The organism is Rhodococcus sp. F64268 (assembly GCF_023015605.1).
Lineage (GTDB): Bacteria > Actinomycetota > Actinomycetes > Mycobacteriales > Mycobacteriaceae > Rhodococcus.
Window position 1 is genome coordinate 172,382 of the sequence record NZ_JALKAI010000006.1, and the last position, 57,671, is coordinate 230,052.

Here is a 57,671-nt window from a genome sequence, read left to right on the forward strand (position 1 = left end):
TCGCGGAAGTCCGGGTTGTTGAGCCGCTCGGGGCTGACGAGCAGAATGTCGACCTCGCTGTGCGCGATGCGCTGGTGAATCCCATCCCACTCGGTGATGTTCCCGGAGTTGATGGTCGCGGCCCGAACTCCTGCGCGTTCTGCTGCCTCGACCTGATTGCGCATCAACGCGAGCAGCGGGGAGACGATGACGGTGGGCCCGTGGCCGCGTGCGCGGAGAAGTTTGGCGGAGATGAAGTAAACCGCGGACTTGCCCCAGCCTGTGCGTTGTACCACGAGGGCACGGCGCCGGTGCACCACGAGCGCCTCGATCGCAGTCCACTGGTCCTCACGGAGAGTCGCGTGGGGCCCGGCCAGTTCGGTGAGCAGCCGTTCGGCCTCGTCGCGCAAATCGATCATCGGGGTGCTCATATGCCCCATCGTGCACGAAAGCTCCGACGTCCACCCGTTGCGCGGTAGTCGCCGCGACGGCCTACTATCTGTACGTTACGGTGGCCCGGCGCGGGTGGTGTGACGGACGGATCGTTACCGCCGCTAAACTGCCCGTATGTCGATCAGCGCTGCCTCCGTTGCCCCCTCCTCGACTTCGGGACGGATCAGGAACCCGGAATTTCTCGCCAAGGTGGTCTCTGCGGAAGAGGCAGTCCGATACATCCACCCCGGCGACACCGTTGCGATCAGCGGTTTCGCCAGTGCAGGTACCCCGAAGGCCGTAACGCCGGCCCTGGCCGAGCGGATCCGCCGAGCTCGTGCAGCCGGCGATGAATTCGCCATCGGCCTGCTGACCGGTGCCTCGGTGTCGACCGAGACCGAACGTCTGCTCGCCGAGACCGAGGGTGTCGCGCTGCGGATGCCCTACCAGTCCGAGGCCACCGCGCGTGCCTCCATCAATGCCGGCCGTATGGACTACGTCGACATCCACCTGTCGCACGTTGCACAGCAGGTCTGGGAGGGCTACTACGGCACGATCGACGTTGCGGTTGTGGAGATCGCCGGCATCACCGAATCGGGTGAGTTGATCGCGGCGACCTCCGTCGGCAACAGCAAGACCTGGCTCGATATGGCCGACCGGATCGTGCTCGAAGTCAACTCGTGGATCCCCGAGGGGCTCACGGGCTGCCACGACATCTATTACGGCACCGCGCTGCCACCGCACCGTAGGCCGATCCTCCTCACCGATGTGGACGACCGGATCGGACAGCCCCACTTCACGGTCGACCCCGAGCGCGTCGTCGCGGTGGTGGAAACCCACAAACCTGACAGCCCGAGCAAGCTGACCCCGCAGGACGACACCAGCGAAGCGATCGCGATGCACGTTCTCGATTTCTTCGGCCACGAGGTGTCGGCGGGCCGTCTCCCGGCCGACACCCTGCTTCCCCTGCAGGCGGGTATCGGCAATGTCGCCAATGCGGTTCTCGCCGGTCTGTCCCGCGGTCCGTACCGGGGGTTGACCTGCTATTCCGAGGTCATCCAGGACGGCATGCTGCAGCTGATCGAGGACGGCACAGTACGATTCGCCTCCGCAACTGCGTTGGCGCTGTCGGAGAGCGGCCTCGACGAATTGATGAAGAACATCGATTTCTACCGCGGCCGCATCATGCTTCGGCCCCAGGAGATCAGTAACCACCCGGAGATCGTGCGACGGCTCGGCATCATCGGCATGAACGGAATGCTCGAGGCCGACATCTACGGCAACGTCAATTCCACCCATGTAATGGGCACGCGGATGATGAACGGGATCGGCGGTTCCGGCGACTTCGCCCGCAACGGCTACCTGTCGATGTTCCTCAGTCCGTCCACGGCACGAGACGGCGCTATCTCCTCGATCGTGCCGATGGTGTCCCATGTCGATCACACCGAGCACGACGTGCAGGTGCTCGTCACCGAGCAGGGCCTTGCAGACCTGCGAGGCTTGTCGCCACGACGACGTTCACGGGTTGTCATCGACAAATGTGCACATCCCGACTATCGCGCGGAGCTGACCGACTACGTCGACCGTGCCGAAGCGGGCGAGACCGCGGGCCATACACCGCACCTGCTCGGCGAGGCGTTCGGCTTCCACCAGCGATACGAGCAGACCGGATCGATGCACTCGCGGTGAGCTCGCCGAGTCAGGGGCCTTCCACCGGTGCCGGGTCGATTTCGTGCTGTGGCAGGACATCGATCACTGCGGCCGAGATGTCTTGCAGGGGAGTCGGTCCCGAGCCGTTCGGCACTGTCAGTGCAACGTAGACCGGACGGTCCACCGCGTACCACGTGCTGGCGTCGATGCCCTGCTCGGCGCCCGACACCTCGAACCACTGGACCCCGTCGATGACCTGCAACGCAGCTGCCTGATCGAACTCGGCGGGTCGTTCGAGACCGCACCTCAGAACCACCTCCGACGCATCGGGCGCCTGCCATGCTGCGGCCCCGACCGGCGCGGGATCGGCCAGCTCGGCGCGGGCGAATTCCCCCATGTTCTCGGGAACTGCGGCGAGCAGGTCGGTGCACGAGATCGACTCTGCTTCTGGTGCAGGCACCGGTCCCAGTCCCACCGGACTGGTCACGGGATCCCGCGACACCATGATGGCAGCCACGACGACCCCCGTGAGCAGCGCGACGGGAAGCGCGACCGCGGTGGCGATAGTGGCGGGGCTACGCCGGTGCTCGTCCGCGGCCTGAGTGGTATCGGGGGTCTCGGCGGAATCGGGCGCGGTCGGATCGGGTTCGGGCGCGGAGTTGTCGTTCATGTGTTTCCCGGAATCGGAGAGTGAGCGGGTAGGAAGGTAGCGTTTGACGACGCTAGCAGGGCTTGTGCTCCGTCCGAACTACAGCCGATCGAGAAAGAGGCGCCAATCACCGTGTCGGATCCGCTCGGTTCATCCAGCAGCCCCCGCCGAGAACCCACCGTCGCCGAGGTGGGGGAGTTCCCCACGATCGTCCGCGCGACCGCCGGGCGACAACAGCCCGAGACGACGCTGGTGGGGCCGGGGCACGACGCTGCGATCGTCGCGGCGGGCGATGGCCGCGTAGCAGTCTCCACCGACATGCTCGTCGAAGGTCGCCACTTCCGCTTCGACTGGTCGTCGCCGCGGGACATCGGACGCAAGGCGGTGGCCCAGAACGGGGCGGACGTCGCCGCGATGGGAGCACGTCCCACCGCATTCCTCGTGGGTCTCGGCTGCCCGCCCGACACCCCGGTCTCGATACTCGACGAGATCTCCGCGGGTATCGGTGAAGCTGCCGAAGCGATCGGCGCAGGCGTGGTCGGCGGGGATCTCGTGCAGGCCGGACAGGTGGTTGTCTCAGTTACCGTCCTCGGAGACCTGCAGGGGCGCGCACCGTTGCTGCGCTCCGAAGCGCTCGCCGGCGACATCGTTGCACTCGCAGGCACCGTCGGGGCATCCGCAGCGGGTCTGGCTCTGCTCGAGGCGAAGCACACCGGATTCGCCGATCTCATCGACGCCCACCGGGTTCCGACACCGCCCTACGAGGCCGGCGTCAGCGCGGTACTGGCCGGGGCTCGTGCAGGCACCGACATCTCCGACGGCCTGCTCGCCGATCTCGGGCACATCGCGGTCGCGTCCGGTGTCGCGATCACCGTCGAACAGCACACCCTCGAACCCCCAGCACGCCTGAGGGCCGCGGCACACGAGCTCGGAGCCGACCCGTGGAACTGGGTCTTCACCGGCGGGGAAGACCACGCCCTGGCCGCGTGCTTCCCCCCGGGGGTGGATCTGCCGGACGGATGGCGGCGGATCGGCCGTGTGCACGACGGCAGTGGGGTGACGGTCGACGGCCGGAAGTGGGGCGCCCGGGGCGGGTGGGAAAGTTTCGGGCCGGTGAACTCGAGATAGGTTTTTCCCATGGCTGTTTACGCGCTCGGCGACCGCATTCCCGACATTCACCCCACTGCATACGTACACCCCGATGCGGTGGTCATCGGCAACGTCACCCTCGGCGCTCATGCCTCGGTGTGGCCGACCGCGGTGCTGCGGGCCGATTACGGCCGGATCGTCGTCGGCGATGAGACCAACATCCAGGACGGCACGATCATCCACTGCACCGCCATCGACGACACGATCCTCGGCGCACGATGCGTGGTCGGGCACAACACACACATCGAGGGCGCCACGATCGGTGACGGCGCCCTGATCGGCTCGGGTTCGCTCGTGCTCAACGGGTCGACGATCGGCGAGGGCGCACAGGTTGCGGCAGGTGCCCTCATCCCGCCGCGCTTCGAACTGCCGGCGCGTCGGATGGCGATGGGAATCCCCGCGAAGATTCGTGAAGGATTCGAGTTACCCGAAGGCCACTTCGATGCGAACGCGAAGATGTATGCCGCGAACGCGGACTACTACCGCACCGCCCTGCGTCGAATCGACTGACCGGACCGTATGACAGAGGAGTTCCTGACGTGAGCGAACAGACTACAGAGCGGGCGACGAAGCCTCTGTCGGAGATCGTCGACCCGGGCTGGGCGCAAGCCCTCGCACCCGTCGCCGAAGACATCACCGCGATGGGCACCTTCCTCAGGGCGGAGATCGCAGCCGGACGCAGGTACCTTCCCGCCGGTGAGAACGTGCTGCGCGCGTTCACCCACCCGTTCGACGGCGTGCGGGTGCTGATCGTCGGGCAGGACCCGTACCCGACGCCCGGCCACGCGGTCGGATTGAGCTTCTCTGTGGCCCCGGATGTGCGGCCAATTCCGCGTAGCCTCGCCAACATCTACCGCGAGTACGGCGAAGACCTCGGATTGCCGCAGCCCACCAACGGTGACCTCACGCCCTGGTCGGAACAGGGCGTGCTGTTGTTGAACAGAGTGCTCACCGTGCAACCGGGTGAGCCCGCATCACACCGGCGTAAAGGGTGGGAGAGCGTTACCGAACAGGCGATCCGAGCGCTCGTCGCACGGGATGCCCCTCTCGTCGCGATTCTGTGGGGCCGCGACGCAGCCACCCTCCGCCCACTTCTCGGCGGGGTCCCGACCGTCGAGTCTGCGCACCCATCGCCGTTGTCGGCGTCCCGAGGATTCTTCGGGTCGAAGCCCTTCAGTCGCGCGAACGCGCTGCTGGTGGAGCAGGGTGGCGAGCCGGTGGACTGGCGTCTGCCCTAGCCGACCGGCTCGCGACGATCACTGCTGTGCGGCGTTGGCGCCGAGCGACCAATCGGGGCGGCGCTTCTCGACGAATGCGTCCACACCTTCGATGCCTGTGGGGGTTGTCGATGCTGCGGAGATCGACGCGGCCTCGGCGTCCATCTGTTCGGACAGCGACCGGTGAACGGACTCGTTCACCAGACGGTGGATTCCCGCGTAGGCCGCCGTCGGGCCGTGTGCGAGCGTGCGCGCGATCCGCAGGGCTTCTCCCTGGATCTCGTCGTCGCCCACGATGCGGCTGAGCAATCCCAGCCGGACTCCTTCCTCGGCGCTGATGACAGCGTCCGTGAGGATGAGTTCACGCGCGCGGGCGAGGCCCACCACGCGCGGCAGAGTCCACGACATGCCGCCGTCCGGGGTGAACCCGATCGACGGGTAGGCGGCCCGCAGCTTGGTTCCGGGACCTGCGAACGCGATGTCTGCGTGCAGCACGATGCTCATGCCCGCGCCCGCAGCCCAGCCGTGCACTGCAGCGACGACAGGAACTGCGATGGCGTCGAGTGCGCGAATGAAGTCGTGGAACAGGTTCGCGATGTCGAACAGGTGGGCGCTGCGGTCTTCCGCCGCAGCGAAGCCGCGGACGTTTCCACCCGCGCAGAAGTTCGCGCCCTCGCCGACGAGCAGGACTGCACCGATCTCGGGACCGGCCGAACGCAGGGCGTCGATGCCCTGTCGCATGCCTTCGGGGGACAACGACGTGCCGTGTTCGGCGGTGGCCACGGCGATCCGCAGCACACCGTCCTCCACGCGTACGAGGGACTGTTGGTTATCGGTCACTGTCGCACCATATCGGTATCGGTGGCCGAACGATCAAGGCCCCCGGTGCATTACGCACCGGGGGCCTTGATCTACATCTCGACCGGGATCAGCCGCGAGCAACCTTTCCTGCCTTCAGGCAGGAGGTGCACACGTTCATCTTGCGGGTGTTGCCCGGTGCAACCTGAGCGCGAACGCTCTGGATGTTCGGGTTCCAGCGACGATTGGTACGCCGGTGCGAGTGCGAGACCGACTTCCCGAAGCCGGGGCCCTTGGCGCATACGTCGCAGACGGCAGCCATGTCGCGAACTCCTTGTGTCTAGTGGATATCTTCTGTCTGTGCATGCTTGAGACACGGGGAGCGTAGTCACCCGTGTCAGGCAACCGGACCAGCTTAGCCAACCGGACGGCCTAAGACCAAACCGGACACGTGAACGGGGCGCGGCTAGTCTTTCCACGAGTGTACGACGGCACGGGAAAGGGGTTGATTCGGTGCTCGAAGGCGGTGAGGGCGTCGACGGTCGAGCACTGCGTCGTTGGGTCGAGTTGGCGTTGGCCACCCTCGACGAACGGTGCCACGAGATCAACACCCTCAATGTCTTCCCGGTCCCGGATGGAGACACCGGGACCAACCTCCTCGCCACGCTGCGCGCCGGTGCCGACGAACTCGGCGGACCCGTCGACGGTGCACTCTCGGTCGGAGCGGTCGCCGAAGCACTGGCCCGCGGTGCGTTCGTCGGAGCTCGCGGCAACTCCGGGGTGATTCTTGCGCAGGGACTGCGCGGCGTCGCGGACTCGATCGCGGGACTGACCGCCGTCGACGGTCGCGACTTCGCGCGTGCCCTGGACCGGGCCGCCACGACCGTGACCGATGCCCTGAGCACCCCCGCGGAGGGCACGGTCGTCACGGTGCTGCGCGCGGCCGCGGACGGAGCGGGACGCGCGGTGATCGACACGAAATCGTTGCGGGGCGCTGTCGGGGCCGCCGCCGACGCCGCGGCGACCGCGCTCGAGGTCACACCGGAACAGCTCGAGGTCCTTGCCGCGGCCGGAGTCGTCGACGCCGGCGGTCTCGGTCTGCTGATCCTGCTCGACTGCCTGGTCGAAATCGTGTCCGGCCGGCGCCCCGACCGTCACCTGCGCCTCACCAGCTCGCCCGTCGCCGACACCGGTGGGCCGGACATCCCGGATCGCGACGCTGCCGAACGGGATGGCGAGACTCAGGACTACGAGGTCATGTACATCGTCGACGGGTCCGATCGCGCGCGGATCGCGGTGCTCCGGGCCCGGCTCGACGAACTGGGCGACTCGGTTGCGATCGTGGGGGACGGTTCGGCAGGATGGTCGGTCCACGTGCACTGCTGCGACGCCGGTGCTGCGATCGAGGCGGGAGTTGCGGCGGGCAGGCTGCGCCGCATCTCGATCACCTGCTTCACGCTGCAAGCAGACCGACTCGGGCAGTGCGCACCGAGTGCCCCGAGTGCACCGAGTTCCCCGAGGTCCACGTCCGGCCGCGCGGTCCTCGCGATTGCCTCGGGTGACGGCGCGGAGGGATTGTTCGACGCCGAGGGCGCTACCGTCCTCTCCGCAGAGACAGCCGTCGACCCCCGTCTGCTGCTCGACGCGATCCGCTCGTTGCCGAGCTCGGACGTCCTCGTCCTTCCCAACGGCTGGGTGTCGGAGCAGGACGTCGTCGCAGTGGGTGCGCAGGCCCGAGACGGTCGACGCGAGGTGATGTTCCTGCCGTGTTCCTCGATGGTCCAGGGACTGGCGTCCCTCGCAGTGCACGACGCGCGGCGCGCGACCGTCGATGACGCGTTCGCGATGTCGGAAGCGGCGGCCGCGACCCGCTGGGGATCATTGCGGTACGCGACCGAACGTGCCTTGACCTGGGTCGGGACGTGTCAACCGGGAGACAGTCTCGGGCTCGCGGGACGAGATGTCGTAGTCATCGAGCATGATCTTGTGGCAGCGGGTGTGTCGCTGCTCGACAAGATCCTCGCCGCGGGTGGTGAGCTCGTGACGATGCTCGTCGGGGACGGCGCCCCCGACGGTCTCGCCGAACAACTGACCCGCCACCTCGACGACCGCCACCCGGAACTGGAGGTCGTGGTGTACCAGGGGGGACAGCGCAGCGACCTGCTGCAGCTCGGCGTCGAGTAACCGGCGACCTCGGATGGTCACCGCACGGAACGGAAGGGACGGTAGTGGCGACACTCGCGGACCGCCTAGATCATCTCCTCGGCCGGAAGACCGCAGACAAACTGTCCGACGCGTTCGGGATGACCACGGTCGAAGACCTGTTGCGGCACTACCCGCACCGCTACGCCGCCCAGGGTGCGGAACTCGGCGACACTCAACCGGCCGAGGGCGAGCACGTCACGATCATCGCCCGAGTGGAGAAGGCCGACGAGGTACGGATGAAGAGTCGCCCCGGCACCCGGCTGGCTGTGGTGCTGGTGTCCGACCGCCACCGGATCGACGTCACCTTCTTCAACCCGCACAAGGTCAAATACAACATCAAGCCCGGTGTGCGGGGCATGTTCTCGGGCACCGTGAAGTATTTCCGCGACAAGTGGAGCCTGGCGCATCCGAGTTACGTGATCCTCCCGGAGCCGCGCGAGCCCGAGGTCGGCGGCGCTGCCCCCGCACCGGGACGTGTCCGCGGCGCCGGCGCGCTGGCCGGGCTGGCGCGCAGCGCCCAAGGTGCCGACGGCATCGATATGTCGATCTTCGATCGAGCCCTCATCCCGATGTATCCGGCGACCCGCGACGTGGAGTCGTGGACAGTGATGCGGTGCGTCCGGCAGGTTCTCGATCAGCTCGATTCCGTGGAGGACCCGCTCCCGGGCGGCGTGCGCAGCGAGAATTCTCTCATCGGACTCGACGAGGCCCTGCGAACCATCCACCTGCCCGATTCCAAGAACGATGTCACCCTCGCGCGGGAACGGTTGCGGTTCGACGAAGCCGCAGCGGTGCAGTTGGTGATGGCGCGCCGGCGCCACGATGTCGAGGTTCGGAGCGCACCGAGGTGTCCGCGGCGGGCCGATGCGCTCGCTGACGAGTTCGATCGCAGACTGCCGTTCGAACTGACCGAGGGGCAGCTGTCCGTTGCGGAGGAGATCTCCGCGGACCTGTCGCAGCAGCACCCGATGAACCGATTGCTTCAGGGCGAGGTGGGTTCCGGAAAGACGATCGTCGCGTTGCGGGCGATGCTGCAGGTGATCGATGCCGGTCATCAGTGTGCGCTGCTCGCACCCACCGAGGTGCTCGCAGCCCAGCACGCACGTTCACTCACCGCGATGCTCGGCGACCTCGCCGCCGCCGGTGAACTCGGTGCCCACGAACTCGCCACTCGTATCACCCTCCTGACCGGCTCGATGAAAACAGCGCAGAAGCGGCAGGCGCTGAACGAGGCGGTGACCGGCGACGCGGGCATCGTCATCGGCACCCATGCTCTGATCGAAGACAATGTCGACTTCTTCGATCTCGGCCTGGTCGTAATCGACGAGCAGCACCGATTCGGCGTGGAACAACGCGACAAGCTGCGTTCCCGAGGCCGTGACGGAGCAGCCCCACACGTGCTGGTGATGACCGCCACCCCGATCCCGCGCACCATCGCGATGACGGTGCTCGGCGACCTCGAAGTGTCGACGCTGCGTCAGCTCCCGAAGGGGCGTTCGCCGATCGTCAGCCGTGTGGTGGCTGCGAAGGTCCATCCGACCTGGGTCGACCGCGCGTGGGAGCGAATCCGTGAGGAGGTCGCGGAAGGCCGTCAGGCATATGTCGTGTGTTCGCGAATCGGTGATGGCGATGCCGACGACGACGCCGCCTTCGATCCCGCAGCCTTCGAACTCCTCGACGAGTCCGTCACCGGGAAGAAGGGCAAGCAGAAGCCGCCCGACACGAAATCGGTCGTGCAGCAGTTCGACGAACTGGTGTCGGGTCCGCTGGCCGAACTGCGGGTCGGGTTGCTGCACGGGCGGCTCCCCGGCGACGAGAAGGACGCGGTGATGCGCGACTTCGGTGCGGGTGAGATCGACGTACTGGTGTGCACCACGGTCGTCGAAGTCGGAGTCGACGTGCCGAACGCGACGGTGATGGTGATCGTCGATGCCGACCGGTTCGGTGTCAGTCAGCTCCATCAGCTCCGTGGCCGGGTCGGCCGGGGAGGCCACCAGGGCCTGTGCCTGTTGATCACCGATACCAAGCCGGGAAGCCCGACGATGACCAGGCTCGAGGCGGTCGCAAGCACGGCAGACGGATTCGAGCTCGCCCAACTCGACCTGCAGTTGCGTCGCGAGGGCGACGTACTCGGTGTCGCGCAATCCGGAACGGTGTCGACTCTGCGTCTGCTTTCGCTCGTCGACGACGTGGAGGTGATCGCCGCTGCGCAGCGCTTCGCGCGGGACGTCACGGAGAAAGATCCGGAACTGAAGCAACATCCGGGGCTCGCGAGCATGATGGGCGCTGCGCTCGACACTACGAAAGCCGAGTTCCTCGAGAAATCGTGACCGAGGGCGACCGCCGTCAGTCGTGCAGGGTGTAGGTCAGGACTGCATTGCCCTGGCCGGTGATTCTGCTGTCGACCAGGTCGAGTCTGGTCATCGGCACGGACTCGTCGAACAGTCGTCGGCCTTCGTTGGTCACAGCGGGGTGGACGGTCAAGGTCAGTGCGTCGACGACACCGGCGAGGAACAGAGAGCGGATGGTCTCTATACCGCCGGCCACGGTGATGCCGCCCGAACCGTCCTGCTGAAGTGCTCTGACGTACTCGACTGGATCGCCGGTGATCACCGTGCTGTTCCATCCGAGTGAGTTACCGTCGCTGTCCAGCGTGCTGGTGACGACGTGTTTGCGGACGGGGTTGATGAACGCGCCGAAAGGGTCGTCGGCGCCCGGCCAGTACTCCGACCACTCCTGCCAGAGTTTTCGTCCGATGACGACATCTGTCACCCCGTCCAGCGATTCGGCCATCAACTCGCCCTCTTCGGGGCCGAAGGCGTCGAACTGGAACTTGTCGGGCGACTCGACGACGCCGTTGACGGAGCTGAACAGATGCGCGGTGGTCCTGCGGGGCATGAGCGTTGTCCTTCCTTGCGATGTGCAATGCCGGCGTCTCGGTCCCCAGTGTCTCGGATCGTCGGCTCGCGGTTACAGAAAACCGACCGTCCCACCCGACAAAATTCATCGGTGAATCCATTCGAACGCGGCATGGCGGGGCCGCGGTGTTACGGCCTTGCGACCGCGCAGGTTTCGTGTTTGTTACCAGGTGGACGACTGCATCGTTACAGTCGAGGGGGAACGCCGCAGCGTCTCGAGATGTGGAATCCCGGAGCCTGAAGTGCTGTTCGGGCGCGGTACCGTCATGCAATGTTCTCCAAAGTGCTTGTCGCCAACCGAGGCGAGATCGCAATCCGCGCGTTTCGTGCCGCCTACGAACTGGGTGCTGAAACGGTCGCGGTGTTTCCGTACGAAGATCGCAAGTCCCTGCATCGGCTGAAGGCCGACGAGGCGTACCAGATCGGTGACGAAGGGCACCCGGTCCGGGCGTACCTCTCGGTCGACGAGATCGTGAAGGCAGCCGTGTCGGTCGGCGCCGACGCCATCTACCCGGGTTACGGCTTCCTGTCCGAGAATCCTGACCTCGCCGCGGCGTGCGACCGTGCGGGCATCACGTTCGTCGGCCCCTCGACCGAGATCCTGGAACTGACCGGAAACAAGGCGCGTGCGATCGCGGCTGCGAAAGCAGCGGGACTGCCGGTACTGGCCTCGTCGGAGCCGTCTGCCGATCTCGACGAGCTTGTCGCGGCTTCGGAGAAGATGACCTTCCCGGTGTTCGTCAAGGCTGTCGCGGGTGGTGGCGGCCGCGGTATGCGGCGAGTGGCCGAGCCCTCACAGCTGCGCGAGGCCATCGAGGCGGCATCCCGTGAGGCCGATGCGGCGTTCGGCGACCCGACGGTCTTCCTCGAGCAGGCGGTGGTCAACCCTCGTCACATCGAGGTGCAGATCCTGGCAGACAAGCACGGCAACGTCGTCCATCTGTACGAGCGGGACTGCTCTGTGCAGCGCCGTCACCAGAAGGTCATCGAGCTTGCGCCTGCCCCGAACCTGGACCCGGACCTTCGCGACAGGATCTGCGCGGACGCTGTCGCGTTCGCCGAGCAGATCGGCTACCAGTGCGCGGGAACGGTCGAATTCCTCCTCGACGAGCGCGGCAAGCACGTGTTCATCGAGATGAACCCGCGTATCCAGGTCGAGCACACGGTGACCGAGGAGATCACCGACGTGGACCTGGTGCAGGCGCAACTGCGGATCGCTTCGGGCGAGACCTTGGCCGATCTCGGTCTGAGCCAGGACACCATCCGCATCCACGGTGCGGCGCTGCAGTGCCGTATCACCACGGAGGACCCGGCCAACGGCTTCCGTCCGGACACGGGCCGCATCACCGGCTACCGCACCCCCGGTGGTGCAGGTATCCGCCTCGACGGTGGCACCTCGGTCGGCGCAGAGATCTCGGCGCACTTCGACTCGATGCTCGTCAAGCTCACGTGCCGCGGCCGTGACCTCGAGGCGGCCGTCGCCCGCGCCCGTCGTGCGGTCACCGAGTTCCGTATCCGCGGTGTATCGACGAACATCCCGTTCCTGCAGGCCGTGCTCGATGACGAGGACTTCCGCGCCGGGCGCGTGACGACCTCGTTCATCGAAGAGCGCCCGCACCTGCTGACGCTGCGACGCTCGGCCGACCGCGGCACCAAGATCCTCGAATACCTCGCCGACGTCACGGTCAACAAGCCGCACGGCGAGCGGATCGCGACGGTGTACCCGCACGACAAGCTCCCCGCGATCGACCTGTCGGCGCCCCCGGCTCCCGGGTCGCGGCAACGACTGCTCGAACTCGGACCCGAGGGCTTCGCGCGGGCACTGCGCGAACAGAAGGCCATCGGCGTCACCGACACCACGTTCCGCGACGCACACCAGTCGCTGCTCGCGACGCGTGTGCGCAGCAAGGACCTGCTCACGGTCGCCGGCCACGTCGCTCGCATGACGCCGGAACTGCTGTCGATCGAGGCGTGGGGCGGTGCCACCTACGATGTGGCGCTGCGTTTCCTGCACGAGGATCCGTGGGAGCGGCTTGCTGCGCTGCGTGAGGCGATTCCGAACATCAACCTGCAGATGCTTCTCCGCGGGCGCAATACCGTCGGGTACACCCCGTACCCGGAGGCAGTCACGCGCGCATTCGTGCAGGAAGCCGCCGACACGGGCATCGACATCTTCCGTATCTTCGATGCGCTGAACAACGTCGATCAGATGCGGCCGGCGATCGACGCGGTGCGCGAGACAGGTACCACGCTCGCCGAGGTGGCCATGTCCTACACCGGCGACCTGTCGAACCCGAACGAGACCATCTACACCCTCGACTACTACCTGAAGCTGGCCGAGCAGATCGTCGATGCCGGCGCGCACATCATCGCGATCAAGGACATGGCAGGTCTGCTCCGCGCGCCCGCCGCGGCAACCCTGGTCAAGGCGCTACGCAGCAACTTCGATCTCCCTGTGCACGTGCACACGCACGACACCCCCGGTGGCCAGCTCGCCACCTATGTCGCGGCCTGGCACGCCGGAGCCGACGCGGTCGACGGGGCGTCGGCGGCGCTGGCCGGGACGACGAGCCAGCCGGCACTGTCGGCGATCGTTGCGGCAGCGGCGCACAGCGAATTCGATACCGGCCTGGACCTGCAGGCAGTGTGCGATCTCGAGCCGTACTGGGAGGCACTGCGCCGCGTGTACGCGCCGTTCGAGTCGGGCCTGCCCGCACCGACCGGCCGTGTCTACACGCACGAGATCCCGGGCGGGCAGCTGTCGAACCTCCGTCAGCAGGCGATCGCGCTCGGACTCGGCGACCGGTTCGAGGACGTCGAGGCTGCCTACGCAGGCGCCGACCGCCTGTTGGGGCGCCTGATCAAGGTGACGCCGTCGTCGAAGGTCGTCGGCGACCTCGCCTTGCACCTGGTCGGTGCGGGTGTGTCGGTCGACGACTTCGCGGCCGAACCCGGAAAGTTCGATATCCCCGATTCGGTCATCGGGTTCCTGCGCGGCGACCTCGGTACACCAGCCGGTGGCTGGCCGGAGCCGTTCCGCTCCAAGGCGCTGTCCGGTCGCGGGGAACCGAAGGCCGAGACACCGTTGACCGCTGACGAGGAGAAGGGCCTGGCCGGGTCGTCACTCGAGCGTCGGACGACCCTCAACCGGTTGCTGTTCGCCGGCCCGGCCCGCGAGTTCGAGCAGCATCGCGAGCAGTACGGGGACACCAGCGAACTGTCGGCGAACCAGTTCTTCTACGGGCTTCGATACGGCGAGGAACACCGCGTGCGGCTCGGCAAGGGCGTCGAACTGCTCATCGGGCTCGAGGCGATCTCCGACGCGGACGAGCGCGGCTTCCGCAACGTGATGTGCCTGCTCAACGGCCAACTTCGTCCGGTGTCGGTGCGTGACCGGTCGATCGCCAGCGAGGTTCCGGCCGCGGAGAAGGCGGACCGCAACGATCCGGGACATGTCGCGGCTCCGTTCGCGGGCACGGTCACGCTCGTCGTGTCCGAGGGCGACAAGGTCGCGGCCGGCGACACGGTCGCCACGATCGAGGCGATGAAGATGGAGGCAGCGATCACTGCGCCGCGCGGTGGGCTGATCACCCGCATCGCAGCCGGACCCGTCCAGCAGGTCGAAGGCGGAGATCTGCTCGTGGTGGTGTCGACGGAGGCAAGCGCCGAGTGACACGAATCGTTGCCGGTCGAGCCGGGGGGCGGCGCCTGAAGGTGCCGCCCCGCGGTACTCGACCGACATCCGAGCGGGTGCGCGAAGCACTGTTCAGTTCGCTCGACGCGCGGATGGATCTCGACGGGGCAGTCGTGCTGGACCTCTATGCGGGGTCGGGCGCGCTCGGTCTCGAAGCGCTGTCGCGAGGGGCAGCGCACGCGATGCTCGTCGAATCGGACGCCAAAGCGTCGGCGGTGATCCGCGACAACATCGCCGTCGTCGGCCTGTCCGGCGCGGTGTTGCGGTCGGCGCCGGTCGCCGCGGTCCTGGCGGCGGGTGCCGACCGCGAATACGATCTGGTCTTCGCTGATCCGCCGTACGCGATCGCGGAGAGCGCGGTGTCGGCGATGCTCACTGCGCTCGTCGAGCAGGGGTGGGTGGGGGAGAACACGATCGTTGTGCTCGAACGCTCCAGCCGATCGCCGGAAACCGAGTGGCCCACCGGTTTCGACGTCGACAGGGTCCGGAAGTACGGTGAGACGCGCGTGGAGATCGCGGCCTGTTACGGTGCTGACTCATGAGCCGCGCGGTATGCCCAGGATCCTTCGACCCGGTCACCAACGGACACCTCGACGTCATCGCTCGCACCGCGGTGCAATTCGACGAGGTTGTGGTCACCGTCGTGATCAATCCCAACAAGCAGGGCATGTTCACGGTGCCCGAACGCCTCGAGATGCTCGCCGAGGCCACCTCTCATCTCGGCAATGTTCGCGTCGATTCCTGGCAGGGGCTGCTGGTCGACTATGCAACTGCGAACGGGATCTCTGCGATCGTCAAGGGGCTCCGCGGCGCCAACGACTTCGACTACGAGTTGCAAATGGCCCAGATGAATCACAAGCTCACCGGTGTCGACACTCTGTTCGTGGCCACCAATCCCGTGTACAGCTATCTGTCGAGCTCGCTCGTCAAGGAGGTTGCCGCCTACGGCGGTGACGTCTCGGAGATGCTTCCTGAGGCCGTGCACAAACGGCTTCTCGCACGCCTCGCCGAACGGGCCGCAGCCGAGTAACAACCCGCACACCACCGAACCGTGATCCGACACACCGGCGCGTGGACCGGAACCGGAGCGCACGCTGCGGCAGACTGGACACGGCGCGGTCGCACCGGCCGGGTCGACGGATCAGGATTGGGGTTGGCGTGTACCGGGTATTCGAGGCACTCGACGAACTTGTCGCGATCACCGAAGAGGCACGAAGCGTTCCCATGACGGCGAGTTGCGTGGTCCCACGCGGCGATGTGCTCGAACTTCTCGACGACGTGAGGGACGCTCTTCCCTCCGAACTGGACGACGCTCAGGACGTTCTCGATCACCGCGACAAACTGATCGGCGACGCACGAGCCCTGGCGGACAAAACGGTCGGCGACGCCGACGAAGAGGCGCGCACGCTGGTCGAGGAGGCCCGAGCCGACGCCGATCGGATGCTCTCCGACGCGAAGGCGCAGGCCGACCGCATGGTGGCGGAGGCGCGCGCGCACGCGGGCGAACTGGTCGCCGATGCGCAGGCGGAGGCGGATGCTCTCATCGCCGACGGCAAGCGGCAGTACGACGCCGTCACCGGCAGGGCTCGATCCGAGGCCGACCGTATGGTCGAGGCAGGTAAAGCGGCATACGACCGATCCATCGCCGACGGCGAGGCCGAGCAGGCACGCTTGGTATCTCAGACCGAGGTCGTGCAGTCCGCGCATGCGGAGTCGGCGCGCGTCATCGATGGTGCCCACGCCGAATCCGATCGGTTGCGCACCGAGTGTGACGAGTATGTCGACGGCAAGCTCGCCGAGTTCGAGGAGATCCTCGACACCACCTTGCGTTCGGTGGGCCGCGGGCGTCAGCAGTTGAGGACTTCGGGAAGACCGGACTATGCCGAGGCCGACCACCGGGCCGCCTGGCGGCGGTGACGCGTTTCGCGTGGTGAACCCGTGTTTTTTCGTGAATCGCGGGGTCATCGCGTACCATTGAACGGTTGCCCAGTGAATTCGCACTGCCTTCTATTCGAAAGTGAGATCGACGTTGTCTACCCACCGCTCCGGTACGCGGCATCCCGAACGGGAAGCCGGCCTCGTGCTGGACACGCTCTCGCTGGGGCGTCGTCCCGGGTCGATGCGTACGGTGCAGCGCCGCGTTCCGTCTCCATCGCGCATCGGACTCGAAATGATCGCGATCGATGAAGGCAGCGAGATCGACCTCGACCTTCGGTTGGAGTCGGTGTCGGAGGGTGTTCTGGTGACCGGTACAGTTCGTGCCGACACCGTCGGTGAATGCTCTCGATGCCTCGAGCCGTTCACGGGCGAGGTGAGTTTGTACCTCACCGAACTGTTCGCCTACCCGAACAGTGTGACCGACCAGACCACGCAGGAAGACGAGGTCTATCGGATCGAAGACGATCTGATCGATCTCGAGCCTGTGATCGTCGATGCGGTCGGATTGGAACTTCCGCTACGTCCGTTGTGCACCGACGACTGCGCGGGACTGTGTGCGGAATGTGGTATTCGCCTGGCGATTGCCGAATCCGGGCACGGACATGAAATACTGGATCCTCGCTGGGCTGGGTTGGCAGCCGCGTTCGGCGCAGGCTCCGAAGAATCCAGCAGTGCATCCGACAGCAAGAACAACGAGGAGAAGTAGACGTGGCCGTCCCCAAGCGCAGAATGTCGCGTTCCAACACCCGGTCGCGGCGCAGCCAGTGGAACACCACTGCGCCCACGCTCGTCACCTGCCCGAACCGCGGCTGCGGTGAGAAGAAGCTGCCGCACGTGGCGTGCCCGTCGTGTGGCACCTACAACGGTCGTCAGGTGACCGCGCCCGTCTGATCGGTACTTACGTGACGACCAAGTCGATCGATACCGCACCCGAGGGCGGCGAGGGAGAACATGCGTCTCTCCTCGCCGCCCTCGGTGTCCCGGTGGCCCCTGACCTGCTGACCCTGGCATTGACCCACCGCTCGTACGCATACGAGAACGGCGGACTGCCGACCAACGAACGACTCGAGTTCCTCGGCGACGCCGTGCTGGGTCTGTCCGTGACCGAATACCTGTATCTGACCCACCCGGACAAACCGGAAGGTGAACTTGCGAAGATTCGCGCGAGCGTGGTCAACATGCACGCACTCGCCGAAGTGGCGCGCGGACTGGGCGATGGTGGGCTGGGCGTCCATCTGCTCCTCGGCAAGGGCGAGGAGATGACCGGCGGACGGGACAAAGCGAGCATCCTCGCCGACGGAATGGAGTCGCTGCTCGGGGCTGTTCACCTGCAGCACGGCATCGAAGTCGCCCGCGAGGTGGTCCTGCGCCTGTTCGCCGAACTGCTCGACCGCGGACCACGTCTGGGAGCCGGTCTGGACTGGAAGACGAGCCTGCAGGAACTCACTGCCGAACGCGGACTCGGCGTGCCCGTGTACGAGATCACGGCGACGGGTCCCGACCACGACAAGGAGTTCACGGCCACCGCTCTCGTGGCAGGAAAGCCCTACGGTGTCGGCGTCGGCCGGACGAAGAAGGAAGCCGAGCAGAAGGCAGCCTCTACCGCGTGGCAGGTGTTGTCGAGCGAGACCGACCAGGAAACCGAGACCTCGACCGGGGCGAACTGATCCTGTCGTGCCCGAACTTCCCGAGGTCGAAGTCGTTCGGCGTGGTCTGACTGCCCACGTGCTGGGCGCCACGATGGAATCCGTCGAGGTTCTGCACCCGAGGGCGGCGCGACGCCACGAGCCGGGCCCGCGTGATCTCGCACTACAGTTGACCGGCCAGACCGTGACCGCTGTCGAACGGCGTGGAAAGTACCTCTGGCTCGTCCTCGAACCGACCGACCTGGCAGTGGTCGTGCACCTCGGGATGAGCGGTCAGATGCTCGTGCAGCCGCCCACCGTTGCGGACGAGAAGCACCTGCGGATCCGCGCGGTGCTCGACAGCGGTGCCGACCTGCGTTTCGTCGACCAGCGGACGTTCGGTGGATGGGCACTGGCACAGCTCGTCGAGGTGGACGGTGACCGATTACCGTTGCCCGTCGCACACATCGCACGGGATCCGATGGACCCGCGATTCGATCCGTCCGCCGTGGTGAAGGTGCTGCGCGGAAAGCACACCGAGATCAAACGCGCACTGCTCGACCAGACCATCGTCTCCGGTATCGGCAACATCTACGCGGACGAAGCACTGTGGCGTGCGCAGATCCACGGCAACCGGCCGACCGACAAACTGACCGGCCCGAAACTGCATGCCGTGCTTGCTGCCGCTCACGACGTGATGGCCGAAGCTCTCGGTCAGGGTGGCACGTCCTTCGATGCCTTGTACGTCAACGTCAACGGTGAGTCCGGTTACTTCGATCGCTCCTTGAATGCGTACGGCCGGGAGAACAGGCCGTGCCCTCGATGCGGCGCACCGATCCGGCGCGAGAAGTTCATGAACCGCTCGTCCTTTTCGTGTCCCCGTTGCCAGCCCCGGCCACGCATCATCCGCGGCGGCGCGACCACCAGGGTGTGAGGGACCGTCCTGTGCTCGGTGTCGGCAGCGCATGGCAGGATTTCCCGCATGGCTGACCAGAACCCCGCGACCACACCCACCGACCTGTGGGTCGAACGCACCGGCACCCGCCGCTACACCGGCCGCAGCTCGCGAGGCGCCGAGGTACTCATCGGCTCCGAGACCGTCGATGGTGTCTTCACCCCCGGCGAGCTGTTGAAGATCGCCCTTGCCGCATGTTCCGGAATGAGCTCCGATTTCCCGTTGTCACGGCGGCTCGGCGACGACTACGACGCGACGATCAAGGTGTCCGGGGCAGCCGACCGCGAGAACGAGGTCTACCCGCACCTCGAGGAAGAACTGATCCTCGACCTCTCCGAACTCGACGCCGAAGCCCAGCAGCGACTCGTCGCGCTCGTCGAGCGATCCGTCGACAAGGTCTGCACCGTCGGCCGCACGCTGAAGGCCGGCACGAAGGTGTCGTTGACCATCACCGCCGACGCCTAGAGAAGCGCTGTGGCACTCGAACACCCCGACGACACCGACCATCCCGACGACACTGCACGCCTGACCGCCTGGGTGCACGGCCGGGTCCAGGGTGTCGGTTTCCGATGGTTCACCCGTGCCCGAGCGCTGGAACTGGGGCTCTCCGGCCACGCCACCAACCACGCCGACGGTCGGGTTCTCGTCATCGCCGAGGGACCGCGCCACGCGCTCGAGATGCTGCTCGACTGGCTGCGGTCCGATCTCACACCGGGGGAGGTGCGCCTCGTGGTCGAGAACTGGGAGCCGGCACGCGGTGGCCTCACCGGATTCGTCGAGCGCTGATGTCCCGGTAAGGTTTTTCCTCATGCATCTCAAGAGTCTGACGCTGAAGGGCTTCAAGTCCTTCGCTTCGTCGACGACTCTCCGCTTCGAGCCCGGCATCACCTGCGTCGTCGGACCCAACGGTTCGGGTAAGTCCAATGTGGTCGATGCCCTCACCTGGGTGATGGGAGAGCAAGGCGCCAAAGCGCTTCGCGGCGGGAAGATGCAGGACGTCATCTTTGCGGGGACCGCGGGGCGACCTCCGCTCGGTCGCGCCGAGGTGACCCTGACGATCGACAACTCCGACGGGGCGCTCCCGATCGAGTATTCGGAGGTATCCGTCACGCGGCGCATGTTCCGCGACGGCGCCGGTGAGTACGAGATCAACGGCAATTCGTGCCGGCTGATGGACGTGCAGGAACTTCTTTCCGACTCGGGTATCGGCCGCGAAATGCACGTGATCGTGGGGCAGGGGCGTCTCGCTGCGATCCTCGAATCCCGCCCGGAAGACCGGCGGGCGTTCATCGAAGAGGCAGCCGGGGTGCTCAAGCACCGCCGTCGCAAGGAGAAGGCGGTCCGCAAGCTCGACTCGATGCAGGCGAACCTCGCTCGGCTGACCGACCTCACGGCCGAACTGCGCCGCCAGCTCAAACCACTGGGACGACAGGCCGAGGTCGCGCGCCGTGCCCAGACCGTTCAGGCCGACCTGCGTGATGCCCGGCTGCGTCTCGCTGCCGACGATCTCGTCACCCGTCGCGCCGAGTTCGCAGGCCAGGACGAACAGGAACAAGTCCTGCGCGAGCGTCTCGATCACGTCAACGTCATGCTCGACGAAGCCACGGCAGATCTCGCCCGCCACGAACAGGCACTCGCGCAGCTCACCCCGGGCGCCGAAGCAGCGTCCCAGGTCTGGTTCCAGCTCTCTGCTCTCGCCGAACGCGTGTCCGCGACCGTCCGGATCGCGCAGGAACGCGCCCGCCACCTCGACGCGGAACCCGAGACGCGTGCCGGGCAGGACCCCGACGAGATGGAAGCGCGCGCCGAGCAGATTGCCGCAGAAGAAGCCGAACTGATCGAAGCGGTGGAGATCGCGCACGGCACCCTCGACGCGGCGAAAGAACAACTCACCGTCCGGGAGGAATACGCAGCGGCGGCAGAGCGGGCACACATGGCGGCAGTCCGCGCCATCGCCGACCGCCGCGAGGGACTCGCTCGCCTCACCGGTCAGGTCGAGACCGTCCGAACCCGTACCGAATCGATCGACAGCGAGATCGCTCGCCTCACTGTCGCGATCGAGGAGGCTCGTCGGCGCGGAGTCGACGCGCAGGCCGAGTTCGAGACCGCGCAGGGGCGCATCGACGATCTCGACGCGGGAGAGATCGACGCCGACGCCCAGCACGAACGAGCCGTCGAGGCGGCGCGCATTGCCGACGACCGCGTCGCAGAACTTCAGAACGCCGAACGCGCCGCCGGAAAGGAGGTCGCGTCGCTCGGCGCTCGCATCGACGCCCTGTCCATGGGACTCGAGCGCAAGGACGGTGCCGCCTGGCTGCTCGAGCACCACACCGACTCCGGTGTTCTGGGACCGCTCGCGGATCGCCTTCGTGTCGAGCCCGGATTCGAGGCCGCAGTCGCCGCTGCGCTCGGACCGGCCTCCGACGCCCTCACGGTCACGTCGGTGGCTGCGGCGAACTCGTTGGCCACCGCACTCGCTGATGCCGACCAGGGCAGAGTCGCATTCCTCGCGGTCGGAGCAGAGGCGCCCGATGAGTCCGCGTCGCTGCCCGCAGACTCCCGGTGGGCGCGTGACGTGGTCGAATGCCCCGACGAGCTGCGTGGAGGCCTCGATGCCGTCCTGGCCGGAATCGTGGTGGTCGACGACCTCGAGGCTGCCGCAACGGTGTGCTCGCAGCGACCGGACCTGCGAGCCGTCACCCGTCGCGGTGACCTCACCGGATCCGGATGGGTCGTCGGAGGCTCCGACCGTGCGCCGAGCACACTCGAAATCCAGGCCGCGATCGACTCCTCACGGGAGGGGCTCGAGGCCGCGGAGCGTCGCGTGGAAGAACTCGCCGCAGCGTTGACCGGTGCGGCCGAGGAGCAGAAGGCGCGCGCCGAATACGTCGAACAGACACTCGCGGCACTGAACGAATCCGACGCAGCAATGTCGGCGGTTTACGAACAGCTCGGACGACTCGGCCAGGCCGCTCGCAACGCTCACGCCGAATCCGAGCGTCTCGTCACGCAGCGCACGGCAGCGGAGAAGGAACGCGATTCGGCGCAGGAGAAGCTCGTCGAACTCGAGGAGCGGTTGCGGCTCGCGGAAGACGAGCAGGACGGCACCGGCGACGGCGGAGGTACCGAATCGACCGCTGCCGAGCGGGAGATGGCCGCAGCAGCTCTGGCCGAGGTGCGTGCCGTCGAGATGGAGGCGAGGCTCGCCGCGCGCACGGCGGAGGAGCGCGCCGAATCGTTGCGCGGCAAGGCGGACTCGTTACGGCGCGCCGCACAGGCCGAACGTGTTGCCCGAGCCCGCGCAGAGCGGGCCCGAGCCACCCGACGGCAGGCTGCCGCAGTGGCCGCAGCGGTGGCTGCGGCCGGTGCCCGCGTGACCACGGAGCTCGAGAGCGCGGTCGCTACCGCGCATGCGCACCGCGAAGAACTGACCCGCCGCCGTACCGAATGCGCCGAGCAACTCGAGCGTGCCAAGGGACTCGTCCGCGAGTTCGCCACACAGCGTGATCAGCTCACCGACGCCGTGCACCGCGATGAAGTGGCCCGGGCGCAGGCGGCGCTGCGTATCGAACAGCTCGAACAGAGCGTGATCGAGCAGTTCAGCATCGCGCTCGACGATCTCGTCGCCGAGTACGGCCCCGACGTCCCACTCCCACCGACCGATCTCGAAATCGCCGAGTACGAGCAGGCACGCGAGCGCGGCGAACAGGTGGTTGCCCCGCAGCCGCAGCCGTACGACCGCGCAACGCAGGAACGCCGCGCGAAGCGCGCGCAGAAGGACCTCACGACCCTCGGCAAGGTCAATCCGCTCGCCCTCGAGGAGTTCGCCGCCCTCGAGGAGCGGTACAACTTCCTGGCGACTCAACTCGAGGACGTCAAGAACGCCCGGAAGGATCTGCTGGCAGTCGTCGACGAGGTGGACGCGAGGATCCTGCAGGTGTTCACCGAAGCCTATGCCGACGTCGAACGTGAATTCGAACAGGTATTCGGGAAATTGTTTCCGGGCGGTGAAGGCCGCCTCGTCCTCACCGACCCGAAGGACATGCTCACGACGGGTATCGAGGTGGAGGCCAGGCCCCCGGGTAAGAAGGTCAAACGGTTGTCGCTGCTCTCCGGTGGGGAGAAGTCGTTGACTGCTGTCGCGATGCTCGTGGCGATCTTCCGTGCCCGACCGTCCCCGTTCTACGTGATGGACGAGGTGGAAGCAGCACTCGACGACACGAACTTGCGGAGGCTGATCGGATTGTTCGAGCAGCTGCGCGAGAAGTCGCAGCTGATCGTGATCACCCACCAGAAGCCGACGATGGAGGTTGCCGACGCGCTGTACGGCGTCAGCATGCGAGGCGACGGCATCACTCGGGTGATCTCCCAGCGTCTGCGAGGTCAGAATGTCACGACACCGGTCCCTGAACCGGAAGGTGAGCTTCAAGCCTGACAGTATGGGTGCGTGAGTACCGGAGCCTGGATAATCATCGCGGCCGCCCTCGCGGTTGTTCTTGTCGCGCTCGTCGTGGGTCTGACGCTCTATCGGCGACGCCAGGTGTCGCTGACGGCGAAAGAAACCCCGAAGCTCGACACTGCGGAAGCCAAGGATCGCTCGGGCGGTTACAAGGCGCAGAGCGGATTCAGTTTCAGTCAGGGAACAACGGCGACCGCTCCGCCGGAACCGGTGCAGCGGCCGGCCCCGAAACCCGCGCCGAAACCGGGCCCGGAACCGCGCACCGTCCCGTTGTCCGAGGAGGTCACCGAGGCTCCGCCCACCACGCGGATCCCGGTGGTGCCGCCGACCGTACCGAAGCCTGCAGAACCCGAGCCCGTCGAATCGGAGCCTGCAGAGCCCGAGCCTGCAGAGCCCGAGCCCGTCGAACCGGAGGCCGCGCCAGGCCCGGTCGTCGCAGAACCCGAGCCGGCAGAGCCGGAGAGCGCGCCCGATCTCGCTCCCGCACCGGAGGCTGCTCCCGAGCCTGTGGAGCCCGAGACGCCGGTCGACGCTGTGCAAACCCCTCCTGCCCCCGCCGACGCAGTACCTGCACCCGCTCCTGCCGACACGGCTACAGCACCGGCGCTCGACGAGATCGAGCCGACCTCGGGGCGCCTCGTTCGTCTCCGCGGGCGCCTGGCCCGGTCGCAGAACGCTGTGGGCAAGAGCCTGCTCGGCCTGCTCGGAGGTGGCGATCTCGACGAGGACTCGTGGGAGGAGATCGAGGACACCCTCCTGATCGCCGACCTCGGTTCCGCCACCACAGTGAAGATCGTCGACCGGCTTCGAGAGGAGATGGCAGCGAGCAACGTCCGGTCGGAAGCCGACGCGCGTGCGGTGCTCCGCAAGGTGCTGGTCGACGAACTGCGCCCCGACCTCGACCGTTCCATTCGTGCGCTGCCGCACGACAACCACCCGGCAGTGCTTCTCGTCGTGGGTGTGAACGGCACCGGTAAAACGACCACGACCGGGAAGCTCGCCCGCGTTCTCGTCGCAGACGGACGTCGAGTCCTGCTCGGCGCCGCAGATACCTTCCGTGCTGCTGCGGCGGATCAGCTCCAGACCTGGGCCGAGAGGGTGGGCGCCGAGGTGGTGCGCGGCAAGGAAGCAGCCGACCCCGCAGCAGTCGCGTTCGACTCCGTCGCGAAGGGTATCGACAACGGGGTCGACGCAGTGCTCATCGACACCGCCGGCCGACTGCACACGAAGACCGGCCTGATGGACGAGCTGGGCAAGGTCAAGCGGGTGGTCGAGAAGAAGGCGGCTGTCGACGAGGTTCTGCTGGTGCTCGACGCCACCATCGGTCAGAACGGGCTCATGCAGGCCCGCGTGTTCGCCGAGGTCGTCGACATCACCGGTGTGGTGCTGACGAAGCTGGACGGCACCGCCAAGGGCGGAATCGTTTTCCAGGTCCAGCACGAGCTCGGCGTGCCGGTCAAGCTCGTGGGTCTTGGCGAGGGTGCGGATGATCTCGCCCCCTTCGAGCCGGGCGCCTTCGTCGACGCGCTGCTCGGCTGACGAGTATTACTCGGCCGACACTTCGATCGGTCGAATCGAGGCCGCTCCCGCTACGGTGGGAGCGGCCTCGTCGTCTCTTGATGTCCGTTCCGGCGGAAACATGAACGAAACACCTCCCCGCCGCCCGTTCACGCCGACGAAACAGGACAGCGCTTCGGCGGAAACATCTCCGCAGCAAGCTTTTCCCAACGACGCGCTCACCGGCGCGGACAACTGGGAGGTGTGCAAGTGGAGGAAGTGGTGAACACCGGCGACGCCGCATGGATGCTCATGGCGGCATCGCTCGTGCTGCTGATGACACCGGGACTGGCGTTCTTCTACGGCGGCATGTCACGCGCCAAGTCGGTCCTGAACATGATGATGATGTCGTTCGGCGCGATGGCCCTGATCGGTGTGATCTATGTGCTGTGGGGCTGGTCGATGTCATACGGCTCCGAGAGCATCGGTGGGATCTTCGCGAACCCGTTCGAGCTGTTCGGCCTGCAGGGTGCCATCTACGACGACGAAGGTGGATTCCTGCCGGGGCTGGGCAACTACCCCCAGGTCATCGACATCGGATTCCAGGTGACATTCGCGATCATCACCACCGCACTGATCAGTGGTGCGCTCGCGGAGCGTGTGAAGTTCGGTACCTGGATGGTGTTCGTCGGCGTGTGGGTCACCGTCGCCTACTTCCCGCTCGCTCACATGGTGTGGGGCGGCGGTCTGCTCTCCGGCTCCGAGGACAGCATCGCCGCGATGCTCTTCGGCACTGTCGACGACGGAGAGGGCGGTCTCACCGCTGCGGTTCACCCGATCGACTTCGCAGGTGGCACGGTGGTCCACATCAACGCCGGTATCGCCGCGCTGGTTCTCGCCCTCATCATCGGCAAGCGCGCAGGCTTCGGCAAGACCGCGTTCCGTCCGCACAATCTGCCGTTCGTGATGCTGGGCGCCGCGCTGCTCTGGTTCGGATGGTTCGGGTTCAACGGTGGATCCGCGTTCGCTGCCGACGGTGTCGCCGGCCTCGCATGGCTCAACACCACCGTAGCCACCGCCGCCGCGATTCTGGGCTGGCTCGCCACCGAGCGTATGCGGGACGGTAAGGCCACCAGCCTCGGCGCCGCGTCGGGTGCTGTCGCGGGTCTGGTTGCCATCACCCCCGCTGCCGGTGCTCTCAGCCCGGTCGGATCCATCATTCTCGGTATCGTGGCCGGAATCCTCTCGGCCCTCGCAGTCGGACTGAAGTACAAGTTCGGCTACGACGACTCGCTCGACGTCGTAGGCGTGCACCTGGTGTCCGGTCTGTGGGGCACGGTCGCCATCGGACTTCTCGCCACCGAAACCGGACTGTTCTACGGGGGCGACTACAAGCAACTCGTCATCCAGATCGTGATCGCCCTGGTCGCACTTGTGTTCACCGCCGTCGTCACCGCTGTGATCGCCCTCGCTCTGCGGCCCATGGGCTGGCGCGTCTCGGCCGAGGACGAAGCTCGTGGCATCGACGAAACCGAGCACGCGGAATCCGCATACGACTTCGCCACCGCGCTGAAGTAATACTTCGTCTCGAACCGAAGTAGTGCTTCACCTCGTCGCCGAGGTGGAAGTGGACGAAGATAACGGGCAAGCGTTACGCGGACACACAAGACAACGTCCGGTGAGCACCGGGAAGGGATGAGAAATGAAGCTGATCACGGCAATCGTGAAGCCGTTCACGCTCGAGGACGTCAAGGCAGGGCTCGAGCAGGCCGGGGTGCTCGGAATGACCGTGAGCGAGGTGCAGGGTTACGGACGCCAGAAGGGCCACACCGAGGTGTATCGCGGGGCCGAGTACTCGGTCGACTTCGTGCCGAAGGTGCGCGTCGAGGTCGTCGTCGACGACTCGGTGGTGGACAAGGTGGTCGACACGATCGTGGAAGCCTCCCGAACAGGGAAGATCGGTGACGGCAAAGTATGGGTCACCCCGGTGGAATCGGTGATCCGAGTCCGCACCGGCGAACGAGGTACGGATGCACTCTGACCCTCAGGGTGCAGAGACCCGAGGCCCAGGACACGCTGCGCACGCAGCGGGTCGTGGGCCTTCGGCGTCTTCGGGCACGAATACGGCGACAGACCTGTCGGCGGCCAGAGACGCACTCGTCTCCGGCTCCGGCCGCACTCGCCGCCTCGACACCCAGGCACTGCGCGACGCGCTGGTGGACCTGTTCGATTTCTGGTTGATCACCGAGGGCTCCGAGCTCGGGATCAGGCCGGACAGTGGGTTCGCGCTCGTGGCTGTCGGGGGACTCGGTCGTCGCGAGATGCTGCCGCACTCCGACGTCGACCTCATTCTGCTGCACGACGACATCGATCCGGAGACGCTGTCGTCGGTCGCGGACCGGCTGTGGTACCCGCTGTGGGACGCCCACATCCGGCTCGATCACAGCGTCCGCACAGTTCCGCAGGCCCTACAGGTGGCGTCGGGCGACCTTCCGGCGGCGCTCGGGATGCTCGAAGCCAGGCACATCGCAGGCGACCACGAACTGAGCAATCTGCTCATCGGTGGCGTACGCAGACAGTGGCGCACCGGGATCCGGAACCGCTTCGACGAGCTGATCGAGATGACGGAGGCACGTTGGGAGCGGTCGGGCCAGATCGCACACCGGGCCGAGCCCGATCTCAAGAGTGGTCGCGGAGGATTGCGGGACGTACAGCTGCTCAACGCGTTGTCGGTCGCGCAGCTCACCGACGGCATGCCCGGCCTCGGACCGGACGCACCCGGGGGCGGCCTCGCGGCCGCGCACCGTCACCTGCTCGACGTCCGTACCGAACTGCATCGCGTCGCCGGTCGCGGTCGTGATCAACTGCAGGCTCAGGATGCCGACGAGATCGGTGCCGCACTGCGCATAGGCGACCGTTTCGACCTCGCTCGCCTACTCACAGAGGCGGCGCGCACGATCAGCTACTCCGTCGAGGTCGGTGTCCGCACCGCGGGCAATTCCCTGCCGCGCAAGGGTCTGTCGCGCCTTCGCCGTGGACCGGTACGACGCCCCCTCGACGAAGGCGTCGTCGAACATGGCGGAGAGGTAGCGCTGGCCCGCGATGCCCGGCCGGGCAAGGATTCCGGCCTGATCACCAGGGCGGCCGCTGCAGCCGCACGATCGGGCCTGCCGATTTCCGCGGCGACGCTGACCCGCCTGTCGGATCACGCGCCGGAACTGCGGGAACCGTGGCCACGGCAGGCGCTCGACGACCTCATCGTGCTGCTTGCCTCGGGACCGGCCGCCGTCGATGTCGTCGAGGCACTCGATCGGACCGGGTTGTGGGGACGTTTGCTGCCCGAGTGGGGGGCGGTACGCGATCTCCCACCGCGCGACGCCATCCACACGTGGACCGTCGATCGCCATCTGGTGGAAACCGCGGTCCACGCGAGTGCCCTCACGACGCGGGTGTCACGCCCCGATCTGCTGCTTCTCGGAGCGCTCCTGCACGACATCGGCAAGGGCCGCGGTGGGGATCACAGTGTGGTCGGCGCCGAGGTCGCCGCCCAGATCGGCACGCGCATGGGTTTGTGGCCGTCCGATCTGTCGGTGCTCACAGCAATGGTCCGGCACCACCTGTTGCTCCCGCACACTGCGACCCGCCGCGACCTCGATGACCCGGCAACGGTGACGTCGGTGGTGGACGCGCTGGGGGGCGACCCGCTGCTTCTCGAACTGCTGCATGCACTTGCGGAAGCAGATTCGCAGGCCACTGGACCCGGCGTCTGGGGTGAGTGGAAAGCTTCACTCATCCGGGAACTGGTACGGCGCTGCAAACTGATGATGGCGGGGGAGGACCTTCCGGTTCCGTCGCCGATCGACCCCGAACTTGCGCGGCTAGCCGAATCCGGCGCCATGCATGTCTCGCTCGACCCGAGACCCGACGGTCGGAGCTTCGTGGTGACGGTGGTGGCACCCGACGAGCCCGGCGTGCTGTCCGATACCGCGGGAGTGCTGGCGCTGCATGGGCTCCGAGTGCAGTCGGCCTCCATCGGCAGTCACGCGGGAAGCACCGTCAACACGTTCATCGTGGTGCCACGATTCGGTGCGCCTCCGGTGGAGGGGCTGCTGCGGCAGGAGTTCGTGCGTGCTCGGTCGGGTGACCTACACCTCCTCGCGGAACTCGACGCGAAGGACCGCGCCACGCGCGAGTCCGCACCGTCGGTACGCCCCGAGCGTGCGGTACCCGGTATCTACTCGCAGGCCCCACCGCGCCTGATCTGGCTCGACACCACGGATCCGGGGCAGGTAGTGCTCGAGATCAGGGCGGAGGACCGGATCGGAATGCTCTGTCGTCTGGCCGGAGTCTTCGAGGCGCACGGGGCAGACGTGCGGTGGGCGACGGTGACGACAATCGGTTCGACGGTGGTCGACTCGTTCTGCATCGACCTGCCGACCGCCGGAACGAGGGCGTCACGGGAACGACTCGAACAGGCCTTGCTGGCCGTCCTTCCGACTCCTGAACCGAAGAAGCCTCCCGCTGCGCCGTGAGGTGAGGTGCGATCCGGGGCCGCTTCGCAGGGCTCTCGGTCGGCCGGACGGGCCACCCCCGGCTGCGGGCGGACCGGAGCGGCTACCCTGGAGCGCAGTATTGTCCGTATTCTCGTCAGACCGCAGGAGCGCATTCGGTGTTCGAATCCCTTTCCGACAGGTTGACAGGGGTCCTCAAGGACCTGCGCGGCAAGGGGCGCCTGTCCGACGCCGACATCGACGCGACGTGCCGCGAGATCCGCCTGGCCCTCCTCGATGCCGACGTGGCGCTGCCCGTCGTGCGTTCGTTCATCAAGAAGATCAAGGAACGGGCGAAGGGCGCCGAGGTTCACGGCGCGCTGAATCCGGCTCAGCAGGTCGTCAAGATCGTCAACGACGAGTTGGTGGGGATCCTCGGCGGCGAGACCCGTCGGCTCCAGTTCGCGAAGACCGCTCCGACCGTCATCATGCTGGCAGGCCTGCAGGGTGCGGGTAAGACCACACTCGCAGGCAAGCTTGCCAAATGGCTCAAGGATCAGGGACACACACCGATGCTGGTCGCGTGCGACCTCCAGCGGCCGGGTGCGGTCACGCAGCTGCAGGTCGTCGGTGAACGTGCCGGTGTGTCGGTGTTCGCACCGCATCCCGGAACGTCGATCGGTGGTGGCGAGAACGAACTCGGCGTCACGGCCGCAGACCCGGTCGCGGTCGCGCAGCAGGGCATCGCGGAAGCCAAGAACAAACAGTACGACGTGGTCGTCGTCGATACCGCAGGTCGCCTCGGTATCGATCAGGAGTTGATGGCGCAGGCCGCAGGCATCCGCGACGCCGTCCAACCCGACGAGACCCTGTTCGTCCTCGACGCGATGATCGGTCAGGACGCCGTGAGCACCGCCGAGGCATTCCGCGAGGGAGTCGGTTTCACCGGCGTCGTGCTCACCAAGCTCGACGGCGACGCACGTGGTGGTGCCGCGCTCAGCGTCCGCGAACTGACCGGTCAGCCGATCCTGTTCGCGTCCACCGGTGAGAAGCTCGAGGACTTCGATGTCTTCCACCCTGAACGCATGGCCAGCCGCATCCTCGGAATGGGCGATGTGCTCACCCTCATCGAGCAGGCCGAGCAGCACTTCGATGCCACGCAGGCCGAAGCGACCGCAGCCAAGATCGGCAGCGGCGAGCTCACTCTCGAAGATTTCCTCGAGCAGATGATGGCCGTGCGCAAGATGGGACCCATTGCCAACCTGCTCGGCATGCTGCCAGGCGCGGGCCAGATGAAGGATGCGCTCGCGGGCGTCGACGAGAAACAACTCGACCGGATCCAGGCGATCATCCGCGGCATGACCCCGGCGGAGCGTGCCAACCCGAAGATCATCAACGGCTCCCGGCGGCTGCGTATCGCCAACGGCTCGGGTGTGAAGGTCTCCGACGTCAACCAGCTCGTGGATCGCTTCTTCGAAGCACGGAAGATGATGTCCGCGATGGCCGGCCAGATGGGAATGCCCGGAGCTCGGCGTAACCAGCGCTCGAAGAAGGGCAAGAAGGGGAAGAAGGGCGGTCGCGGCCCTACGCCGCCGAAGGTGCGGGGCGGTTTCCCCGGCGGCATGCCCGCCGGGTTCCCCGGGCTCGGCGCGGGCATGCCCGACCTGTCCAACATGCCGAAGGGCCTCGACGAACTCCCTCCGGGTCTCGAGGGCTTCGATCTGTCGAAGTTGAAGTTCCCCAAGAACTAGAGCGCAGTCGCGAGAATCAGGAGGCCCGGTCGTGGTCGGGGTCGGTGCTGGAGGCCCGTTCGTCGTGCGCGGCAGATCCCTGCCGGACGGTGAACCCGTCGAATTGTGGATCGGTGCAGACGGCGAATTCGCCCGTGAGCCCATTCCCGGAGCACAGGTGCTGTCGACCGGAGGGTGGGTGCTGCCGGGTCTGGTCGACGCGCATTGTCACGTCGGGATCCGGTTCGGTGGAGGAGTCGAAGACGAAGCGGGTGCTCTCGCGCAAGCCGTCATCGAACGCGACGCGGGCGTCCTACTTCTGCGCGACGCCGGATCCCCGGCCGACACCCGCGCATTCGACGCCCGGCCCGATCTGCCCAGGATCATCCGCGCCGGACGGCACATCGCCCTTCCGAAGCGCTACATCCGTGGTCTGCCGGTCGACCTCGAGGACGAATCGCAACTTCCTGACGAGGTCGTGCGGCAGGCCCGCGCAGGCGACGGCTGGGTCAAGCTCATCGGCGACTGGATCGACCGGGATGCCGGCGATCTGGCCCCGCTGTGGAGCGACGCGATCCTCGTCGAAGCGATCGCCGCGGCACATCGCGTGGGTGCCCGCGTCACAGCACATGTGTTCGGTGAGGACGCGTTGCCCGGCCTGCTCGCCGCAGGCATCGACTGCATCGAACACGGCACCGGCCTGACCGACGAGACGATCGCGACGATGGCGGCGAACGGCACAGCGTTGGTCCCGACCCTGGTCAACATCGAGAACTTCCCCGGCATCGCCGACTCGGCCACACGCTTCCCCGTGTACGCCGCGCACATGCGAGACCTCCATGCGCGTGTCGCCGACACGATCGGCGCCGCCCACGATGCCGGCGTTCCGATCTACGCGGGCACCGACGCGGGCGGACAGGTGCAGCACGGGCGGATCGCCGATGAGATCGCCGCGCTCGGCAAGGTCGGACTCGACGCGAACGAGGCCTTCGCGGCAGCGAGCTGGGCGGCCCGCGCCTGGCTCGGACATCCGAGTCTCGAGCCGGGGACATCGGCCGACCTGATCGTCTACGCGGACGACCCCCGCACCGATCCGGGATCTGCCCGCCCCGACCTGGTAGTTCTGCGCGGCGCCGTTGCCATGGCCTCCTGTTGAGGTCGATTTCCGGTCCGGTTCCCACGTCTGGCAGAATGGACCGCTGTCGTCGCATCCGGTTCCGTACCGCGCGACGGTCACAGGTTAGAGGCAAAACCGGGCGTGCCAATCGGGCGCGCCGTCCGAATTGCACGTGACATGCGCGCTCTGCGCGCGAAGGAGAACACAGCAGTGTCTGTCAAGATCAAGCTCACCCGTCTCGGCAAGATCCGCAACCCGCAGTACCGCGTTGTCGTCGCCGACTCGCGTACCCGCCGCAACGGCCGTGCTATCGAGACCATCGGCCTGTACCAGCCGAAGGAAGATCCGTCGATCATCGAGATCGACTCGGAGCGCGCGCAGTACTGGCTGAGCGTCGGTGCACAGCCCACCGAGCCCGTTCTCAACCTTCTCAAGATCACCGGTGACTGGCAGAAGTTCAAGGGCCTGCCGGGCACCGAGGGCACCCTGCGCAAGGCAGAGCCCAAGCCGACCAAGCTCGAACTGTTCCAGGCCGCACTCGCACAGGCCGAGAACGAGCCGGCTGCCGAGGCGATCACCCCCAAGAAGAAGAAGGCCGCCAAGGAAGAGGCCACCGAGGCTGCTGCTGAGTCCACCGAGGCCGCCGAGTAATGAGCGCCGTGGTGGCCGATGCGGTCGAGCATCTCGTCCGAGGCATCGTCTCGCACCCCGATGATGTGCGCGTCGATCTCATCACCGGTCGCCGTGGCCGCACCGTCGAGGTTCACGTCAATCCTGACGATCTCGGCAAGGTGATCGGTCGCGGTGGCCGCACCGCGACGGCGCTGCGGACCCTCGTCACCGGAATCGGTGGCCGAGGCATCCGCGTCGACGTCGTCGACACCGACCGTTAGGGCGCGTCGGTGGAGCTCGTGGTCGGCCGTGTCGTCAAGTCGCACGGCATCAAAGGTGAAGTGGTCGTGGAGGTCCGTACCGACGAACCCGACGAGCGCTTCGCCGTAGGTGCGGTCCTGCGTGGCCGCAAACCCCGCGAGCAGAAGCTGCACAACTACACGGTGGAAGCCGCCCGGGAGCATTCCGGGCGGCTTCTGCTGCGTCTCACCGGGGTAGCCGACCGCACCGGTTCAGATGCGATGCGGGGCATCCTGTTCGTCGTCGACAGCGACGATCTGTCGCCCTCTTCCGACCCCGACGAGTTCTACGATCACGAACTCGAAGGTTTGCCGGTGCGGATCGTGGCGGGCCGCCCCGATGGCGGTACCGAGATCGGCACCGTACGTGAGGTCCTGCACACCGCCGCGGGCGAACTTCTGGCAATCCGGCCCGCCGACGATTCGAGCCGGGAGATTCTCATCCCGTTCGTCACCGAGATCGTTCCGACGGTGTCGGTCGCCGACGGCATGATCGAGATCGACCCACCCGGCGGCCTGCTCGATCCCGATTTCGGAGAGCCGCCCACCAAAGCGAAGAAGCAGCGGGAAACGAAGCTGCGCCGGACAACCGAGGAAAACGAGTAGCCTGTGCGGCTCGACGTGGTCACCATCTTTCCGGAATATCTCGAACCACTACGCGCGGCACTGCTCGGCAAGGCGATCGACAAGGGTCTGATCTCGGTCGGCGTGCACAACCTGCGTGACTGGACCCACGACGTTCACAAGGCCGTCGACGATTCGCCCTACGGTGGCGGACCGGGCATGGTCATGAAACCCACCGTCTGGGGCCCCGCTCTCGACGACGTCCTCGATGTCGACGAGAGCGAAACCGACTCGGATGTGCTGCTCGTCGTCCCCACTCCCGCGGGCAGGCCGTTCGACCAGGCCACCGCACAACGGTGGTCGACCGAGAAACGCATCGTCTTCGCGTGCGGTCGCTACGAGGGCATCGACCAACGAGTATTCGACGACGCTGCGAAACGCGTCCGCGTCGAGGAAGTCAGCATCGGCGACTACGTACTGATCGGCGGCGAGGTCGCCGTACTGGTCATGGTCGAGGCAGTCGTGCGCCTGCTTCCCGGCGTACTCGGCAATCAACAGTCGCACCAGGAGGATTCGTTCTCCGACGGGTTGCTCGAAGGCCCCAGCTACACGCGGCCCGCGTCCTGGCGTGGCCTCGAAGTTCCCCCGGTCCTGCTCTCCGGAGACCACAGCAAGGTCGCACAGTGGCGCCGCGAACAGTCGTTGGCCCGGACACGCGAGCGACGTCCCGATCTGCTCACCGGCGACTGAGCCGGATCAGCCGAAGACGGTCTCCACCACCATCGTCAACGTGTCGCGTGCATGCCGGGCGCTCTGGTCGTCGGATGCGTCGTACATCGAGGTGTCGGGAAGGAACGTGCCGTCGTACTCGGGGTCTTCGTAGGTCACTGTCTCCCGCGACAACACGGCGACCACATACCGGTGGTCGTCGCCGAAGAATCCGGTCGACAAGTGAATCCACTGTGATCCGAGGCAACACATCCACCCCGCCTTGGAGCCGAGATCCACCGTGTCCGGGAGTCCAGCGGACAGACCGAACTGCTGATCGTAACCATCTGCTCCAGTGGGCTCCCACTCGAGCAGATACCCGATGATCCGGGCACCGGCAGGTTCGTCGAATCCGTCCGTGCTGCCGAGCAGATGGTCGTACCAGGTCAAGATGTCCGATGCGGTGGTGAGGGTGTTCCACCAGAAGTCGACAGGGGCGACCGTTCCTCGGAGGGCGTGCCGCTCGACGACACGAGCGACGATCTCGGGACCGCCGAATGCATCCCACAACAGAGACGCAGCCGAATCATCCGACCGGGTGAGCATGGCGCGGATCAGGTCGTAGTGGTCGTCGGTCAGCAGGATCTCGCCGATTCCTTCGCGGAACAGCAGGTCGTCGGCGATGAACAGTTTGACCACCGATGCAGTCTCGATGGGCTCGTCGACGCCGCCGACCGTTCGCGCACCTGTATCGCGGTCCAAGATGGCTACCGTGACCTCGGCGCCACGTTCGGCTGCGAGTCGTGTCGCCGTGTCGATGCGGTCTGCGAGCCCGTCCATCCTGATCGGAGTCGTGATGTCGGTACTGGCGCCGGCCGCTACGTGCAGGCCCGCAGCGGACACCTCGGACCCTGGGGCAGTCAACCCGTTCAGGGGCGTGCCGCACGCCGACAACGTTGCTGCTACGACCAGCAACGCCAAGCCCGACCGGAACCGATCCCGGGTCATTGCATGCTCCTGTATTCCATTGTGCGACGCACAGCGCGCCGATAGTCGAAGTTCGGTGTCCGCCGAGCAGGTGCTCGTGGCGCCACGGGGACCACACGAAAGGATAAAGGTAGGGTCGATCGTCGTGACGACCCAACTCGACACCGTGAACCGGCGCATCGCCGACGAACTCGACGTCCGCGAGAACCAGGTGGCTGCGGCGGTGGAACTGCTCGACGGCGGCTCGACCGTGCCGTTCATTGCTCGCTACCGCAAGGAGGTCACCGGGGGGCTCGACGACGCCCAACTCCGCACCCTCGAAGAACGCTTGAGGTACCTGCGCGAACTCGACGAACGCCGCGCTGCGATTCTCGAATCGATCGACGAGCAGGGCAAACTCGACGACGAACTCCGCGGACAGATCATGCTTGCCGAGACGAAGGCCCGCCTCGAAGATATCTACCTGCCCTACAAGCCCAAACGCCGGACGAAAGCTCAGATCGCCCGCGAGGCCGGACACGAGCCCGTGGCCGACGCACTCATCGGCGATCCGACCACCGATCCCGCGCAGTACAGCGCCGAGCAACTCGATGGTGCCCGGGCGATCCTCGTCGAACGATTTGCCGAAGACGCCGACCTCGTCGGTGAGCTACGTGAAGCCATGTGGCAACGCGGTGGACTGAAATCCGCGGTGCGGCCGGGCAAGGAAACCGAAGGCGCGAAGTTCGCCGACTACTTCGAATTCTCCGAGCCGTTCGCCGACCTGCCCTCGCACCGTATCCTCGCGGCGCTGCGCGGCGAGAAGGAAGAAGTGCTCAGTCTGTCGCTGGAACCCGAACTCGAAGAGCAGGAGCCCGGGGCACCGTCGTACTACGAAGGCCGGATCGCCGGTCGCTTCGGAATCGCCGACCGAGGACGCGCCGCCGATCGCTGGCTGCTCGACACCGTGCGCTGGGCGTGGCGCACCCGTTTGCAGGTGTCGATGGGTATCGACGTGCGGATGCGACTCAAGCAATCCGCCGAAAGCGACGCCGTCGACGTGTTCGCTGCGAACCTTCGCGACCTCTTGCTTGCAGCGCCGGCCGGAACACGCCCCACGATGGGCCTCGACCCCGGCTTCCGCACCGGCACCAAGGTCGCCGTTGTCGACGCGACGGGCAAGGTCGTCGACCACACGACGATCTATCCGCACCAGCCGCACAACAAGCACGACCAGGCGCTCGCGACTCTTGCAGCTCTGGTGGCGAAGCACGGTGTCGAACTCATCGCCATCGGCAACGGCACCGCCTCCCGCGAGACCGACGCCCTCGCCTCGGAGTTGATCGCCAAGTCCGGTTTCACCAACGTGACCAAGATCGTGGTGTCGGAAGCCGGCGCGTCGGTGTATTCGGCCTCCGCATACGCCTCGCAGGAATTGCCCGACCTGGACGTGTCGATCCGCGGTGCGGTCTCGATCGCGCGGCGCCTGCAGGATCCGCTCGCCGAACTCGTCAAGATCGACCCCAAGTCGATCGGCGTGGGCCAGTATCAGCACGACGTGTCCGAGACGATGCTCGCCCGGTCGCTCGGTGCGGTCGTCGAAGACGCGGTGAACGCCGTGGGAGTCGACGTCAACACCGCTTCGGTCCCGTTGTTGTCCCGAGTCTCGGGCATCACCGGATCACTTGCCGAGAGCATCGTCACCCACCGCGATCAGAACGGCCCGTTCCGCACGCGTAAGGCGCTCAAGGACGTCGCGCGACTCGGCCCGAAGGCCTTCGAACAATGTGCGGGCTTCCTTCGCATCCCAGGCGGCGACGACCCACTCGACGCGTCCGCAGTGCACCCCGAGGCCTACCCGGTGGTCCGGCGGATCGTCGACCGGAGCGGCACCGGCGTCCTCGAACTGATCGGCAGTTCTGCTCTCCTCGCCGAACTGCGGCCGGAGGACTTCGTCGACGACAAGTTCGGTCTGCCGACCGTCACCGACATCATCAGCGAACTCGAGAAGCCGGGTCGCGATCCGCGTCCCGAGTTCAAGACCGCCACGTTCGCCGCAGGAATCGAGAAGGTCGGAGACCTGACTCCGGGCATGGTGCTCGAGGGAGTCGTCACCAACGTCGCCGCCTTCGGCGCGTTCGTCGACGTCGGGGTTCACCAGGACGGACTCGTGCACGTCTCGGCGATGTCGAAGAGCTTCGTCCAGGATCCGCACGATGTGGTGAAGTCGGGTGAGGTCGTCAAGGTCAAGGTGCTCGACGTCGACGTTCCGCGACAGCGCATCAGTCTCACCTTGCGCCTCGACGACGAGATCCCGTCAGGATCCGACAGTGACGGCGGTGCCGCGCGCGGTGGCCGCCAAGGTGGACCTCGGCCCGCTCCCCGCGGTCAGCAGAGCAGCGGTCGCGGACAGGGCGGCAGCCGTGGCCGTGGACAGGGGGGCGCCAAGCAAGGTGGTGGCAGGCAGAGCCGGCGTCCCGACACCGCACCTGCATCCGGATCGATGGCCGACGCTCTTCGTCGGGCAGGATTCGGCAAGTAGCCGTTCCCGCGTGCCGGTCGTATCGCGCCGCGATCGACCGGCGCCTGGGATGCTGAAAGCCGTGCGGGTTTCACGGCCGGAAGACTTCTGGGTCGCCGAAACGAGGGCGTCGGTGCCGCGATGATGAACTTGCTCCGAACCGAGATCATCGATCAGGGGCGATTGCCACTGCTGTGCTTCCTGCTGGGTTTCGTCGTCGCATTCGTGTTCATCCGCATCAGCGTGCGGATGATCCGGGCGAAGGTGCGGTGGTGGCCCGGCAACATCACGCCAGGGGGACTTCACGTTCACCACATGGTGTTCGGGGTGATCACGATGGTCATCGCGGGTGGCGGTCTCATCTCGGTGTACGAGGTGGGCTCCAGGACCGTCATCGCCATTTTCGCCGCGCTGTTCGGGGTGGGAGCGGCCCTGACGCTCGACGAGTTCGCGCTCATCTTCTATCTCCACGACGTGTATTGGGAGGAAGAAGGACGTGTCTCCGTCGACGCCGTGTTCGTCGCCATCGCTGTGACCGGGATGCTTCTGCTCGGTCTGCAACCCCTCGATCTCGTCGACCTCACCACTTTCGACGATCGCGGAGACTGGGCGAGCCGATTCGTTCTGGTGGTATTGGTGCTGCTGAATCTGCTGCTCGCCGGCGTGGTGCTGGCCAAGGGCAAGATCTGGACCGGTCTGGTCGGACTGTTCATCGTTCCGTTGCTCTGGGTCGGCGCGGTACGCCTCTCGCGGCCGGGGGCACCCTGGGCCCGCTGGCGCTACCAGGGCAAGACACGGAAGATGTCTCGCGCGATCGCGCGTGAGCGGAGATTCCGCAGACCGGTGATCCGAGCGAAGATCTTCGTGCAGGACCTCGTTGCGGGTGCCCCGACTTTCGAAGCGGTGCTCGGCAGCGTCGAGCATTCACGAATCGCGGCCGAGGCCGTTCTCGACAGGACCGTGCACCCGGCCCGGGCACCCGGGATTTCACCCAACCAGGTGGAGTCTGGCACTATAGACAGGTTGCCCCGTTCGGGCACGCCTACCTGATCTGGGCACGAACCGGTCGAGCCCGCCTCACGGCGGTCGCCGCCAGGTTCCTCTGCTCGAGCGAACAAGAGGATAGAACACCGATGAACACCCTGGACTTTCTGGACGCCAAGTCGCTGCGCGACGACATTCCGAACTTCCGCCCCGGCGACACGCTCGACGTGCACGTCAAGGTTATCGAGGGCTCGAAGGAGCGTGTGCAGGTCTTCAAGGGCGTCGTGATTCGTCGCCAGGGCGGCGGCATCCGCGAGACCTTCACCGTCCGCAAGATCTCGTTCGGTGTCGGTGTCGAGCGCACCTTCCCGGTGCACAGCCCGAACCTCGCGAAGATCGACGTCCTCACCCGCGGCGACGTCCGTCGCGCGAAGCTGTACTACCTGCGCGAGCTGCGCGGCAAGGCTGCGAAGATCAAGGAAAAGCGCTGATCGTCGCTGCTTGACGGCATACCTTACGAGCCCGGCCCGGATTCACTTCCGGGCCGGGCTCGGTCGTATCTGTTCGAATGCCGCCTCGTCGGACTGCCGTGAGCATGTGCGACTCATCGACCGCCGAGCAGTGGCTGCAGGTACGAGATTCGGGTAGACGCTAGTCTTGTCCGGTGGCAGATTCACCGCACGAACCGGCCGGGCCGGACGCGAACCGATTTGGCGACGACCGACTCTCGGCACACAACCGGACGCGCGGTGCCCACCACAGAAGGGAGGAACCGGACGACTCGAGCGACGACCGCGGAACCGAGAAGAACACGAAGAAGCAGAAATCGTTCTGGCGTGAACTACCGATCCTGCTCGTCGTCGCGCTCGCGCTGAGTTTCCTCCTCCAGACCTTCGTTGCCCGCGTGTACCTGATCCCGTCCGAATCGATGGAACCGACGCTGCACGGTTGCCCCGGGTGCACCGGCGACCGCATCGTCGTCGAGAAGATCGGTTACCGATTCGGTGATCCGCGTCCCGGAGACGTCATCGTGTTCAAGGGACCCGATTCGTGGTCCGAGGGTTACACCTCGACGCGCTCCGACAACACGGTCATACGCGGACTCCAGGAAGTGGGCTCGCTCGTCGGGTTGGTCCCGCCGGACGAGAACGACCTCGTCAAGCGCGTGATCGCGGTGGGCGGACAGACCGTCGAGTGCTGCGATGACCAGGGCCGCATTCTCGTCGACGGACAACCGATCGACGAACCGTACGTGAAGATGGACTACCCGTTCACACCCGGTGTCGTCACGTGCGACACCGAAGTGCCGTCCGGACGCTGCTTCGGTCCTGTCACGGTGCCCGAGGGCCATGTGTGGGTGATGGGCGACAACCGAAGCAATTCCGCGGACTCCCGCTATCACGTCGGTGACGAGCATCAAGGGTCCATTCCGTTGGAGAATGTCATCGGAAAGGCGCGCTTCATCGTGCTGCCCCCCGGCCGATGGGGCCTCATCGATTCCCCGGAGATCATGCCTTCGTGAGTACCTGGCCCCCGCGACCGGTGATCCGTCGATCATCGGGTCTACGGACGATGGAATCGACGCTGCTGCGATGCGGGCTCGGCCCGGTCGCCGGTGTCGATGAAGCAGGGCGTGGACCGTGTGCAGGCCCGCTGGTCATCGCCGCCTGCATCCTGGAGCCGAAACCACACCCGTCGCTGGATCGCCTGGACGATTCGAAGAAACTGACGGAGAAGACCCGCGAGGAACTCTACGACGCGATCGTGCGCCGCGCGCTCGCGTGGAGTGTGGTGGAGGTGCCCGCCGACGAGGTCGACGCCATCGGAATCCACGTCGCCAACATCGAGGGGATGAGACGCGCTGTCGCGGGTCTGTTGGTCGCGCCGGGATACGTCCTCACCGACGGCTTCCGGGTTCCGGGCCTGCCTGCGCCGTCGCTGCCGGTGATCGGCGGGGACGGCGCCGCGTCATGCATCGCGGCGGCGAGTGTTCTTGCGAAGGTGACTCGCGACCGGATCATGGTCGGGTTGGATCGAACGTATCCGGGGTACGGTTTCGCGATACACAAGGGCTACAGCACGGCTGTGCACATGGCGGCACTGCGCGAGCTCGGCCCGTCACCCGAGCATCGGAGATCATGGGCGAACGTGGCCGCAGCATGCGGCGAAGCACCGTTCCGACGCCGGCTCGTCGGAGCCGGAGCGGATGCGAGATGATGGCAGGACACACCAGAGTGGGAGGACACCGAGACCGATGAGCGCCGAGGATCTCGAGAAGTACGAAACCGAGATGGAACTCTCGCTTTACCGGGAGTACCGCGACATCGTCGGTCAGTTCGCCTACGTCGTCGAAACCGAGCGGCGCTTCTATCTTGCCAACGCCGTCGAACTGCTGCCCCACAACGCCAACGGCGAGGTGTATTTCGAAGTTCGGATGTCGGATGCGTGGGTGTGGGACATGTACCGTCCCGCCCGGTTCGTCAAGCATGTCCGGGTGATCACCTTCAAGGACGTCAACATCGAAGAGCTCGACAAACCCGAACTTCGTCTGCCCGACAAGCTGGGGTGAGCCCCGCACCGTAACAAACAACTCGGACAGGGTTGCCGTACGACGGGCAATGCCTCGGCGGTTGTCCCCAACCGGTCGTTTCCTCCACAGATTTCCCCTATCGGGCCTGAGACGGTCCGCTCACCCGATCTCGCTGCTGCACAGTGTGTGCACGCAGGGAGGAGCGATAGGGATGGGACGAAATCAAGATGTGGGGATCCGCGGCGAGGACCTTGCCGCAGAACACCTCGAGTCCACTGGAATGGTGGTTCTCGAACGGAACTGGCGGTGCCGGTACGGCGAGTTGGACCTGATCGCGCAGGACGGCGCGGTCCTCGTGTTCGTCGAGGTGAAAACCCGAACCGGGTTCGGGTACGGTACGCCGGCCGAGGCCGTCACGCGCGTCAAGGCGGAGCGGTTGCGGAGGCTGGCCGGTTTGTGGCTCGCCGACCAGGACCGGCGATGGGATCGCATCCGCATCGACATCGTGACGGTCGTGCTGATTCGCGGGAAAGCCCCCGAAATCACCCACCGTAAGCAGGTGTTCTGATGGCGCTGGGGAAGGCATGGTCGGTGGCCGTGGCAGGTATCGACGGACACGTGGTCGAGATCGAGGCCGACATCGGTGGCGGATTGCCGGGTGTGAAGATGGTCGGGTTGCCCGATACTGCGCTGCAGGAATCGCGTGACCGAGTGCGCGCAGCGGTGTCCAACTCCGGTGGGAAATGGCCGGACTCGAAGGTGGTACTCGCGCTGTCACCTGCGACACTGCCCAAAATGGGCAGTGTCTACGATCTGGCTCTCGCATGCGCGGTGCTCAACGCAGCCGATGTCGTACCGCTCGAACCGATGACGAAAACGATTCTGCTGGGCGAGCTTGCGCTCGACGGCCGGTTGCGACCGATCCGTGGAGTACTTCCAGCCGTCGTCACGGCGAACAACTACGGATGGTCGCGAGTAGTGGTTCCCACCGCGATGATGACCGAGGCGTCACTCGTCGCGGGGATCGATGTGTACGGCGCCGACAGTCTGCGCGACGTGGTGTTGTGGCTACAGGGTGACGGACCGCTCGAACGCCCCGACCCGCGGGCGGCGCCCGCACGAACGCTCCGCGCCGACCTCAGCGAAGTCGTCGGGCAGCACGAGGCTCGCCGCGCGATCGAGGTCGCTGCCGCGGGCGCCCACCACCTCATGCTCACCGGTCCACCGGGCATCGGGAAGACGATGCTGGCCCAGCGCCTTCCCGGAATCCTCCCCGAACTGAACGAAACTCACGCACTCGAAGTGACCGCGGTTCATTCGGTGGCAGGCACCCTCACGGCGGATCGGCCCCTTGTCACAGAACCGCCGTTCATCGCTCCCCATCACACCGCGACGGTGGCTTCGCTCATCGGTGGTGGCACGGGCATGGCCACCCCGGGAGCGGTCAGTCGCGCGCACCGCGGAGTGTTGTTCCTCGACGAGGTGGCAGAGATGGGAACGAAGACTCTCGAAGCATTGCGAACACCTCTCGAGGACGGAGAGGTTCGGATTGCACGCCGAGACGGCGTCGCCCGATATCCCGCCCGATTCCAACTGGTGCTGGCAGCAAATCCCTGCCCGTGCGCGCCGGCGCGCGACGCCGATTGCGTGTGCGTGCCCACAGCGCGGCGCCGATATCTGGGACGGCTGTCGGGACCCTTGCTCGACCGTGTCGACTTGCGGGTGAGGATGCAATCGGTCGCGACGAGTGCGCTGATGGGCGAGGCAGGGGAGAGCACCGACGATGTACGAACCCGAGTCGCGACCGCGCGTGCCGCTGCGGCGGAGCGGTGGAACGACTTCGGGTGGGCGACGAACGCGGAGGTTCCGGGGCCGGCCCTTCGCCAGAAATTCCGGTTGCCTGCCACGGTGGTCAAACCGGTGGAATGGGCGCTGCGTAAGGGTGCGATCACGGCACGAGGGGCCGACCGGGCATTGAGAGTTGCCTGGACCCTTTGCGACTTGGAAGGAGCTTCCCGGCCCAGCGAGATCCACGTGGCCGCCGCGCTCGACTTCCGGGATCGAGGTGCCGCGTGACCGGTCGAACCACCAGCGGGACGACCGTCGACGCGACACCGAACAGCGACGAGAGACGGCACGCGTGGGCATATCTCTCGACGGTCACGCTCGGTGCTTCGAGGATGGTCTCCGCGGCGATCGCCGAGCATGGAGTAGTGGAGGTTGCGCACTCACTGCGGGAAGATTCGGCCGGTGCCGAACTCACCGCGAAACTCGCGGCTCGCGTTCATCTCGATACGGCCGCAACCGACCTCGATCGCTTGAATCGGGCCGGGGGGCGGCTCGTCACTCCGGACGATGACGAGTGGCCCGCATGGCAGATGCTCGGGTTCGACCAGCTGGACACTGCCACCGATGCGGAGGGGCCGCCGCTCGCGCTGTGGGTATGGGGGCAACGACGGCTCGATGAGCTCGTCGAGCGCGCGATCGGGATCGTGGGCACGCGCGCCGCGAGCGGTTACGGCGAGCACGTGACAGCAGAGATCGCAGGCGACCTCGCCGTCGACGGGTGGACGGTGGTATCCGGGGCGGCCTTCGGGATCGATGCCGCAGCACATCGCGCTGCACTTGGAGTGGGAGGCACGACCGTTGCGATACTCGCGTGCGGCGTGGACCGGGCCTACCCTGCAGCGCACGCGAAGCTCCTGCGAGGAATCTCCGAATCAGGTTTGGTGGTCAGCGAATACCCGCCCGGCACCGTGCCCGCGCGGTACCGGTTCCTTGCGCGCAACCGGCTCATCGCGGCGCTGTCTGCGGGAACCGTGGTCGCAGAGGCAGGCTGGCGCAGCGGCGCCCGTAACACGGCGGCGTGGGCTCGGCGGCTGGGCCGGCCGGTGGTGGCGGTGCCGGGCCCGGTCACCTCGGCGGCGTCGCAGGGATGTCACCGAATGATTCGTGAGGGCGAAGCACGGCTGGTGGGCAATGCACGGGAAGTCGTCGAGGAATGCGGTCCACTCCTCGAAGCCGGCGACGACCGGGATGCCCGGTTCGTTCGGGCGCTCGACGGCCTCTCGGGAGATCTGGCACTCGTCTACGAGGCATTGCCTGCGGTGGGAACGTGCGAACCGATCGCGGTAGCGGAGTCTGCGGGTGTTCCGGTCGACCGCGTGCGCGCGGCGTTGCCCTTGCTGGAGATGGAGGGACTCGTCGAGCGTGACGAGGACGGGTGGTCGCGGGTAGCGGGCAGATAAGGGTTCGTCGGCGGGAACCGGCTCGACCGAGTGAGCGCTGGGTGGCTACTGCGCCGCCGAGGACTCGTCCGCGCCGGTTTCCGGCTTGTCGTCCGCGCCGGCTTCCGGCTTGTCATCGACGTACCAGGCAAGGTCTTCGCGATGCCACTTGACGGCGCCGCGGTGTGCCTTGCGGAACTCCTTGAGGACGGTCCGGTCGACCGACGGGTGACCGCTGTCGCCCACGTAGATCCACTCCGAGCCGAACTTCGATTCGATGGCGTCGACCATGTCGGCCTGGCCGACCCGGCGTTCGGTGTTGATGATGTCGATCATCCAGGTGGCGATGTCGGACGCGCTGGTGCTCATGGTCTCGAGCGTAGTCGGCCGGCATCGGGTTGCTGCGCCTGACGTCGAGGACCGAGTAGTGTCGTCGAGGATAGGTAACCCTAATAAGGAGGTACGGTGGCGCCCAAGGCCCCGAAATCGTCGACCCTGACAGTGCTGCGCACGGAGGTCGTGTCCGAACACTTCGTTCGAGTGGTGTTCGGAGGTGACGGGTTCGCCGACTTCACTCCGCGTCCCGAAACCGACAGCTACGTGAAGATCGAGCTGCCTGCGGGAGACGAGACCGTCGTACGCACCTACACGGTGCGCCGTGTGGACCGGGCCGCCGAGGAGATCTGGGTCGACTTCGTCGTCCACGGGGACGAAGGGATCGCCGGTCCGTGGGCGCGCTCCGTCAAGCCGGGGACCGAGGTCGTGCTCCGGGGGCCCGGAGCGGGCTACCTACCTGATCCTGCGGCGGACTTCCACTTGCTGGCAGGCGACGAGACAGCAGTTCCCGCGATCGCGGCAGCGCTCGAATCACTTCCGGCGCACGCTGCCGGAGCGGTGTTCATCGAGGTGGCCGGGGAATCCGACGAACTCGATCTGATCGCACCGGCCGGCGTGACCGTGACATGGCTTCATCGAGGTGTCGCGGCGGGCGATGCCGGTCCGGACCGTATCGACGGCAACGCACCGCTCGTTTCCGCGGTGCGGGAACTACCGTGGCCGGATGGTGACATCCAGGTGTTCGTGCATGGTGAGGCGGAAAGCGTCATGAAGCACATCCGTCCATATTTGCGTAAGGAACGGGGAGTGCCCTCCGCGCGCGCGTCGATTTCCGGATACTGGCGTCGCGGCAGGACCGAGGAAGGCTTCCGCACCTGGAAGCGTGAGCTCTCGGAGAGCGAGGCCGGCTGACCGACTCCGATTCGAATGGTCACATGCGGGGCTCGCGGGTGAGCGTGAGCAGGGCGGTCATCGCGAGCCCCGCCGAGGCGACGATTGCGATTGCCATGGGAACGGCCGTGTCCTCCCCGCCCAACCCCACCAGCGGTGAGACGATCGCGGCGAGGCCGAACTGGGACGCGCCCATGATTGCCGAGCCGGTGCCTGCAGCCGACGGTACTTGGCCCTGACCGAGGGCTGTGGAATTGCCCATCGTGAATCCGAGGCTGAACACAACGGCAAACAGCAGTGGTAGAAGAAGCCAGCGGTGAGCTCCGAAGAGTGCTGTCGTGATCAACAGCAGCGTTCCGGCGGACAGCATGAGGGTCACACCGAACAGCAGAAGCGCCCGCACTTCGAACCTGCCGATCAGCCGGGTATTGATGATGTTCGCGGTCACCAATCCCACCGAGTTCACTGCGAAGACCAGCGAGAACTGCGTCGCCGACATTCCCAGTATGTTCTGTACGACGAATGGTGATGCGGAGATGTAGGCGAACATCGCGCCGAAGCCGAGCGCGAAGGATGCGGCATATCCGATGAACCGGTGGTTACCCAGCACGTAGCCGAAGTTGCCCGCAAGCGCTGCGAACCCGCCGCCGTGTCGTTTTTCGGGTGGCAGTGTTTCGGGAATGAACACGAGAACCCCGGCGAGCATCGCGATCGACGCTCCGGTCAGAACCCAGAAAATACCTCGCCAGCCGATCGGGTCGAGAAGCGCACCACCGATGATCGGCGCGGCGATGGGCGCGATACCACCGATGATCATCATGAAGCTGAACAAGCGAGCAGATTCGTGGCCACTCGTACGATCTGCGATGACCGCGCGGGCGAGCACGATTCCGATGCCTCCACTGAAGCCCTGGACTGCACGCGCCCCGATGAGGACCTCGACGGTCGGTGCCAGCGCACACGCAGCGCTACTCGATGCGAGCGCGATCGTGCCGATGATGAGCAGGCGACGACGGCCCCACCCGTCGGAGAGGGGACCGGTGATCAACTGGCCGATACCCAGGCCCGCCATGAATGTCGTCAACGTGAGCTGAATTCCCACGGTAGAGGTGCCGAGACTCTCGGACATGATCGGCAGACCGGGAAGGTACATATCCGTCGCCAGCGGCGCTGTGGCCGACAGGAGCGCCAGTGCGCACAGCATCGGCAAAGAGATCGTTTTACTCACGAACGAACTCTAACGAGGCGCGTTGACTTGCACGGACCCAGAACACCGCGCACGGTGGTGCCCATGGACCACGATCCGGCCTCGGCGCTGCCTCCTGCGCTTGCCGTCCATGTCGACGATTTTGCTGAGCATCTGACATTGCAGTCGAACCGGTCGGCGCACACCGTGCGCGCGTATACATCGGACGTGCGCTCGTTCCTCCAGCATCTCGCAGCAGGTAACCCTGATGCGCGGGTGTCCGATATCGACCTCGGGACGCTGCGGGCGTGGCTGTCGAGACAGGTCGCCTCCGGTGCTGCACGCAGTACGGTTGCGAGGCGCACTTCATCGGTGAGGACTTTCACCGCCTGGCTGGTCCGCTCTGGTCGCGCCGAGCACGACCCGGGAACACGTCTCGCCTCAGCGGGCGCGCGCCGCACACTGCCCACGGTGCTACATGCGGAGCAGGCAGCAGAAGTCATGGAGGCTGCAGAGTCCGGCGCTCGGGAAGAGCATCCGGTTGCGCTGCGAGACCGCGTGATCGTCGAACTGCTGTATGCGACCGGTATCCGTGTCGGCGAGCTCTGCGGGCTCGACCTCGACGACGTGGATGCGGAACGTCGCGTTGTGCGAGTGCTTGGTAAAGGCAACAAGGAAAGGACAGTGCCCTACGGACTGCCTGCCGCGGATGCCCTCGAACGGTGGGTAGCCGTCGGGCGGCCGGCCTTGGCGACCGCGACCTCGGGACCCGCCTTGCTCCTCGGGAAGCGAGGCGGTCGCATCGGGCAACGGCAGGTGCGGACGGTGGTGCACGAGGCGGCCGGGGCCGTTCCCGGTGTACCTGACCTCGCGCCACACGGACTGCGGCACACCGCAGCAACCCATCTGCTCGAAGGCGGTGCCGATCTGCGCGTCGTCCAGGAAGTACTCGGTCATTCGAGTCTCGCGACCACTCAGCTGTACACGCATGTGTCGGTTGCGCGACTGCGTGCGGTCCACGAGCAGGCGCACCCCCGCGCCTGAGCCGCGCCCGCGCCTGCGGCTACGCAGCCCGACACGTTTTGGTAGCGTCCAGCCGATCGATAGTGGGGGATATCGGGGGGATCCAAATGGCACGAAACGAGTCCGACCATGCGTTGCCTGCGTGGTTGCAGGACGAACCTGAGGCACGGCCCGCGCCGGTCACGCCGCGACGTGGGCTGCGTCGTAGTGCTGCACGCGTGAGGAAAGATGGCACTGCCGAACCGGCGCCGCACACGGGGTCGGGGGCGGACTCGGTCCCGACCACAGCGACATCGCGGTCGGCAGCCCCGTCGCAGCCGGTCGGCGGCGCTGCAGTACTGCCGGCTCCGGCAAGTGCTCCGCCGATCGCTTCAACACCTGCCTCGATCACGCCCCCCGCGTCGGTGCCGTTTTCGATGATCCCGCTGGAACGGGATCCGGAGCCGCATGTGCCGGTCGCGCCGGAGCCCGTAGCGGTCGCGCCGGAGCCCGTAGCGGTTGTACCGGAGCCCGTAGCGGTTGTGCAGGCACCCGAAGGTCTGCCTGAGCCCGCGCCTGATCTGGAACCGTCACCCGAGTCTTGTCCGGAACCTGTGCCTGACACGGAGCCTGTGCCGGATCCCGAGGCGGCAACCGTGCCTGGTCCCGAGGCGGCAACCGTGCCTGAACCTGTGTCCGAAGTCGTGCCTCTGCCCGGATCGGAGCGTGGCCCGGCAACGGAGCCGATCGAGGTGCCCGCACCGGTTCATGAACCCGCCGCGCCGGTCGAAACCCATGATGTGGACGTCATGCGCGACCAGGTTCCGAGGGTTACGACGGCGCCGGACCATCAGCCGTCGAACCTCGACCTTGCGTCGGGGGTGCTCGTCCGTCGTTCCCGGCGCGCGCCCAGCAGAGGATGGCGGCGCGGTGTGCATCGGCTCACCGGGGGACTGTTCGATCCCGGAATGTCCTCGGAGGATGCGGATCACGACGATCTCGTCGCACGTATCCGGCAGCCGATCAGCGGCGATTACCGCATCGCGGTGCTCTCACTCAAGGGCGGCGTGGGCAAGACCACGACGACAGTCGGGCTGGGCTCGACCTTCGCCTCGATGCGTGGTGACTGCGTGATCGCCGTCGACGCCAACCCGGATTTCGGAACCCTCGCGCAGCGCGTACCGGAACAGACGCAGTCGACAGTGCGAGATCTGATCGCGGTTGCGGACCGTATCGAACGGTATTCGGATGTGCGTGCCCACACTTCGCAAGCGCCGAGTCGGCTCGAAGTGCTTGCCAGCGAGCGTGATCCGGCGGTGTCGGAGGCATTCAGCGAGGACGACTATCGTCGAGTCATCGATGTTCTTCAGGTCTACTACAACATCATTCTCACCGACTGCGGAACCGGGATCATGCATTCCGCGATGGGGGGCGTGCTCGACCTGGCAAATGCCCTCGTGCTCGTCGGGTCGCCGGCTGTCGATGGTGCCCGCAGCGCCGCCGCCACACTGGACTGGCTCGAGCATCACGGCTACAGCGACCTCGTCGATCGGACGGTCGTAGTGATCAGCTCACCGCGGCCTGGGAACTCCAGTATCGACCTCGATGCGCTGACCGAGCACTTCCTTGCTCGTTGCCGGGCCGTCCAGGTTGTGCCGTTCGACGAGCACCTTGCGGAGGGCGCCGAGATCGACCTGAACCTGCTGAGGCCCACGACCAGGCGGGCGTTCGCCGAACTCGCGGCCATGGTCGCGGACGACTTCCCGAGGTTGACGGGGCGGCACGCCGTGCAGTGGTGATCACGGCACGCCTGTAGTGGTGATCACGGCACGCCGATGGATCGCGCACTGCCGTCTCGGTCACACCGGTTCGAGGCGAATGACCGGCCGCTCGACGAGGGGGAGCGGATCGAGGTACGTGGTGCGGTCGCGGCGCAGGCCCCAATGAAGACACGCCGCGGCAGTGCAGCCCTCGTGTCCGGGTTCGACCGTGCCCAGCGGATCACCGGCAGAAATTCGACGACCCGCCGCCACCGTCGCGGTGACCGGCTCGTAAGTGGTACGCAGGCCGCCCGGGTGATCGATCGACACGACGGGCTTGCCTGCGACGGATCCCGCGAATGCCACGATCCCGTCGCCTGGTGCGAGCACTGTCTGGCCGGGGTGCGACGCGAGATCGACGCCGCGATGGCCGGGCAGCCAGTCCTCCGCGGGTGGATCGAACGGCCGGGTCACCTTCGGTCGTGGTTCGAGAGGCCAGACGAAGGATGTGTCTGCGGCAGCGGGCGCAGCGCTTATCAGGGAGGCGGCACTGGCCAGTAGTGCAAGTGCGGTGATTCGCATACTCCCCAGACTCGCTCCCGGGAAACGGGTGCGATAGTCCGGAACGGAGAATGTGGACAACTTCGCGGTTGTCCACAGGAACGGATCCAGAGACCACTCTGACGAGGCGGTTGGCAGTTCGAGGTGTCGGAGCCGTATGATTGTCGAGCGGTCTGTGTTCGCAGATCGACTTCGCGCGTCCGCGCATCGGTGCTGCTCCGTCTATACGGATGCACCGTAGATGGCCGTCGCCGGTCCCGCAAGGGTCGGCGGTCATGCGGACGCCAGGGCGGGGATCGCAAGATCACCCGCGGCAACCGACACGAAAGAGAGAAACAGGCATGCCTGTTGTAACTATGCGGCAGCTGCTCGACAGCGGCGCCCACTTCGGACACCAGACTCGTCGCTGGAACCCGAAGATGAAGCGGTTCATCTTCACCGACCGCAACGGCATCTACATCATCGACCTGCAGCAGACCCTGACGTACATCGACAAGGCGTACGAGTTCGTCAAGGAGACCGTCGCTCACGGTGGAACGATCCTTTTCGTCGGCACCAAGAAGCAGGCACAGGAATCCATCGCCGAAGAAGCCACTCGCGTCGGTATGCCGTACGTGAACCAGCGCTGGCTCGGCGGCATGCTCACCAACTTCTCCACCGTCCACAAGCGCCTGCAGCGCCTGAAGGAGCTGGAGGCCATGGAGCAGACCGGTGGCTTCGAGGGTCGCACCAAGAAGGAAATCCTCATGCTCACGCGTGAGATGAACAAGCTCGACCGGACCCTCGGCGGCATCCGCGACATGGCCAAGGTTCCGTCGGCCGTGTGGGTCGTCGACACCAACAAGGAGCACATCGCTGTCGGTGAGGCTCGCAAGCTGAACATCCCGGTCGTCGCAATCCTGGACACCAACTGCGATCCGGACCTCGTCGACTTCCCGATCCCGGGCAACGACGATGCGATCCGCTCCGCGGCGCTGCTGACCAAGGTCGTCGCGTCCGCAGTCGCCGAGGGCCTCCAGGCCCGCGCCGGCAAGAACTCCGACGCCGACGCCAAGCCCGAGGCCGCAACGGCAGAGCCGCTGCCCGAGTGGGAGCAGGAACTGCTCGCGCAGGCCGCCTCCACCGGCGACGCGGAAGCACCCGCCGCGGACGCAGCCCCCGAGGCCTGATCCGTTTGCACGGCCCCGACCGGACGATCGAGAGATCATGGTCGGGGCCGTTGCATCGCGGCCCGGCCCGCACCACGCGGCGCCATCCGCACCCCTAGACTTTTCACCACAGACACAGGAGGCCCGCTCAAGATGGCGAACTACACCGCCGCTGATGTCAAGCGTCTCCGCGAGCTCACCGGCTCCGGAATGCTGGACTGCAAGAATGCTCTCGCCGACAACGATGGCGACTTCGACAAGGCCGTCGAGCAGCTGCGCATCAAGGGTGCCAAGGACGTGGGCAAGCGCGCCGAGCGCTCCACCGCAGAAGGCCTCGTCGTCGCCAAGGACGGCGTTCTGGTCGAACTGAACTCCGAGACCGACTTCGTCGCGAAGAACGACGAGTTCCAGGCTCTCGCCAACACGATCGTCGCTGCTGCTGCGGAGGCCCGCCCGGCCGACGTCGAGGCACTCAAGGCCGTCGAGGTCGACGGCAAGACCGTGGACGCCCTGGTTCAGGAGCTCTCCGCCAAGATCGGTGAGAAGCTCGAGATCCGGCGCGTCGCAGCATTCGACGGCCAGGTGTCGGTCTACCTGCACAAGCGTGCATCGGACCTGCCCCCCGCTGTCGGCGTGCTCGTCGAGTACACCGGTGAAGGCGACGCGGCAGCCGAGGCTGCCAAGAGCGCTGCCATGCAGGTCGCTGCTCTCAAAGCGAAGTACACCACCCGCGACGAGGTTCCCGAGGACGTCGTCGCAGGCGAGCGTCGTATCGCCGAGGAGACCGCAAAAGAGGAAGGCAAGCCGGAGCAGGCTCTGCCGAAGATCGTCGAAGGCCGCGTGAACGGCTTCTTCAAGGACGTCGTGCTCCTCGAGCAGTCGTCGGTGACGGATTCGAAGAAGACCGTCAAGGCGATCCTCGACGAAGCCGGGGCCACCGTGACCCGCTTCGTGCGGTTCGAGGTCGGCGCCAGCTAGTCCACGCACCGATCGACCCCGTCGGCTCTTGCCGGCGGGGTCGTGGCGTGTCCGGCGCCTCCGGTCGACCGGCCTCCGGCGGTGACCGCAGCGTGTAGCCTCGCTCCCGGTCTCGGTTCCACCGGGTGAATGAGGCAGGATGAAAGGGCCGATTCATGCGCAACCAGAGGAGAGTCATGTCCGAGCATGCCCACGATCGGCCCGGTTTCCGCCGGGTGCTTCTCAAACTCGGCGGCGAGATGTTCGGTGGCGGCAAGGTCGGCCTGGACCCCGATGTCGTGACGACCGTCGCGCAGCAGATCGCCGAGGTCGTGCGTAGCGGCGTCGAGGTCGCCGTGGTCATCGGAGGCGGCAACTTCTTTCGGGGCGCGGAGCTTCAGCAGCGTGGACTCGAGCGCGCCCGCTCGGACTACATGGGCATGCTGGGCACCGTCATGAACTCCCTCGCGCTCCAGGACTTCCTCGAGAAGCAAGGTATCGACACCCGGGTGCAGACGGCGATCACGATGGGTCAGGTCGCCGAGCCCTATCTCCCGCTTCGCGCACGGCGGCACCTCGAGAAGGGCCGAGTAGTCATCTTCGGCGCGGGTATGGGTATGCCCTACTTCTCCACCGATACCACGGCCGCACAGCGTGCCCTCGAGATCGGTGCCGATGTCGTTCTGATGGCCAAAGCCGTCGACGGAATCTACTCCGCGGATCCTCGCATCGATCCCGATGCCGAGTTGTACGAGGAGGTCACCCATCGTGAGGTCATCGAGAACGGCCTCAAGGTCGCGGATGCGACCGCGTTCAGCCTGTGCATGGACAATGCCATGCCGATCATGGTCTTCAATCTGCTGACCAAGGGCAATATCGCTCGTGCTGTCGCCGGTGAGAAGATCGGAACGCTCGTACGGTCATGATTGGACAACGGAACATGGAGGAACTGCCGTGATCGATGAAGCTCTCTTCGAGGCAGAGGAGAAGATGGAGAAGGCCATCACGGTGGCCAAGGACGATCTCGGCGGTATCCGGACCGGCCGCGCGAACGCGGGAATGTTCAACCGGATCGTCGTCGATTACTACGGGTCGCCGACCCCGGTGACTCAGATCGCCAGCATCAACGTGCCCGAGGCGCGGATGGTCATCATCAAGCCGTACGAGGCGTCGCAGCTCGGTGCGATCGAAACCGCTATCCGCAACTCGGATCTCGGGGTCAACCCCACCAACGACGGCAACATCATCCGGATTTCCGTGCCGCAGCTCACCGAAGAGCGCCGCCGTGAGCTAGTCAAGCAGGCGAAAGCCAAGGGTGAAGACTCGAAGGTCGCTCTGCGGAACGTCCGCCGCAAGGCGATGGAAGAACTCGGCCGCATCCAGAAGGACGGCGAAGCAGGCGAGGACGAGGTCGGTCGCGCGGAGAAGGAGCTCGACAAGACCACGGCGAAGTACGTGGCGCAGATCGATGACCTGGTCAAGCACAAGGAAGCCGAGTTGATGGAGGTCTGACGGTGGGCAGAGCCGACGGGTCTTCCGACCCGGAGCTTCCACTCGACGCCGGGGACACCTCCGACGTCGCCGCTGCTGGAGCAGCATCACCGCCCGACACCGCGACAGTGCCCGTCAAGACGTCACGTGCAGGCCGCGACCTCCCTGCTGCAGTAGCGGTGGGGGCCGGTCTGGGCGCGCTCGTCATCGTCATCCTGCTGTTCGCTCCCACAGCCTGGCTCGGTGTGGTCGCGGCCGCGATCGCGATCGCGACGTGGGAAGTCACCAAGCGTCTGCGCGAGGCGAGTGTGCTCGTACCGCGCCTTCCGCTGCTGCTCGGTGGCCAGGCAATCATCTGGCTGGGATGGCCCTACGGAACCGCCGGTGTCCTCGGAGCATTCGCGGGGACTGTCGTGGTGACGATGCTTTGGCGGCTGTTCGATCACGGACTGACCGCACAGCCGCGCAATTACCTGCGCGACACAGCGGTCGCTGTGTTCACGGTGGCGTGGTTACCGCTGCTGGCGTCCTTTGCAACGCTGATGGTTCTCGAAGACCAGGGTGCAGCACGAGTGTTCTGCCTGATGCTCGTGTGTGTGGCCTCGGACATCGGTGGCTATGCCGCAGGCGTGCTGTTCGGCAAGCACACCATGGCACCCGCGATCAGTCCCAAGAAGTCGTGGGAAGGATTCGGCGGTTCCCTGGTCGCGTGTGTGGCGGTCGGAATCCTCACCGTCATGTTCCTGCTCGACGGACAGTGGTGGATCGGTGCGGTCCTCGGCGTCGTCCTCGTGTTGACTGCTACGGCTGGTGATCTGATCGAATCGCAGGTCAAGCGCGACCTCGGTATCAAGGACATGGGCACACTTCTGCCCGGGCACGGTGGCATCATGGACCGGCTCGATTCGATCCTCCCTTCGGCGTTCGTGACCTGGTTGATCCTCACGATCTTCGTCTAGGTCGGTGCTCACAGATCCGATGGACGGACATCGAAGCGACGACAGAGGCGTGATCGCCAGCCCCAACATCTGGCACTGGCCTTCGGTCTACGAGGAGGAGAACCGAGCCCAGGACTCCCACGGCGCCGTGTACGCGGCGTTGAGGGAGGACGCCGACTGGGTCGGCCGCGATGTCGTCGACGTCGGCTGCGGTTCCGGGTTCCACCTGACGATGTTCGCGGAGACGGCCCGGTCGGTGACCGGGGTCGAACCACACCCTCCGCTCGTCGAGTCGGCGCGGCGGAGGGTCTGTCACCTCGATGCGGTCCGAGTCCTGCCGGGATCGGCTGCGCAGCTGCCGTTACCGGACTGCTCGGTGGATCTCGTCCACGCCCGCACCGCGTACTTCTTCGGGCCGGGTTGCGGCGCAGGCATCACCGAGGCCATGCGGGTCCTTCGCCCGGGCGGCGCACTCGCGATCATCGATCTCGACGCGACAGCGCACCCGTACGGCGAATGGATGCGTGCCGATCTTCCGCACTACCGTCCACGTGCCGTCGAGGCATTCTTCGACGCCCAGGGATTCTCATTACGGCGAATCGATACCGAATGGAATTTCCCGGACCGTGACACCCTGGGTCGTGTCCTCGGAATCGAGTTCGGTCCGAAGGTTGCAGCGCGCGCGATCCGGGAGACACCCGGGACTACCCTGGCTGTGCGCTACCGCCTCCACATGCGGCGTAAGCCGCGCGGTATCGAATGGGGCGGGTTCAGTGCCTCCCCTGCAGATGGAACACGCGGGCGAGTTCCTTGATCTTCTTCGCCCGCGCCAACTTCGGTAGATCGCTCCCGTCCTTGACGCCGTGTCCGTCCTCGCCGAGACGGTCGATGACGGTGTGGGCCCAGCCGATGTCGTCGGTGCTGGGGCTCAGTGCCGCATTCGGGAACCGCGCCCGATCCGGTGTCATACACAGTTTCCCCGTCATGCCCATCGACTGGGTCAGCTGTGCCTCCTGCTCGAGGATCGTGGGATCGTCGGTCAGGGACGGGCCGTCGATCGGTCCGGGGAGTCGCGCAGCTCGGCTCGTGACGACCAGCCGGGAACGCGGATACGCCATGGCAAGGGGTGCCGCACTCATTCCGGTGTCGCGGCGGAAGTCGCCACTGCCGAACACCAGCCGGAACACACCTTCGGCACGGGCGATCTCGGGTGCTGCCTCGAGTCCCATGGCAGATTCGATCAGCACCAGGATCTTGGTGTCGTCCGGCAGTGCGTCGGCCGTGGCGTCCACCTGATGACCGCTCTCGGCCTTCGCGAGCATGACTCCTTCGAGTCCGGGCACACCTGCCAGGGCATCGACGTCATCGCACCAGTGCGACGTGGTGGCGTCGTTGATACGCACCCATGCCCTGCCGCCGTCGCGCAGCCACTCGACGACTTCGGTGCGGGCGGCTGCTTTGCCGTCGTCGGCGATCGCGTCCTCGAGGTCGAGTACTACTGCATCGGCCGGGGAGGTCGCGGCAGGATCGAACCGTTCCGGGACATTACCCGGAACGAGAAGCCAAGATCTGGCGTATTCGGGAGCAATACGGGTGGTCATCATTCGATCTTCCCCCTATCGGCGCCCGAATTTCAGGGAGGCACGAATTCAGGGGTATCGGGGTCAGTATCACAGTTCAGATCGAACAGCCCGGTCGCAAAGCATGGGATAATGGACCATTATGGCTTCCTCTCTGCCCCTCGTTTTCGATGCTCCCAAGCGCGGCATGCCCCCGCGGCACCTCGCTGATCTCGATGCAGCGCAGCGACGTGAGGCCGTGAAGGAACTGGGGCTTCCGGCCTTCCGTGCCGACCAGATCGCCCGCCAGTACTACGGCCGGCTGGAGGCCGACCCGGAGAAGATGACCGATCTCCCCGCAGCCGTGCGCGAGAAGGTCGGTGCGGCACTGTTCCCATCCTTGCTGACCCCGGTCAAGCACATCGCCTGCGACGGAGGAGAAACCCGCAAGACGCTGTGGCGAGCGGGCGACGGAACACTCCTCGAGAGTGTCCTCATGCGTTACCCGGAACGCGCGACGCTGTGCATCTCGAGCCAGGCCGGTTGCGGAATGGCGTGCCCGTTCTGCGCGACCGGGCAGGGCGGGCTCGACCGGAATCTGACGACGGCGGAGATCGTCGATCAGGTCCGTGCAGCCGCGGCGGCATTACGCGATGGCGATGTCGCAGGTGGTCCTGGTCGTTTGTCCAACATCGTGTTCATGGGGATGGGGGAGCCGCTCGCCAACTACAAGCGGGTCGTGGCAGCCGTTCGCCGGATCACCTCGCCCGCGCCCGAAGGCTTCGGACTGTCGCAGCGGTCGGTCACGGTCTCGACAGTGGGACTCGCCCCCGCGATCCGCAAGCTCGCAGACGAAGGCCTGCACGTCACCCTCGCCGTATCCCTGCACACACCGGATGACGAACTCCGCGACACCCTCGTGCCGGTCA

The 57,671-nt window shown here is 66.2% G+C and carries 56 protein-coding genes (2 of these 56 running past the window's edge); 46 read left to right on the top strand and 10 right to left on the bottom strand.

Annotated elements, in window-relative coordinates; all coding sequences use genetic code 11:
- Positions 1 to 410, bottom strand: partial view of a RecQ family ATP-dependent DNA helicase gene (locus MWU77_RS16815; RefSeq protein ID WP_247274286.1) — the beginning only. 1,693 nt of this gene lie to the left of the window's left edge; only the first 410 of its 2,103 coding nucleotides appear in the window; its start codon is at positions 408 to 410; the stop codon falls past the left edge of the window.
- Between the two features lie 136 nt (positions 411 to 546).
- Here MWU77_RS16815 and MWU77_RS16820 point away from each other — a divergent pair, with 136 nt between their 5' ends.
- Complete coding sequence (locus MWU77_RS16820) at positions 547 to 2,100, top strand: acetyl-CoA hydrolase/transferase family protein (protein ID WP_169688622.1); 1,554 nt, start codon at positions 547 to 549, stop codon at positions 2,098 to 2,100.
- A gap of 10 nt (positions 2,101 to 2,110) precedes the next feature.
- Here the strand turns inward: MWU77_RS16820 and MWU77_RS16825 are convergent, their stop codons facing one another.
- Entirely contained in the window at positions 2,111 to 2,731 is a 621-nt protein-coding gene (locus MWU77_RS16825) for a DUF3515 domain-containing protein (RefSeq protein WP_247274287.1), read from the bottom strand.
- A gap of 111 nt (positions 2,732 to 2,842) precedes the next feature.
- On the opposite strand from MWU77_RS16825, the gene MWU77_RS16830 reads away from it, so the two are divergent.
- From MWU77_RS16830 to MWU77_RS16840, 3 genes are read left to right on the top strand one after another with little or no spacing between them, the layout of a single operon-like run.
- Entirely contained in the window at positions 2,843 to 3,838 is a 996-nt protein-coding gene (locus MWU77_RS16830) for a thiamine-phosphate kinase (protein ID WP_169688624.1), read from the top strand.
- Positions 3,839 to 3,847: 9 nt separating this feature from the next.
- A complete protein-coding gene (locus MWU77_RS16835; protein ID WP_169688625.1) occupies positions 3,848 to 4,369 on the top strand; it encodes a gamma carbonic anhydrase family protein in 522 nt (173 codons plus the stop codon).
- Between the two features lie 29 nt (positions 4,370 to 4,398).
- A complete protein-coding gene (locus MWU77_RS16840) occupies positions 4,399 to 5,097 on the top strand; it encodes a uracil-DNA glycosylase (RefSeq protein ID WP_247274288.1) in 699 nt (232 codons plus the stop codon).
- A gap of 18 nt (positions 5,098 to 5,115) precedes the next feature.
- Here the strand turns inward: MWU77_RS16840 and MWU77_RS16845 are convergent, their stop codons facing one another.
- Both MWU77_RS16845 and rpmB read right to left on the bottom strand, forming a co-directional pair.
- Positions 5,116 to 5,916 carry an enoyl-CoA hydratase/isomerase family protein gene (locus MWU77_RS16845; RefSeq protein WP_169688627.1) on the bottom strand — a complete coding sequence of 267 codons (801 nt, stop codon included), beginning with the start codon at positions 5,914 to 5,916 and terminating at the stop codon, positions 5,116 to 5,118.
- A gap of 88 nt (positions 5,917 to 6,004) precedes the next feature.
- Positions 6,005 to 6,196, bottom strand: coding sequence for a 50S ribosomal protein L28 (gene rpmB, locus MWU77_RS16850; RefSeq protein ID WP_054720034.1), 192 nt, complete (start codon positions 6,194 to 6,196; stop codon positions 6,005 to 6,007).
- A gap of 191 nt (positions 6,197 to 6,387) precedes the next feature.
- On the opposite strand from rpmB, the gene MWU77_RS16855 reads away from it, so the two are divergent.
- Entirely contained in the window at positions 6,388 to 8,058 is a 1,671-nt protein-coding gene (locus MWU77_RS16855) for a DAK2 domain-containing protein (protein ID WP_169688628.1), read from the top strand.
- 44 nt (positions 8,059 to 8,102) lie between these two features.
- Complete coding sequence (gene recG / locus MWU77_RS16860) at positions 8,103 to 10,409, top strand: ATP-dependent DNA helicase RecG (protein WP_169688629.1); 2,307 nt, start codon at positions 8,103 to 8,105, stop codon at positions 10,407 to 10,409.
- A 16-nt stretch (positions 10,410 to 10,425) separates the two neighbouring features.
- Here the strand turns inward: recG and MWU77_RS16865 are convergent, their stop codons facing one another.
- Positions 10,426 to 10,977, bottom strand: coding sequence for a dihydrofolate reductase family protein (locus tag MWU77_RS16865; protein ID WP_169688630.1), 552 nt, complete (start codon positions 10,975 to 10,977; stop codon positions 10,426 to 10,428).
- A 291-nt stretch (positions 10,978 to 11,268) separates the two neighbouring features.
- On the opposite strand from MWU77_RS16865, the gene MWU77_RS16870 reads away from it, so the two are divergent.
- The 21 genes from MWU77_RS16870 (at position 11,269) to trmD (ending at position 34,727) form a co-directional block, all read left to right on the top strand.
- Entirely contained in the window at positions 11,269 to 14,670 is a 3,402-nt protein-coding gene (locus MWU77_RS16870) for a pyruvate carboxylase (protein WP_169688631.1), read from the top strand.
- On the top strand, positions 14,667 to 15,233 hold the full coding sequence (rsmD, locus tag MWU77_RS16875; protein WP_169688632.1) for a 16S rRNA (guanine(966)-N(2))-methyltransferase RsmD: 567 nt from the start codon (positions 14,667 to 14,669) through the stop codon (positions 15,231 to 15,233). The genes MWU77_RS16870 and rsmD overlap by 4 nt, the downstream gene beginning before the upstream one ends.
- A complete protein-coding gene (gene coaD / locus MWU77_RS16880; protein ID WP_169688633.1) occupies positions 15,230 to 15,721 on the top strand; it encodes a pantetheine-phosphate adenylyltransferase in 492 nt (163 codons plus the stop codon). Before rsmD ends, coaD begins: the two co-directional genes overlap by 4 nt.
- A gap of 128 nt (positions 15,722 to 15,849) precedes the next feature.
- A complete protein-coding gene (locus tag MWU77_RS16885) occupies positions 15,850 to 16,608 on the top strand; it encodes a DivIVA domain-containing protein (RefSeq protein WP_247274289.1) in 759 nt (252 codons plus the stop codon).
- A 163-nt stretch (positions 16,609 to 16,771) separates the two neighbouring features.
- Positions 16,772 to 17,335: a DUF177 domain-containing protein gene (locus MWU77_RS16890; RefSeq protein WP_169688896.1), complete on the top strand. Its 564-nt coding sequence runs from the start codon at positions 16,772 to 16,774 to the stop codon at positions 17,333 to 17,335.
- 2 nt (positions 17,336 to 17,337) lie between these two features.
- Positions 17,338 to 17,520, top strand: a complete 183-nt coding sequence (rpmF, locus tag MWU77_RS16895) for a 50S ribosomal protein L32 (RefSeq protein ID WP_006551208.1) — start codon at positions 17,338 to 17,340, stop codon at positions 17,518 to 17,520.
- A gap of 11 nt (positions 17,521 to 17,531) precedes the next feature.
- Positions 17,532 to 18,296 carry a ribonuclease III gene (gene rnc, locus MWU77_RS16900; protein WP_169688635.1) on the top strand — a complete coding sequence of 255 codons (765 nt, stop codon included), beginning with the start codon at positions 17,532 to 17,534 and terminating at the stop codon, positions 18,294 to 18,296.
- Positions 18,297 to 18,303: 7 nt separating this feature from the next.
- A complete protein-coding gene (gene mutM / locus MWU77_RS16905) occupies positions 18,304 to 19,188 on the top strand; it encodes a bifunctional DNA-formamidopyrimidine glycosylase/DNA-(apurinic or apyrimidinic site) lyase (protein ID WP_169688636.1) in 885 nt (294 codons plus the stop codon).
- Between the two features lie 48 nt (positions 19,189 to 19,236).
- Positions 19,237 to 19,674, top strand: coding sequence for an OsmC family protein (locus tag MWU77_RS16910; RefSeq protein WP_247274290.1), 438 nt, complete (start codon positions 19,237 to 19,239; stop codon positions 19,672 to 19,674).
- Between the two features lie 9 nt (positions 19,675 to 19,683).
- Complete coding sequence (locus MWU77_RS16915; protein ID WP_169688638.1) at positions 19,684 to 19,995, top strand: acylphosphatase; 312 nt, start codon at positions 19,684 to 19,686, stop codon at positions 19,993 to 19,995.
- Between the two features lie 22 nt (positions 19,996 to 20,017).
- Positions 20,018 to 23,644 (top strand): chromosome segregation protein SMC, encoded by a 3,627-nt coding sequence (smc, locus tag MWU77_RS16920; RefSeq protein WP_247274291.1) that lies wholly within the window; start codon positions 20,018 to 20,020, stop codon positions 23,642 to 23,644.
- Positions 23,645 to 23,656: 12 nt separating this feature from the next.
- Positions 23,657 to 25,207, top strand: a complete 1,551-nt coding sequence (gene ftsY, locus MWU77_RS16925) for a signal recognition particle-docking protein FtsY (RefSeq protein WP_247274292.1) — start codon at positions 23,657 to 23,659, stop codon at positions 25,205 to 25,207.
- A gap of 228 nt (positions 25,208 to 25,435) precedes the next feature.
- Positions 25,436 to 26,743, top strand: a complete 1,308-nt coding sequence (locus tag MWU77_RS16930) for an ammonium transporter (RefSeq protein WP_308198812.1) — start codon at positions 25,436 to 25,438, stop codon at positions 26,741 to 26,743.
- A gap of 124 nt (positions 26,744 to 26,867) precedes the next feature.
- Entirely contained in the window at positions 26,868 to 27,206 is a 339-nt protein-coding gene (locus MWU77_RS16935; protein WP_054717737.1) for a P-II family nitrogen regulator, read from the top strand.
- Positions 27,196 to 29,697, top strand: a complete 2,502-nt coding sequence (locus MWU77_RS16940; protein WP_247274293.1) for a [protein-PII] uridylyltransferase — start codon at positions 27,196 to 27,198, stop codon at positions 29,695 to 29,697. The genes MWU77_RS16935 and MWU77_RS16940 overlap by 11 nt, the downstream gene beginning before the upstream one ends.
- A 137-nt stretch (positions 29,698 to 29,834) precedes the next feature.
- On the top strand, positions 29,835 to 31,406 hold the full coding sequence (gene ffh, locus MWU77_RS16945; protein WP_247274294.1) for a signal recognition particle protein: 1,572 nt from the start codon (positions 29,835 to 29,837) through the stop codon (positions 31,404 to 31,406).
- A gap of 31 nt (positions 31,407 to 31,437) precedes the next feature.
- Entirely contained in the window at positions 31,438 to 32,541 is a 1,104-nt protein-coding gene (locus tag MWU77_RS16950) for an amidohydrolase family protein (RefSeq protein WP_247274295.1), read from the top strand.
- Between the two features lie 171 nt (positions 32,542 to 32,712).
- Positions 32,713 to 33,153, top strand: a complete 441-nt coding sequence (gene rpsP / locus MWU77_RS16955; RefSeq protein WP_169688645.1) for a 30S ribosomal protein S16 — start codon at positions 32,713 to 32,715, stop codon at positions 33,151 to 33,153.
- Positions 33,153 to 33,395, top strand: a complete 243-nt coding sequence (locus MWU77_RS16960; protein ID WP_169688646.1) for an RNA-binding protein — start codon at positions 33,153 to 33,155, stop codon at positions 33,393 to 33,395. The genes rpsP and MWU77_RS16960 overlap by 1 nt, the downstream gene beginning before the upstream one ends.
- 9 nt (positions 33,396 to 33,404) lie before the next feature.
- A complete protein-coding gene (rimM, locus tag MWU77_RS16965) occupies positions 33,405 to 34,019 on the top strand; it encodes a ribosome maturation factor RimM (RefSeq protein WP_247274296.1) in 615 nt (204 codons plus the stop codon).
- Between the two features lie 3 nt (positions 34,020 to 34,022).
- On the top strand, positions 34,023 to 34,727 hold the full coding sequence (gene trmD / locus MWU77_RS16970; RefSeq protein WP_169688648.1) for a tRNA (guanosine(37)-N1)-methyltransferase TrmD: 705 nt from the start codon (positions 34,023 to 34,025) through the stop codon (positions 34,725 to 34,727).
- Between the two features lie 6 nt (positions 34,728 to 34,733).
- On the opposite strand, the gene MWU77_RS16975 is transcribed toward trmD, so the two are convergent.
- A complete protein-coding gene (locus MWU77_RS16975; protein ID WP_247274297.1) occupies positions 34,734 to 35,693 on the bottom strand; it encodes a serine hydrolase in 960 nt (319 codons plus the stop codon).
- A 124-nt stretch (positions 35,694 to 35,817) separates the two neighbouring features.
- On the opposite strand from MWU77_RS16975, the gene MWU77_RS16980 reads away from it, so the two are divergent.
- The 9 genes from MWU77_RS16980 (at position 35,818) to dprA (ending at position 44,934) form a co-directional block, all read left to right on the top strand.
- Positions 35,818 to 38,193, top strand: a complete 2,376-nt coding sequence (locus tag MWU77_RS16980) for a Tex family protein (RefSeq protein WP_247274298.1) — start codon at positions 35,818 to 35,820, stop codon at positions 38,191 to 38,193.
- Positions 38,194 to 38,313: 120 nt separating this feature from the next.
- Positions 38,314 to 39,222, top strand: coding sequence for a hypothetical protein (locus tag MWU77_RS16985; protein WP_169688651.1), 909 nt, complete (start codon positions 38,314 to 38,316; stop codon positions 39,220 to 39,222).
- A gap of 83 nt (positions 39,223 to 39,305) precedes the next feature.
- Positions 39,306 to 39,647, top strand: coding sequence for a 50S ribosomal protein L19 (rplS, locus tag MWU77_RS16990; protein WP_054715236.1), 342 nt, complete (start codon positions 39,306 to 39,308; stop codon positions 39,645 to 39,647).
- Positions 39,648 to 39,820: 173 nt separating this feature from the next.
- Entirely contained in the window at positions 39,821 to 40,678 is an 858-nt protein-coding gene (lepB, locus tag MWU77_RS16995) for a signal peptidase I (RefSeq protein ID WP_247274299.1), read from the top strand.
- Positions 40,675 to 41,373: a ribonuclease HII gene (locus MWU77_RS17000; protein WP_247274300.1), complete on the top strand. Its 699-nt coding sequence runs from the start codon at positions 40,675 to 40,677 to the stop codon at positions 41,371 to 41,373. The genes lepB and MWU77_RS17000 overlap by 4 nt, the downstream gene beginning before the upstream one ends.
- Before the next feature lie 37 nt (positions 41,374 to 41,410).
- Entirely contained in the window at positions 41,411 to 41,725 is a 315-nt protein-coding gene (locus MWU77_RS17005) for a DUF2469 domain-containing protein (protein WP_006550963.1), read from the top strand.
- 172 nt (positions 41,726 to 41,897) lie between these two features.
- On the top strand, positions 41,898 to 42,254 hold the full coding sequence (locus MWU77_RS17010; RefSeq protein ID WP_169688654.1) for a YraN family protein: 357 nt from the start codon (positions 41,898 to 41,900) through the stop codon (positions 42,252 to 42,254).
- Positions 42,254 to 43,762 (top strand): YifB family Mg chelatase-like AAA ATPase, encoded by a 1,509-nt coding sequence (locus MWU77_RS17015; RefSeq protein ID WP_247274301.1) that lies wholly within the window; start codon positions 42,254 to 42,256, stop codon positions 43,760 to 43,762. Before MWU77_RS17010 ends, MWU77_RS17015 begins: the two co-directional genes overlap by 1 nt.
- The gene (gene dprA, locus MWU77_RS17020; RefSeq protein ID WP_247274302.1) at positions 43,759 to 44,934 is read left to right on the top strand and encodes a DNA-processing protein DprA; all 1,176 of its coding nucleotides are present in this window, start codon (positions 43,759 to 43,761) and stop codon (positions 44,932 to 44,934) included. The genes MWU77_RS17015 and dprA overlap by 4 nt, the downstream gene beginning before the upstream one ends.
- 45 nt (positions 44,935 to 44,979) lie before the next feature.
- Here the strand turns inward: dprA and MWU77_RS17025 are convergent, their stop codons facing one another.
- The gene (locus MWU77_RS17025) at positions 44,980 to 45,282 is read right to left on the bottom strand and encodes a hypothetical protein (protein WP_169688656.1); all 303 of its coding nucleotides are present in this window, start codon (positions 45,280 to 45,282) and stop codon (positions 44,980 to 44,982) included.
- Between the two features lie 96 nt (positions 45,283 to 45,378).
- On the opposite strand from MWU77_RS17025, the gene MWU77_RS17030 reads away from it, so the two are divergent.
- Positions 45,379 to 46,161, top strand: a complete 783-nt coding sequence (locus MWU77_RS17030; RefSeq protein ID WP_247274303.1) for a siderophore-interacting protein — start codon at positions 45,379 to 45,381, stop codon at positions 46,159 to 46,161.
- A 19-nt stretch (positions 46,162 to 46,180) separates the two neighbouring features.
- Here MWU77_RS17030 and MWU77_RS17035 read toward each other — a convergent pair whose 3' ends face one another.
- On the bottom strand, positions 46,181 to 47,344 hold the full coding sequence (locus tag MWU77_RS17035; protein ID WP_169688898.1) for a multidrug effflux MFS transporter: 1,164 nt from the start codon (positions 47,342 to 47,344) through the stop codon (positions 46,181 to 46,183).
- Between the two features lie 87 nt (positions 47,345 to 47,431).
- Here MWU77_RS17035 and MWU77_RS17040 point away from each other — a divergent pair, with 87 nt between their 5' ends.
- Both MWU77_RS17040 and MWU77_RS17045 read left to right on the top strand, forming a co-directional pair.
- Positions 47,432 to 48,370 carry a tyrosine recombinase XerC gene (locus MWU77_RS17040; protein ID WP_247274304.1) on the top strand — a complete coding sequence of 313 codons (939 nt, stop codon included), beginning with the start codon at positions 47,432 to 47,434 and terminating at the stop codon, positions 48,368 to 48,370.
- Positions 48,371 to 48,765: 395 nt separating this feature from the next.
- Entirely contained in the window at positions 48,766 to 50,127 is a 1,362-nt protein-coding gene (locus MWU77_RS17045; protein ID WP_374229898.1) for an AAA family ATPase, read from the top strand.
- Positions 50,128 to 50,187: 60 nt separating this feature from the next.
- Here the strand turns inward: MWU77_RS17045 and MWU77_RS17050 are convergent, their stop codons facing one another.
- Positions 50,188 to 50,670 (bottom strand): M23 family metallopeptidase, encoded by a 483-nt coding sequence (locus MWU77_RS17050; RefSeq protein WP_169688659.1) that lies wholly within the window; start codon positions 50,668 to 50,670, stop codon positions 50,188 to 50,190.
- Between the two features lie 320 nt (positions 50,671 to 50,990).
- Here MWU77_RS17050 and rpsB point away from each other — a divergent pair, with 320 nt between their 5' ends.
- The 6 genes from rpsB to MWU77_RS17080 all read left to right on the top strand — a co-directional run bounded on the left by rpsB (position 50,991) and on the right by MWU77_RS17080 (position 55,997).
- On the top strand, positions 50,991 to 51,818 hold the full coding sequence (rpsB, locus tag MWU77_RS17055) for a 30S ribosomal protein S2 (RefSeq protein ID WP_169688660.1): 828 nt from the start codon (positions 50,991 to 50,993) through the stop codon (positions 51,816 to 51,818).
- 132 nt (positions 51,819 to 51,950) lie between these two features.
- On the top strand, positions 51,951 to 52,775 hold the full coding sequence (tsf, locus tag MWU77_RS17060; protein ID WP_169688661.1) for a translation elongation factor Ts: 825 nt from the start codon (positions 51,951 to 51,953) through the stop codon (positions 52,773 to 52,775).
- A gap of 176 nt (positions 52,776 to 52,951) precedes the next feature.
- The gene (gene pyrH / locus MWU77_RS17065) at positions 52,952 to 53,680 is read left to right on the top strand and encodes a UMP kinase (protein ID WP_132470557.1); all 729 of its coding nucleotides are present in this window, start codon (positions 52,952 to 52,954) and stop codon (positions 53,678 to 53,680) included.
- A 28-nt stretch (positions 53,681 to 53,708) separates the two neighbouring features.
- On the top strand, positions 53,709 to 54,266 hold the full coding sequence (gene frr / locus MWU77_RS17070) for a ribosome recycling factor (RefSeq protein WP_169688662.1): 558 nt from the start codon (positions 53,709 to 53,711) through the stop codon (positions 54,264 to 54,266).
- A 2-nt stretch (positions 54,267 to 54,268) separates the two neighbouring features.
- Positions 54,269 to 55,204, top strand: coding sequence for a phosphatidate cytidylyltransferase (locus tag MWU77_RS17075; protein WP_169688663.1), 936 nt, complete (start codon positions 54,269 to 54,271; stop codon positions 55,202 to 55,204).
- Positions 55,205 to 55,223: 19 nt separating this feature from the next.
- Complete coding sequence (locus tag MWU77_RS17080; RefSeq protein WP_247274306.1) at positions 55,224 to 55,997, top strand: class I SAM-dependent methyltransferase; 774 nt, start codon at positions 55,224 to 55,226, stop codon at positions 55,995 to 55,997.
- On the opposite strand, the gene MWU77_RS17085 is transcribed toward MWU77_RS17080, so the two are convergent.
- A complete protein-coding gene (locus tag MWU77_RS17085) occupies positions 55,954 to 56,784 on the bottom strand; it encodes a CoA ester lyase (RefSeq protein WP_374229900.1) in 831 nt (276 codons plus the stop codon). The two genes, MWU77_RS17080 and MWU77_RS17085, sit on opposite strands and share 44 nt — an antisense overlap.
- Before the next feature lie 121 nt (positions 56,785 to 56,905).
- On the opposite strand from MWU77_RS17085, the gene rlmN reads away from it, so the two are divergent.
- Positions 56,906 to 57,671 carry the 5' portion of a 23S rRNA (adenine(2503)-C(2))-methyltransferase RlmN gene (gene rlmN, locus MWU77_RS17090; protein ID WP_169688665.1) on the top strand. 344 nt of this gene lie beyond the right edge of the window, so only the first 766 of its 1,110 coding nucleotides appear in the window; it begins with the start codon at positions 56,906 to 56,908; the stop codon falls past the right edge of the window.

Excerpts from the sequence above, each read along its gene's own strand:
- MWU77_RS16820 (WP_169688622.1), top strand. The coding sequence starts at position 547 with ATGTCGATCAGCGCTGCCTCCGTTGCCCCCTCCTCGACTTCGGGACGG.
- MWU77_RS16825 (WP_247274287.1), bottom strand. The coding sequence starts at position 2,731 with ATGAACGACAACTCCGCGCCCGAACCCGATCCGACCGCGCCCGATTCC.
- MWU77_RS16835 (WP_169688625.1), top strand. The coding sequence starts at position 3,848 with ATGGCTGTTTACGCGCTCGGCGACCGCATTCCCGACATTCACCCCACT.
- rpmB (WP_054720034.1), bottom strand. The coding sequence starts at position 6,196 with ATGGCTGCCGTCTGCGACGTATGCGCCAAGGGCCCCGGCTTCGGGAAG.
- MWU77_RS16865 (WP_169688630.1), bottom strand. The coding sequence starts at position 10,977 with ATGCCCCGCAGGACCACCGCGCATCTGTTCAGCTCCGTCAACGGCGTC.
- MWU77_RS16870 (WP_169688631.1), top strand. The coding sequence starts at position 11,269 with ATGTTCTCCAAAGTGCTTGTCGCCAACCGAGGCGAGATCGCAATCCGC.
- coaD (WP_169688633.1), top strand. The coding sequence starts at position 15,230 with ATGAGCCGCGCGGTATGCCCAGGATCCTTCGACCCGGTCACCAACGGA.
- MWU77_RS16910 (WP_247274290.1), top strand. The coding sequence starts at position 19,237 with ATGGCTGACCAGAACCCCGCGACCACACCCACCGACCTGTGGGTCGAA.
- smc (WP_247274291.1), top strand. The coding sequence starts at position 20,018 with ATGCATCTCAAGAGTCTGACGCTGAAGGGCTTCAAGTCCTTCGCTTCG.
- MWU77_RS16935 (WP_054717737.1), top strand. The coding sequence starts at position 26,868 with ATGAAGCTGATCACGGCAATCGTGAAGCCGTTCACGCTCGAGGACGTC.
- MWU77_RS16940 (WP_247274293.1), top strand. The coding sequence starts at position 27,196 with ATGCACTCTGACCCTCAGGGTGCAGAGACCCGAGGCCCAGGACACGCT.
- MWU77_RS16960 (WP_169688646.1), top strand. The coding sequence starts at position 33,153 with ATGAGCGCCGTGGTGGCCGATGCGGTCGAGCATCTCGTCCGAGGCATC.
- MWU77_RS16975 (WP_247274297.1), bottom strand. The coding sequence starts at position 35,693 with ATGACCCGGGATCGGTTCCGGTCGGGCTTGGCGTTGCTGGTCGTAGCA.
- MWU77_RS16985 (WP_169688651.1), top strand. The coding sequence starts at position 38,314 with ATGATGAACTTGCTCCGAACCGAGATCATCGATCAGGGGCGATTGCCA.
- rplS (WP_054715236.1), top strand. The coding sequence starts at position 39,306 with ATGAACACCCTGGACTTTCTGGACGCCAAGTCGCTGCGCGACGACATT.
- MWU77_RS17005 (WP_006550963.1), top strand. The coding sequence starts at position 41,411 with ATGAGCGCCGAGGATCTCGAGAAGTACGAAACCGAGATGGAACTCTCG.
- MWU77_RS17010 (WP_169688654.1), top strand. The coding sequence starts at position 41,898 with ATGGGACGAAATCAAGATGTGGGGATCCGCGGCGAGGACCTTGCCGCA.
- MWU77_RS17015 (WP_247274301.1), top strand. The coding sequence starts at position 42,254 with ATGGCGCTGGGGAAGGCATGGTCGGTGGCCGTGGCAGGTATCGACGGA.
- MWU77_RS17025 (WP_169688656.1), bottom strand. The coding sequence starts at position 45,282 with ATGAGCACCAGCGCGTCCGACATCGCCACCTGGATGATCGACATCATC.
- MWU77_RS17035 (WP_169688898.1), bottom strand. The coding sequence starts at position 47,344 with ATGCTGTGCGCACTGGCGCTCCTGTCGGCCACAGCGCCGCTGGCGACG.
- MWU77_RS17040 (WP_247274304.1), top strand. The coding sequence starts at position 47,432 with ATGGACCACGATCCGGCCTCGGCGCTGCCTCCTGCGCTTGCCGTCCAT.
- MWU77_RS17045 (WP_374229898.1), top strand. The coding sequence starts at position 48,766 with ATGATCCCGCTGGAACGGGATCCGGAGCCGCATGTGCCGGTCGCGCCG.
- MWU77_RS17050 (WP_169688659.1), bottom strand. The coding sequence starts at position 50,670 with ATGCGAATCACCGCACTTGCACTACTGGCCAGTGCCGCCTCCCTGATA.
- rpsB (WP_169688660.1), top strand. The coding sequence starts at position 50,991 with ATGCCTGTTGTAACTATGCGGCAGCTGCTCGACAGCGGCGCCCACTTC.
- tsf (WP_169688661.1), top strand. The coding sequence starts at position 51,951 with ATGGCGAACTACACCGCCGCTGATGTCAAGCGTCTCCGCGAGCTCACC.
- pyrH (WP_132470557.1), top strand. The coding sequence starts at position 52,952 with ATGTCCGAGCATGCCCACGATCGGCCCGGTTTCCGCCGGGTGCTTCTC.
- MWU77_RS17080 (WP_247274306.1), top strand. The coding sequence starts at position 55,224 with ATGGACGGACATCGAAGCGACGACAGAGGCGTGATCGCCAGCCCCAAC.
- MWU77_RS17085 (WP_374229900.1), bottom strand. The coding sequence starts at position 56,784 with ATGACCACCCGTATTGCTCCCGAATACGCCAGATCTTGGCTTCTCGTT.